11 protein-coding genes (2 of these 11 cut by a window edge) are annotated in these 57671 nt (G+C 73.1%); 10 read left to right on the forward strand and 1 reads right to left on the reverse strand.

What is annotated here, in order from left to right:
* Nucleotides 1-825, reverse strand: partial view of a type VII secretion protein EccCa gene (gene eccCa / locus ABZ805_RS06970; protein ID WP_358435540.1) — the 5' portion only. 3159 nt of this gene lie to the left of the window's left edge; only the first 825 of its 3984 coding nucleotides appear in the window; the start codon lies at nt 823-825; its stop codon lies beyond the left edge, outside the window.
* A 136-nt stretch (nt 826-961) separates the two neighbouring features.
* Here eccCa and eccD point away from each other — a divergent pair, with 136 nt between their 5' ends.
* The 10 genes from eccD to ABZ805_RS07020 form a co-directional block, all read left to right on the forward strand.
* Entirely contained in the window at nt 962-2371 is a 1410-nt protein-coding gene (eccD, locus tag ABZ805_RS06975; protein ID WP_358435542.1) for a type VII secretion integral membrane protein EccD, read from the forward strand.
* Nucleotides 2371-3798: a type VII secretion protein EccB gene (gene eccB, locus ABZ805_RS06980; protein WP_358435544.1), complete on the forward strand. Its 1428-nt coding sequence runs from the start codon at nt 2371-2373 to the stop codon at nt 3796-3798. Before eccD ends, eccB begins: the two co-directional genes overlap by 1 nt.
* Nucleotides 3799-3963: 165 nt before the next feature.
* Nucleotides 3964-4287, forward strand: a complete 324-nt coding sequence (locus tag ABZ805_RS06985; RefSeq protein WP_358435546.1) for a hypothetical protein — start codon at nt 3964-3966, stop codon at nt 4285-4287.
* 52 nt (nt 4288-4339) lie between these two features.
* Nucleotides 4340-4642, forward strand: coding sequence for a WXG100 family type VII secretion target (locus tag ABZ805_RS06990; protein ID WP_358435549.1), 303 nt, complete (start codon nt 4340-4342; stop codon nt 4640-4642).
* A 125-nt stretch (nt 4643-4767) separates the two neighbouring features.
* Nucleotides 4768-5214 carry a hypothetical protein gene (locus ABZ805_RS06995; protein WP_358435552.1) on the forward strand — a complete coding sequence of 149 codons (447 nt, stop codon included), beginning with the start codon at nt 4768-4770 and terminating at the stop codon, nt 5212-5214.
* Nucleotides 5215-5351: 137 nt separating this feature from the next.
* Nucleotides 5352-8525, forward strand: coding sequence for a hypothetical protein (locus ABZ805_RS07000; RefSeq protein WP_358435555.1), 3174 nt, complete (start codon nt 5352-5354; stop codon nt 8523-8525).
* 4 nt (nt 8526-8529) lie between these two features.
* Nucleotides 8530-10359: a hypothetical protein gene (locus tag ABZ805_RS07005; RefSeq protein WP_358435558.1), complete on the forward strand. Its 1830-nt coding sequence runs from the start codon at nt 8530-8532 to the stop codon at nt 10357-10359.
* Nucleotides 10356-10823 carry a YbaB/EbfC family nucleoid-associated protein gene (locus tag ABZ805_RS07010; RefSeq protein WP_358435561.1) on the forward strand — a complete coding sequence of 156 codons (468 nt, stop codon included), beginning with the start codon at nt 10356-10358 and terminating at the stop codon, nt 10821-10823. Before ABZ805_RS07005 ends, ABZ805_RS07010 begins: the two co-directional genes overlap by 4 nt.
* A complete protein-coding gene (locus ABZ805_RS07015) occupies nt 10816-11139 on the forward strand; it encodes a WXG100 family type VII secretion target (protein ID WP_358435564.1) in 324 nt (107 codons plus the stop codon). Before ABZ805_RS07010 ends, ABZ805_RS07015 begins: the two co-directional genes overlap by 8 nt.
* A gap of 115 nt (nt 11140-11254) precedes the next feature.
* Nucleotides 11255-57671 carry the 5' portion of a hypothetical protein gene (locus tag ABZ805_RS07020; protein WP_358435567.1) on the forward strand. It continues 14033 nt past the right edge of the window, so 46417 of the gene's 60450 nt are visible here — the first part of the coding sequence; its start codon is at nt 11255-11257; its stop codon lies beyond the right edge, outside the window.

Here is a 57671-nt window from a genome sequence, read left to right on the forward strand (position 1 = left end):
GGCGGCGTCGCGGGAGTCGCCCTGGTTGTGCGGCAACCACTTCAGCCAGTCCCAGTCCTCGCGGCGCTGCTCGCTCGCGCACAGCGCGATCCGCACTTCGCCGGGGGCGTGCCCGGTGACGAGCTGGGCGAGCATGGCGCGGGACAGGCCGCGCACCGCCTCCTCGTCGCCGCGGAACCGGATTTGGCTGAACCCGCGCAGGTACACCGCGATCGGCGCGTTCGACAACGTCGTGTAGGCGCGCAGGAACCGGCGCAGCGCGTGCGCGGACAGCGGCTCCAGGTCTTCGATCGGCTTGCTGTCCGGCGGGACCAGCTTCGTCGCGGAGCGCTGTTTGCCGAGCCCGATCCGGACTTCGCCGAAGTCGTCGTGGGCGGGACGCCGTTCCCACAGCCGGTAGCCCAGCGCCAGCGACCACAGCGACCGCGGGTCCGGGTGGATCCAGCGGGCCGCCTTCTGCTGGCCGGTGAGCGCCTTGCGCACCTGGCGGCGCAACTGCCCCAGGTACCGGATGTAGTCGCGGCGGAACCCGTGCAGCTTCTGCTTGTGGTTGACCGAACTCCGCAGCAGCTGCACGAGGATCATGCCGACGGCGGAGCACATCATGATCCCGCCGCCGATGTAGGACAGCACCCCCGACCCCGGGCGCACGAACATCATGACCATGGCCAGCGAGCCGAGCCCCATCGGGGCGTACATCATGACGGAGCTGATCCCGCCACCGGTGTTCTCCGGAACCGCGGGCGGTTCCTGGATCTCAATCTCCTCGCTCGGTGAGGTCGGTTTCGGTCGGCGAGAACGCCGAGCGAACAGCACCGTGCTCACGTGCTCTCCCTTTGGTGAGTGGAATCCCCTGGATGTCCGCGGGGACGGACTGATCAGTAACGTCTGGGCCCGCAAGCGTTACGTTGCTGACCGGGTCGCGGTCTCTCAACCTGGCAGGAAAGGACCCCGGGCACCCATGGCGATTTCGGAAGAGCAGGTCCAGCATCGCACAACAGACTCGGGGAGGCTACGTTTCGTCCTCGGCAAGAAGTCGACCGACGTCGCCCTCCCTGCCGAAGTGCCGCTGGCCGACCTGCTTCCCGCCGTCCTGCCCCAGTTCGGCGCCGAATGGGTCGAACAGGGCGCTGATCACGAAGGCTGGGTCGCCCAGCGCGTCGGCGAGGCGCCGCTGGACGAAGACCGGACGATCGCCGAACTAGGTCTGCTCGACGGCGAGACGATCTACCTCCGCCCTAGGGCGGACCAGCTGGAACCGATCGACTACGACGACCTCGTCGACGGCGTCGGCGAGCAGGTGCAGAACCACGCGGGACGCTGGCGTCCCGCCCGGACGCGCTGGCTGCTGCGGGTGCTGGGGCTGGCGACGCTGCTGCTCGGCTTCCCGCTGCTGCTGGCCGGGACCGAGGTCGCGGTGGAGGCGCCCATCGCGGGCGGCATGACCGCGCTGCTGCTGGCCGTCGCGACCCTGGTGGCGCGCGGCGCCGCGAACCCGGTGCTGGCGACGGTCATCACGGGTGTCGCGGTCTGCTACTCGGCGCTCACCGGCGTGCTGCTGCTGCTCGCGCTGGACCCGGTGGCGACGGTGCCGATGATGATCAGCTGCGCGGCGGCGGGTGCGCTGATCGCGCTCGTCGTGGGGCTGCTGGGCGTCGCGGACTCCGCGCTGCTGTTCACCACCGCCATCACCTTCACGCTCCTGGTCGGAATCCCGGCGCTGATCGCTTCGGTGAGCCCGGCCTCCGGGCAGCAGGCCGCGTCGATCGGCCTCGTGGTCACGGTCGTGCTGAGCGTGTTCATCCCGTCCCTGTCGTTCCGGCTCTCCGGGCTCACGCTGCCGCTGCTGCCGACGACGCCGTCCGAGCTCACCGAGGACATCGAGCCGGTCGCGCAGCAGATCGTGGTGGAGCGCGGTGCGGTCACCGTGGGCTACTCGCGGGCGCTGCACGTCGGCGTCGGGGCCGCGCTCAGCTTCATGATGCTGGGTGCGCTGGTCGGCGAGGCCGACGTGTGGACCGTGGTGTTCGGCGCGGTGGTCTCGCTGCTGCTGTTCCTGCGCTCCCGGCACCCGGACGGCGCGATCCAGCGCTGGGCGCTGGTCGTCCCGGCCGCCGTCGGTTTCGCCACCTGCACGCTGCTGGTGGTGACCTGGGCCGGGCCGCTGGTCGCGATCCTCGCGGTGTGGCTGCCCTCGCTGGCCGTGGGCGCGCTGCTGCTGGTGCTCTCCGAGTTCCTGCCGAACCGGAGGCTGCGCCCGTACTGGGGCCGCGCGGTGGACATCTTCGAATCCCTGACGGCGGTGGCGGTGCTGCCGCTGCTGCTCCAACTCCTGCACGTGTACGCGAAGATGCGAGGGCTGGCCGGCTGATGCAGTCACGCAAGGATCAGGTCCAGGCGTACTTCTTCGTGGTCGGCAGGCTCGTCGCCGCGGTCACGCACGGGCGCCCGGACGCGCTGGAATCGCCGAACCGCCGGGTGAAGAACGGCACCATGTTCGGCGTGATCGTCGCGGCGCTGCTGATGGCGGTCTTCGGCATCCTCGGCCTGTTCCTGCCCGGGGGGAACAGCTCCTGGAAGCAGGCCGGTTCGATCGTGATGGACAAGGAGACCGGCGCCCAGTTCGTGTACCTGGACGGGCAGCTGCACCCGGCGCTGAACTACTCCTCGGCGAAGCTGGCCTCCGGCAACACCGGCGGCACGGTGTCCTCGGTGTCGCGGGAGTCGATGGCGGGCACCCCGGTCGGCCAGCCGATCGGCATCCCGAACGCCCCCGATTCGATCCCCACCGCGGAGACGCTGCGGGTCACGCCGTGGACGGTGTGCGTGCAGCCGCTGCCGCCGAACCAGATGGTCGGCAACCCGACGATCACGCTGATGGTCGACGCGCAGGCGGGCACCGCGGCCACGCACGGGCAGGGCCTGCTGGTGCGCACCCCGGACGGCGCGCTGCAGCTGATCTGGGAGGGCAAGCGGTACCGGGTCACCAGCCCGGCGGTGGTGGACGCGCTCGGCTACGGCGACACCGCGCCGCTGGAGGTCCCGGCGACCTGGCTGAACCCGATCCCGGCGGGCCGCGACCTGGCGGTCCAGGACACCCCCGGCGCGGGGCAGACCGGTCCGATGATCGACGGCAAGCCCAGCCGCGTCGGCCAGGTCTACGAGGTGCGCAATCCGGCCATCGACTCCAGCCAGTTCTACCTGGTGCGGCAAGACGGCGTGACGCCGCTGAACCGGATGAGCGCGGCCCTGCTGTTCGCGGCACCGTCCACTCGGGACGCCTACCCGGGCATGCAGGTGGCGCCGATCCAGGCGGGCCCGTCCGCGATCTCCGGGGTGCCGACCTCGCAGGGCCCGGACCTGGTGACCGGATTCCCCGGTGTGGTGCCGGAAACCGTGATCCCGCCCGCGGATTCGCAGCCGTGCGTGCGCTACGCGTCCTCGGCCTCCGGCAACATGAAGGTGACCCTGGAGCTGCAGCCGACCTCCCGGGTGAACGCGGGCGCGGTGGACACCGCGCAGCACATCGCGGGCACCGTGGCGGACCGCATCGTCGTCCCGGCGGGCGGTGGCGTGCTGGCCAGGGACCTGCCCGCGCCGGGTGCGGCGCCGGGCACCGCGTACCTCGTCACCGACGTGGGCACGAAGTACCCGCTGGCGGACGCCAACGTGCTGAAATCCCTGGGCTACTCCGAGGATTCCGTGATGCAGGTGCCCACGGACCTGCTCGCGCTGCTGCCCAACGGACCGGTGCTGAGCACGGCTGCCGCCACGCAGGTCCAGTCCCCGAGTTCCTGATCATGAAACCTTGATGAGGGGAGTCCCTAGCTTGACGCGGTCAAGACCACTCGTGGGTCGCGCGAGCCGGGAAGAGATCTAGATTGGTATCCGGGTTAGACCCGATATCCACAGAGCACGAGAACTGCGGCGGGCCGCCGCGGCGAATGCCAAACGGAGGCACAAGTGGCTATTGACGGCGCACTTTTTGACGAAGCGGAAATCCAGCAGGTCGCCGGTCGGCACGACACCGCCCGCGAAGAGATCGAGCAGCAGCTGACCCAGCTGCGCAGCCAGCTCGACGGCGTCGGGCAGCGCAGCCCGAACGAGATGACCAAGATGCTCGTCGACCAGTACGAGCAGGACCTCACCCGCCTGAAGGACTCCGTGCTGGCCGACCTCCAGGCGATGTCGCAGGACATGCGCTCGACCGCCGGTGAGCAGACCGAGCAGGACCAGAGCAACGTCAAGCCGATCAGCAACACGCCGATCGAGAACTTCATCGGCTGATCGCGCTTCGCGCACCCGAACATCCGCAATCTCGCACTGAGGAGCAGCAGAGATGACCAGCCCCAAGACTTATGACTATGGCGCACTCGAAGAGGCCCAGAACTTCCTGAAGCAGGGCCTGGAGTTCGTCAACGAGCGCGCCAGCGAGCTCATCAAGGACGCCACCAACCTGCAGGAGAAGGGTTGGCAGGGCCAGTCCGCCACCGGCTACAACGCCTCGGCGGAGCGGCTGCGCGGCCGGCTGGACGGTTTCGCCCAGTACATCGAGCAGCAGAAGCAGAACGTCCAGACCGGTACGACGAACATGCAGGACACCGACCGCTCCGGTGGCAAGCGCATGAGCGCCTACAGCTGACCGGTGCCGGGCGCCGTTGCGGTAGCCGGGCCGGTCACGCGATTCGGCCCGGCATCGCTCTTCTCCCCTCGCCGCTCTCCGCGGCCACGTTCGATGCTGACGACACCACGTAAGTAGGGATGGTCATGGCGGACACCACCGCTTTCTCCCCGGATGACATCAAGAACGCTGCCAACGAGATCGGCAAGCTGACCGAGGACATGGCGGCCTTCCAAGAGCTGAAGGCGCACTGGCCCAACGCCGGTCACTTCGAGACCGCGCAGTGGCTGGAGCGGATCGTCGACGACCGCCGCAACGGCCTGGTCGCGCACGCCGAGCGGTTGAAGAACATCTTCGACAACATGAAGACCGATCTCACCGCGATCGCGAACGACTTCGAGAACGCCGACGGCGAGAACGCCGACAAGATCAAGGCCGAGGTCGCCGACATGCGCGGTCACATCGACACGGCGATCTCCTCCCTGGACAAGGGCACCGAGGCCGAGCAGCACAACTTCTCGGAGGACCCGGACATCAAGCCGGAGGACAACGCCTCGGACGGCGACGGCTACAACGACACCCTGCCCGCCTGATCGTGGTGCAGGGCAGCAGACCCAGATCCCGTTAGTCATTCGATCGGCCGGTGGGCCGCTTCATTCTGTGAGGACCATTCCCGATGGCGGACAAAGCCGAAAACGTGGTTGGCGTCTACAGCGCCTCCGCCCCTCCCATGGCAGTCGACAACTACTCCAACTGGGAAGAGATCGACGCCGCCACCTGGGACCTCACGCACAACGGAGGGGCCACCGGCGATCATGCGAGTCTGAGCAGCAACAAGACCGCCGAAGCCTGGTACGAGCTGGAGGCCGCCTTCAAGAAGGCGACCGAGCGGCTCGGTGAGATCAACGAAGGCTTCAACAAGCAGATCAAGGCCCTGCAGGACCACATGCAGGGCGTCGCGGGCGACGAGTTCAACAAGTACGCGACGGATCTGTTCAAGGAGAGCGAAGACCTCTACAACACGCTGACGAACCAGGCCTACGCCACCACCGTCGGCAACATCGGTCACGCCATCCAGGACTACGCGCACCGCTGGTGGGAGGCGCTCGACAACGAGCACGAGCGCCGCAAGACCGCGATCGAGAAGATCGAGGCCGTCTCCACCGAGCTCAGCCAGTCCGAGTTCGACAGCAAGGTCCAGGAAGCGGTCGACGTCAGCGAGGACAACCTCCTCAAGGAGCTCAAGGTTCTGCTGACGAACCTCACGAACCAGTACAGCTCGCGCGGCTCCGACCTGAGCCCGCTGCACATCGCGCTGAGCCCCGCCGCGGAGAACACCGGCGGTGACGAGGGCAAGGGCGATGACGACAAGGACGACAAGGACGACAAGGACTCGAAGGACGACGAGGACTCGAGCGGCTCCGGGGACGACGAGGACTCGAGCGGTTCCGGCGACGACGAGGACTCCAGCGGCTCCGGCGACGACGAGGACGACACCTCCGACGAGGAGAAGGACGCCAAGGACGAGGCCGACGACGCCATCGACGAGCTGACCGGGGAGGGCGAAGGTTCGGGCGAGGGCTCGGGCGAGGGCTCCGGCGAAGGTTCGGGCGAGGGCTCCGGCGAAGGGTCCGGCGAGGGCTCGGGCGAGGGCTCCGGCAAGGGCTCCGAGGACTACGACAAGGGCCTGCAGGACGCGAAGAGCGCCGCGAACGACGCCATCGACGGCCTCACTTCCGACGGCCCGGGTGCCGGCGGCGGTGAAGGCGAAGGCGCCGGTGGTGAAGGTGCCGGTGGTGAAGGCGCCGGGGACACCGGGGGTGCCGGGGACACCGGCGGTGCCGGTGAAGGCCAGGGCGACGACTACCAGCAGGCCACCGAGGACGCGAAGAAGGCCGCGGGCGACGCGATCGACGAACTGGGCGCCGGTGGCGGCGAAGGTGCCGGCGGGGGCGAAGGCGCCGGTGAAGACACCGGTGGCGGCGTCGGCGGCATGCCGGGCGGCATGGGCTCCGGCGGCGGCAGCACCGGTTCCGGCGGTGGCAAGAGCGGCAGCGACAGCCAGCGCGACAAGGGCCTCGAGGACGCGAAGAAGGCCGCGAACGACGCCATCGACTCGCTCGCGGGCGGCGGCGAAGGCGGTCCCGAGACCGAGTCCGGCGGCCCCGGCAGCGAAGGCTCCGGCGGCGGCGCCGGCGAGGGCGTCGACACCGGCGAGGCCAAGAAGGCCGCGGGCGACGCGATCGACGACCTCAAGAGCGAGGGCCAGAGCCCGGAGACCCAGCAGCGCCTGGACGACGCCAAGAAGGCCGCGAACGACGCGATCGACGACCTGAGCAAGGACGGCGGCCAGCCCAGCGCCGAAGAGGCGAAGAAGGCCGCGTCCGACGCCATCGACGAGCTCGGCCAGGACGGCGACAGCCCCGAGCAGAAGCAGGCGATGGAGGACGCCAAGAAGGCGGCCGACGACGCCATCGACTCGCTCTCCGGCAGCGGCGGACCGAACACCGAGTCCGACGGCCCGGGCGGTGCCGACGAGAAGCTCGACGGCGGCGAGGCGAAGAAGGCCGCGGGCGACGCGATCGACGACCTCAAGAGCGAGACCGAGAGCCCCGAGGCCCAGGAACGCCTGGACGACGCCAAGCAGGCGGCGAACGACGCGATCGACGAGCTCACCAAGGACGGCGGCCAGCCGACCGCGGAAGAGGCGAAGCAGGCCGCGGACGAGGCGATCGACGCGCTCGGCCAGGACGGCGACTCCCCCGAGGTGCAGCAGGCGATGGAGGACGCCAAGAAGGCGGCCGACGGAGCCATCGACGACCTCGCGGTGAAGGACACCCCGGTGGACGGGGGCCAGGCCAAGACGGCGGCCTCCGACGCGATCGGCGACCTCGCCAAGGGCACCCAGGACCCGGCCGCCCAGCAGCGCATGGAAGACGCGCAGCAGGCCGCGAGCGACGCGATCGACGAGCTCAGCAAGGACGGCGGTCAGCCGACCGCCGAGGAGGCGAAGCAGGCCGCGGACGAGGCGATCGACGCGCTCGGCCAGGACGGCGACTCCCCGGCGCAGCAGCAGGCCATGGAGGACGCGAAGAAGGCCGCGGACGACGCGATCAACGAGCTGGCCAGCCCGTCCGACGCCGGCGGCCCGATCGACGACGCCCAGGCCCGCCAGGCGACCTCGGACGCCATCGGCGACCTGACCACCAAGAGCGCCGACCCGGCCGCGCAGCAGCGCTTGCAGGAAGCGCAGCAGGCGGCCAACGACGCCATCGGCGGGCTCAGCCAGGACGGCACCCCGCCGAGCGCTGAGGAGGCCAAGCAGGCCGCGTCCGACGCGATCGACAAGCTCGGCCAGGACGGCGACTCCCCGGCGCAGCAGCAGGCCATGGAGGACGCGAAGAAGGCCGCGGACGACGCGATCGACGGTCTCGCCTCCGGCGGTACCGGCGGCGGCGGTGGCGGTGGGTCCGAACTGGACGACTTCCTCGGCGGCGGTGGCGGCGGCGGTGCCGCGAAGGCCGCCGCGGACGACGCGATCTCCAGCCTCGGCTCCGGCGGCGGCGGGGGCGGCGGCTACGGCGGTGGCGGCTACGGTGGCGGCGACAGCCCGAGCGCCCAGTTCGACGTGGCGGCCAAGCAGGGCCTGGCCGCGCCGGGCGGTGCCGCGGCAGCGGCCGCGGGCGGTGCCGCGGGCGGTGCCGCCGGTGGTGCCGCGGGCGGCATGGGCACCGGAGGCATGCCGATGGGCGGTATGCCGATGGGCGGCGGTGGCATGGGCGCGGGCGCCGGTGCCGCCGGGCAGCAGAACCAGGAGCGGGAGCCGCAGATCTGGATGAAGGCGGACGACGGCGTCTGGGACGAGGACAAGGACAACCCGCCATCGGTGCTCGGACGGAGCTGATCTCGTGCCCACCAGCACACCCATCCCGTCGAACCTGGACCAGCTGAACTTCGACCAGCTGGCCCAGATGATCAACGAACGCGATCCGGAGCTGTACTACCAGCGCGCCGACGAGTTCGATCGCGCCACGGCGGGGCTCCGGCAGCTGATCGACGGCCTGCGCGGCACCATGCGCAGGCTGGAGGTCGGCCTGTCGGGGCTGTCGATGGACCAGGCCGCGCAGGCGGCCGAGCACTTGGCGGCGAAGAACGAAGCGGTGCTGCAGGCGATGCAGCAGCCGGGCTACGCGGCGATGCTGCGCCGCGCCGCCGACTCGCTGGCGGCCTCGCAGCAGCGGCTGCGGGACCTCCAGCAGCAGCGGGCGGAGCAGAGCGACGCCCCGGCGGAGGAGGCCGGGAAGGCCGACGAAGACCGCACCGAGCAGGCTCGCCAGATCCTGCGCGACCTGGCGACCTCCTACGGCGACGCGGCGGGCGGGTTCACCCCGCTGCCGGGCACCGGCCCGGGCAGCAAGCCGGTGGACCAGATCACGGCCGAGGGCGCCGAAGGCGGGCAGTCCGGCAGCGGCGGGCAGTACTCCGGCGCCGTCTACTACGGACCGGACGGCACGCCGCACGCGATGGACGCCGGCTACGCGCCGGGTTCGGGTGAAGGCGGCGGCGCCGTCGGCACGATGGCGCGCACCTACGGCAGCCCGGCCGGTATCGGTGGCGGCTCCGGCGACGGATCGACCGCGGGCGGCGGGACCGGCGGCTTCGGCGGCGGCGACGGCGCGGGGGAGCGGTCCGGGAACGCGGCCCCGTGGCTGGCGGCTTCGGCGAAGGGTGCTCCCGCGGTGCTCGGGCAGTCGCCCGCGGGCATCGGCGGTGGCGGCGGTTCCACGACGTCGGGCGGTGGCGGCTGGCGGATGGCCTCGGCCGCCCGCTCCGGCAGCGTCCAGGAGGGTTCGCCGCAGGTCCTGGGCAAGCGGATGGCGGCGAACTCGGCCACCGGCGGGACCGAGCCGACCGCGACGAAGAAGGAGAAGCGGCCGCAGACCTCCAGCCAGGAGGGCACGTCCTCCGGCCAGGAGCAGATCAGCACCATGAGCTCCCCGGTGGAGGAGCACAAGGAGTCCACCGCGGACGCGCCGTTCGTGCAGTCCCACGCGCCGGGCCACCTCACCGCGACGGCGACCGCGAGCGCGGCCGCGGGCGCGACGGCGGCGGGCACGCTGCCGTCGAACTCGCCGGGCTCGCATGCGCCCGGTCACGTGACGGCCGGGGCGCCGGACCCGACGGGCTCGAACCCGCCGGGCGGTGGGAACCCGCCGGGTGGCGGCAACCAGCCCGGTCAGCAGCCCGGCCAGCCGGTGTCGAAGTCGGCGACCGCCGGGCCGCTGGACGCCGGTTCGTCCGGTGCGCACAGCACGACCAGCGGCGGGCCGCGCAGCACGCCGTCCTCCGCGCTGGACCTCGGCCAGGTGCGCGCGCCCGGCGGCACGCCGACGTTGCCGCGCCCGGGCGGGGAGTTCTCCGGCGCGCTGCCCGGTGCGGGCGGCGGCGGGGTGCCCGGTGGTACCGGGCAGCCGACCGGTCCGATGCACGGCCCGATGGGCATGATGGGTGGCGCGGGAGCGGGCCAGGACCGTTCGCAGCAGGAGCGGCAGCCGAACGTCCCCGTTCCGGCGGACCGGGATTCCTGGGACGACGGCAACGGCGTGCTCGGCGCGGTCGGTCGCCGGTCGCGGTCCGAAGAGGACGGTCCGGAGCCGAAGGAGAAGCCGGTGGGCGACGCGAACGCCCAGATCGACGAGATCATCAATGGTCTCCGGGAGGAGCGGAAGATTCGATGACCGAGATGAACCGCGGTGGCGGCGCCTTCCAGGACCTCGAAGCGGCGATGGCCGCGCTGGAGCAGGAACAGCGCAAGCTCGCCGAGATCGGCGAGGTCCGCGAGAACGAGACGACGACGGTCCAGGCCAAGGACCGTTCGCTGGAGATGACCTTCGACGGCAGCGGCGAGCTGTCCGAGCTGAAGTTCAACGGCACGAAGTACCGGAGCATGGCCCCGGCGCAGCTGGCCCACGTGATCGTGGAGACGCTCCAGCAGGGCCGCGCGCAGGCGATGGCGAAGATGACGGACCTCATGGGATCCGATGCACTGCCGGGAATTGATCTAGCGGGCATCGCCGCGGGTAAGGTGGACCCCAGCAGCGTGATCGACGCGCTGCTGGCCCCGATGCTGGACGGCATCGTCGACGACGACGAGCGCCCCGGAAAGAATTCCCGTACGGAGAAGGGTGGCCAGGATGGCTGACGACTTCTACCTCGACCCCGACGGGATGCGGGACGCCAACCAGCGGATCAAGACGGCGCACGACGAGATGTCCGCCGCCTTCGACGAGCTCACTGCCGAGCTGGAGGAGCTCTACGGCTGCTGGGGCAAGGACGACGTCGGCAAGGCGTTCGAGGAGAACTACAAGGAGCCCGAGAAGAACATCAAGGAGGGCTCCAAGGGCATCCTCGATGGCGTCAACGAGCTGACCGGCTCGCTCGACGAAGCGGTGGACGAGTTCGTCGAGGTGGACGAGCAGAACCGCCGGAACGTCGAGAACACCGGTTACGAGTCCTGATCTCGGTGCCGGGAACCGTGCGACCTCTCTGCTGGGAGACGAGGGCCGCGAAGACGTGAGTTGAACACCCGGGCGCGACAGGGCGTCCGGGTTCGAATCTGGAGAGGGGGAGCCGGTGAGCAAGTACGAGACCACCGAGCTGCCCGACAAACTCCAGAAGTTCTTCAAGATCACCCTCGGCATGGAGTGGCCCGAGGGCAGCGAAGGCGGCCTCAACGCGATGCACGCCGCGTTGGAGCGCTACGCCGACCGCACCGACGAGATGGCCGCCAAGATGGAGTCGGCCGGCGGTGACATCGACGACGCCCTGGACGGCGACACCTCCGACGAGACCGTCCGGTACGTGAAGTCCGATCTGCCCGGCTACCTGCGCGAGCAGTCCGCCGTCGCGCGCGACCTGGCCAGCAAGGCCCACGACGCGGCCGCGGACATCCAGAAGAACAAGATCATGTTCATCGCGATGACCGCGATGACGCTGGCGACGGTCATCTCGCTGATCGCCTCGCTGTTCGGCGCGTTCATGGTCCCGGCGGTGCTCGCCGCTGCGCGGGTGGGCATCACCGCGCTGCTGCGGGAACTGATCAAGCAGATCGCGCAGAACATCGTCAAGCAGCTCGGCCGCATCCCGCAGGCCGTCAAGGCGGGCGGCTGGAAGGCCGGGGCGAAGGCGGCCGGTTCGCAGGCCTGGCAGCTGGGCAAGTACCCGGCCGGTGGTGCGGCGTTCGGTGCCGGCGTGATGGGCGGTCTGGACGCGGGCATCCAGGGCATCCAGAAGGCCGCCGGCTACCGCGACAACATCAACACCGAGTCGATCAAGGGCATGGTCATCGGTGGCGCGATCGGTGGTGCGGCCTCCGGTGTCGCCGCCGGGGCGGTGCGCGGCATCGCGAAGAACCTCGACGACGTGATGGTCAACATCAACAAGAACATCACGAACGCGAACAAGCTGCGGGGCCCCAAGGAGCAGATCCCGGAGAAGAAGTTCACCCGGGGGCAGGTGGCGTTCGGGCGCTTCGCGGACGGCGCGCTGCAGATCGTCTCGGTCGCGGCGAGCAACCCGCTGGTCTACATCGCCACCGACGACAAGCACGGCGTGGCCTCGGACGGCATGTTCGGCGCCTTCGCCAAGGGCGGTCTCGGCGGCACGACCGGTGGCGGTGGCAAGGCCGGTGCGGGCACGCCGACGATCAGCGAGGTCAAGGGCCCCGGCGACCTGAAGATCCCCAGCCCGGGCGAGATCGGCGGCGACAAGTCCGGCGGCGACGCCACGGGCGACAAGAAGGGCACCGGCGGGGCGCGGGACGGCGAGTCCTCGACGAACACCTCCAGCGACGGGCCGCCGAGCTACGAGGAGGCGACCCAGGGCCCGCCGTCGTACGCGGAGGCCAACGGCGAGGGGACCGCGGGCGCCGGGCAGGGCGGCCACGATTCGAGCGGGCAGTCGGATTCGAGCGGTCGGTCGGATTCGAGTGGCCGGTCCGACTCCAGCGGTCAGTCGGATTCGAGTGGCCGGTCCGACTCCAGCGGCCGGTCCGATTCCAGCGGGCAGTCCGATTCGGCTGGTCGGACGGATTCCAGCGGTCGCTCCGATTCGAGCGGTCAGTCCGACTCCAGCGGCCGGTCCGACTCCAGCGGGCAGTCCTCCTCGACGAACACCGGGTCCGGGCAGTCGGAATCCACGGGCTCGCGCGACAGCCTGGTGGACTCGAACCGGGACAGCGCGGGGCAGCAGGAGTCCTCCTCGCGGGACGTGAGCCACGGCGGCACGAACATCGGCTCGGTGTTCGGGAACTCCGCGCCGGTGGCCACCGAGTCGACCGGGATCGGCTCGGCCGACGGCGGCACGTCCTCGGAGAGCTCCGGGACCTCGACCTCGCACAGCAGCGGGTCCGGCCAGTCCTCCTCGACCGGCGGCTCCGATTCGACCGGGTCGCAGTCGACCTCGCAGTCCAACGACTCCTCCTCGTCCAACCAGGGCCAGGCCGTCGCGCACGGCGGCTTCGGGCAGTCGCAGAGCACCTCCGGCGGGCAGGTCGGGGGCGCGGCGAACTCGACGGCGGGCACGAGCACCTCGGGTTCCACCACGTCGTCCGCGCCGAGCTCCAGCACGACGTCCTCCAGCACGACGTCCTCCAGCACGAGCGGTCCGAGCACGGCCGCCACCGGCGGCCCGAGCACGACGGCGACCGGACCCGGAACCACGGCCACCGGTCCGGGCACGACCGTCACCGGTCCGGGCACGACCGCCACCGGTCCCGGAACCACCGCTACGGGTCCTGGCACGACCGCGACGGGGCCGGGTACGACCGCGACGGGGCCTGGCACGACCGCGACGGGGCCGGGCACGACCGCCACGGGACCGAACACCACGGCGACCGGGCCGAACACGACCGCGACGGGCCCGAACTCGACCGCCACCGGTCCGAACTCGACGGCCACGGGGCCCGGCACGACGGCCACCGGTCCGAGCACGACCAGCACCGGCGGCCCGAGCACCAGCACGACGGGCGGGCAGACCGGCACCACCGGCGGGCAGACCAGCACCACGGGCGGGCAGACCTCGTCGACCAACCCGTCGACCGCGGCCACCGGCCCCGGGCAGTCGCAGAGCACCCCGGGCGGCGACCGGACCGGGACGCAGGGCGGTCCGAACCAGACCTCGACCACGAACCCGAACGGCTCGACGGTCATCGGCTCGGACGGCACGACCTCGTCGACCGAGGCGGACGGCGGGCCGAGCAGCACCGACGGCCGGTCGAACGAGATCGACGGCTCCGACCGGCAGGACGTCGGCGGGGGCCGGGCCGACTCCGGGTTCCGCGACGACGTCCAGAACTCGCGCGACGAGTCGCAGTCGTTGCGTGACGATGCACAGACTTCGCGGGAGGAATCCCCGTCCTCGCGCGAGGAATCGCAGAGCTCCCGGGACGAGTCGGATTCCCGCGAAGAGCAGGCTTCGCGGGACGAGTCGAACTTCCGCGAGGAGCAGGGCTCCCGGGACGACGAGTCGACCACCGACCCCGCGCAGTCCAGGGACGACTCGGCCGAGCTCACCGAATCCGACCGGCCGGAGTCCGAACGCACCCCGGATTCCCGCGCGGACGAAGCGGAATCCGGCCGGGACCAGCGCGAGGACTCCGCCGCGCCTGCCCCGGTGCAGGGCCAGCACCAGTCGGGCGGCCAGTCCGGCAACCAGGCGACCAACCAGCCGGGGCGCGGGGCGGCCACCACCCCGCAGGCGGGCGGCGAGGCGCGCGCTCCGCAGTCCGGCGCGGTCACCGGAGGCAGGCAGGACACCGCCGCGCCCCCCGCGCGCACCAGCGGCGAACCGGACTCCACCGCGGCGAACCCGACGAGCGAGCAGCGGCCCGACACCACCGCCACCCCGGAAGTGGACCCCGCCACCGAGTCCCGGTCCGAGTCCGCGCCGCGCACCGAATCCGCGGGCCGCCCGGACACCACCGCCGAGCCGGAGACCGGGGCCACCCGCTCCGACGGCTCCACCGAGCAGTCCGGCCGCACCGAGGACGCCGAGCCGACCCGCGCGGAGGACGCCGAGCCGACCCGCGCGGACGCCGAGCAGCCGACCCGCGCGCAGGACGAGCAGCCCGCTCGCGACGCGGACGCGGAGCGCGCCGACCCGGTCGCGTCCACGACGCCGAACCAGACGACGCCGAACCAGACCGGCAACCAGTCGACGCCGAACCAGGGCACCAACCAGAGCACGCAGAACCAGGCGAACCCGAACCAGGCGAACCCCGGCCAGACCACGCCGAACCAGCCGGGCCAGCAGCCCGGCGGGCGCCCGAACGTCACCTCGCAGCAGGACCCGGGCCAGGCGCGCGGCGGCGACCAGACCGCTACCCGCGGCGGCGACTCCCGCGGCCCGGCCACCGAGAGCAGCAGCCCGAACCGCAGCCAGGACACCAACCGCGGCCAGGACTCCACCCGCACCCAGGACGGGGAGCGCGGGCTCAACGTCACCACGCCCGACCAGCGCACCGCCTCGACCACCTCGCGCCCCGGCTCCACCGGCACCTCGCACACCCGCGAGGGCGGCAGGCAGGACCCGCCGCTGCCGCCGGTGTTCGCCGCGCTGCTCACCGATCCCGACCTGGTGCCCGCGCCGATCCCGGATGCGCCGCGCGCGCCGCAGGGCGGCAGGCTGAACGGCCCCGCCCAGCAGGATGGGACGCCGCTGCGCATCCCGGCCCCGGACGAGGTCGTGGTGGGCCTGGGCCCGCAGGGCGGTCGGTCGCTGGTGATGGGCGGCGATCCGCCCGCGCAGCGCACCGCGACCACCGAGGGCGACGCGGCGGCGGGCACCTCGTTCGCCAGGGACGTCCCGCTGTCCGAGGACCTGGAGTCCGCCGCCCGCTCCTACAGCAAGCTCGCCGCGGGCCGCACCCGCGAGCTGCTGGACACCGCGGCCGTCCTGCTCAGCCGGGCCGGTGAGATCCCCGGCAAGGTGCCGACCGTCCTGTGGGAAGCCGTCGCGGCGCGGATCGCGAAGGGCGAGCACGGGCGCGCGGACGAGCTCGTCCAGCGCTACGTGCACGAGAAGGAGTCGCTGGGCGGCGAGCAGGCCGCGCGGACCGGCCGCCCCGACTCGGACACCCCGCCGATGTCCCCTGTGGACGGTCCGCGGCGCGGTGCGTTCGACGAGGTCCCGGGCGGCCCGAAGGACGGCGAGAGCCGCAACCGCGGCACCGACGACGTCGACGGGTCCGGCAAGCGCGGGGACGACGCCGAGGACGGGCGCGGATCCGATCGCGGTGAGGACGGCAAGCGGTCCGACGACGACGGCGCGAAGGACTCGGAGCAGGCGAAGAAGGACGCCGAGGACGAGGCGAAGAAGACCCCGAAGCCGGTCCGGGAGATCCGGGAGGCGCTGCCGGACTACGTGCGCCGCGGCCAGTCCCTCGGCCCGATCGAGCAGATCGGCGCCACCCGTCGCGCGAACCTGCCGCAGGACACCCGGACGCTGGAGTTCAGCGGCCCCGACGTGGTCGCCCACCTCAACAGCCTGCTGCCCGGCGGCAAGGGCAAGTGGGAGGACACCGGCATCGTCCAGCGCCGCGTGGACAACGCGGTGCACAGCCTGGTCGGTTCCGGCGACACGTTCACCGTCCGCAAGGGCGGCAAGTTCTACGAGCTGCTGGTCAAGGCCACCCCGCAGTTCGACGAGATGAAGTCGGTGAAGCCCTCCGACGAGTCCATCAAGGCGAGCACCAAGACCGAGAAGTCCACCTCGCACACCAGCAGCGAATCCCGGGACAAGGCGTTCTCCCCGCAGCTGGCGATCACCTCGGTGCCCGGCGTCTACGTGTACGTGAACCCGACCGTGCCCGGCGGCTTCTCCGAGACGCACCTGTCGGAGCAGAGCCAGAAGTACGGCAGCGGCCACAAGTACGCCATCAAGGAACTGCACGACGTCGAAGTGCCGATGAAGTTCGAGTTCTCGCTGCGCGACAGCAAGAACCAGGTCGTGACCCCGCCCGGCGTCGGACGCGACGTCGTCGGCCCGACCGCGAACCGCACGCTGGAACCGCACAGCGTCTCGGAGACGGCGGACGTGGCGCTGCGGGTGCCGATCGGGCTCTCCAACGGCCGCTCCATCGGCAACGTGCTCGCGGACTCGCACGCGCACCTGGACAGCTTCCACCAGTCGCTGAACCAGCGGCGCCAGGTGAAGCTCGCCGAGCAGGGCGTGCACGAGCTGGGCGAGCTCGGCGAGGCGGGCAGCCGCGCCGTCCGGGACTCGGCGCCGATCGGCGTCACCATCCACACCGGCCCGTTCGCCGGTTCGTTCTTCACCCAGGTGCAGCAGATCCTGGGCAAGAGATTCCGGGACGAGACCGCCGTCGACGCGCACGGCAGACCCGCCCTGCAGGAGTTCCTGCACAAGGACGGCATCACCGAGCGGTTGCCGGAGATGACGGTCTTCGAGGGTGCGCACCCCGAGGCGGGGTGGGTGCAGTCCGGCGAGATCTACAAGGGCCGCAATCTCTCGCTGTTCCGCTCCCACCCCGGCACGAAGATCGAGATGCGGGCGGTGGCGACCTGGATCAAGGTCGGCCACGAGCACGCGGACGTGACGCACTCCGATTCGCAGACCGCCACGTTCGGCAGCAAGGACGTCCGCAAGACGGACCGCTCCGGCGGGCTCAACGCGATCGCGGGCCCCGGTGTCGTCGCGGGCCCGTTCCGGGTCGTGGCGGGACCGAACGCCGGGTTCAACATCGGCCGGGCCAACGAGCAGAGCATCAACCGCTCCACCGAGGTCACCCACACCGTCGACACCACGGGTGAGGCCGCCCGGTACCAGCTCGGCTACAAGATGCAGGTCCGCAAGCTCGGCGGCGAGCCGGTCACGCTGGACGGCATCGTCGCCGCCGACGTGCTCGGCGACCGCGGCAAGGCGGCCGAGGCCGGGCTGTTCGACGGGACCCCGCTGGCCGACGCGCACCGCCCGGAGACCTTCCGCTCCGGTGCCGAGCGCACCCACTTCCTGCCGGAGTCGGTCGAGAACGGCCACGCGTTCATCGGCAGGCTCACCGACCTGCCCGTCGGGCGCGATCTGTACAACGGGCTGGCGGACCTGCTGCGGGACATCCCGCTGCGCGGGCGGGTGCGGCTGGACCAGAACATGTTCATCCGGCAGTTCGACGACCAGGCCTTCGCGAAGGGCCTGTCGGCGAAGATCGCCGACGTGCTCAAGCGCGGGCGCAACCTCGCCGACATCCTCGCCGACGAGGAGGTCGTCAAGCAGCTCGTCCCGCACATGGTCGACGGGGCGCTGCACCTGCCGCTGAAGCGGGAATCGCTGCTGAACGACTACGTCTCCGTCGTGCGGCTGTCGATGGAGACCAGCAACATCCGCGACGGCGAACCGGTCCGGTCCGGGGGCGAGTCCTTCGGGGGCGCCCGGCTGGACGGCGACGCGACGCCGGAGGGCACCGGCGGGCGTTCCGGGGAGGACTCCGGCAGCGGCGCGAAGGACGGCGGTGCGAAGGACGGCAGCGGTTCCCGGGACGGCGCGAAGGACGGCGCCGAGGACGGGAAGTCGAAGAGCGACGGCGCGCTCAACACCAGCCGGAAGGTCACCGACGAGACCACGGTGAAGAGCAGCCGGTTCCGCAAGCGCGGCCTCATCGGCGGCATCCAGGCCCGGCTGTACGCCTCGCTGGGCATCGGGTCCTACGTGCTCAACGGCGGCTACCGCGCCGAGGGCAACCGGACCCGCAGGCGGGGCTTCGAGTTCGGCCGGGAGACCGCCGTCGAGCGCAAGCGCGGTGGCAGCATCGCCCCGGACGGCAAGCTCACCGACGACCGGCTGCGCTCGTTCCGCGCGGACCTCGACTTCAAGGCCGAGGTCCTCTCGTACAAGCGGCCCAGCGAGGGGATGCGCCGCATCCGTCCGCAGCGCCCCGGCAGGCACGTGCCGGTGTTCCAGGAGCTGACCAGCGACTTCCCGGTCGACCTGACCTCCAACGAGCGGTCCAGGCAGAAGCCGAACCCGCACGCCGCCGAGCCGATCACCAAGCGGGTCGACGCCCGCTTCGTGGTGCCGGAGAGCCTCGTCAGCGAGGAGGACCCGCTGGCGGTGACGCACTTCGAGGAGGGCTCACCGAACGCGCAGGTCGAGCAGATCGGTTCTCCGCCCGCGCCGCACCAGATGCCCCCGGGCGGGAGCCGCACGCTCGACGGCGCCCAGCTGGTCGGGTTCACCGGCGGCAAGATCCTGCGCCAGATGGCGACCGACCTGCTCAGCCAGGTCACCCGCAACGACCCGATCGTCCGGTTCCCCGTCCCGGAGATCACCAGCCCGATCGCGCACATGCTCGGGGCGGACCGCATCGAGGGCGATCCGCGGCTGTTCAGCAGGCCGCGCACCACCTCGATCTCCTACACGCGGGCGCGGCGCGACCTGGCCGTCGAGATGGGCACCTCGTTCAAGCCGGTGCTCGACACCGCAAGCCCGATCACCCGCAGCGAGTACGAGCAGGCCACCCGGGAGCTCACCGGCAAGGCCAACGCGGGGCGCACCACCGGTTGGAGCGTGAACCACGGCGGCTACGTCGGCGCGGTGTTCACCGGCCCGTTCGGGCAGGGCGTCAAGACCGGCACGCACGACGTGGACGGGCTCGGCGTCGGCGTCATCAACGTGCAGCCCTACACCCAGTCGATGGGCGCGGAGACCTCGCGTTCGCTGGAGAGCGGGCAGAAGCTCACCGTCGAGACCGCGCCGGAGAAGGTGTACCTGGCGCGGGTCAAGGTGCACGCCGGCATGGTCGCGGAGGCCACCTACAAGGGGAACTTCGACCAGCTGGAGCTGTTCTCCCGGCCCGAACCGCGCCGCCGCGGGCAGTACGTGGAGCTGCCGGAGTCGCAGCTGGTGTGGCTGACCAAGGACCAGCTGGACGAGATCAGCCCCGGCCTCGGCGGGGAGCGCGGCGGCGATCCCGCGTCGTCGACGCCGCCCGGTTCGGATCCGGCCACCGGCGACCCGGCGCGGCGGAACGACCCCGCCGACGACACGACCTCCGACTCGTCCGGCTCCTCGGCGGGCGAGCACAGCACCACGTCCACCAAGTCCCGCCCGGACGCGTCGCTGACGCTGCCGCCGAGCCTGGACCCGAACCGCGCGGTGCGGCCGTCCTTCGGCCTCGGCGGCATCATCGACCCGGTCGACCTGGCGAACCAGCTCGGCGAGATCCGGGAGAACCTGAGCCGGGAGCTCGGCGAGGACGTCGCCGCGGCGCTGCTGCCCGACACCTCCGCGGGCAACCCGCGGAACAACCACGCGTCGCTGCAGGCGCTGCTCACCGACATCAACAACTCGGTGGAGCAGGCGCTCAACGGCGGCGAGCGGACCACGCTGCGCTACGAGCGCCGGTTCAAGGGCAACACCTACCGGTTCAACCTGGAAGCCGACTTCCTGCCCGACCACGGCCCGGGTTCGATCCGGCACGTCGAGAAGCTCAAGGTCACCAACCTCGCCAGCACCGCCCTGGAGAAGGTCCGCACCAGCGGCCGGACGCTGCTGACCACGATGTTCGCCGGTCGGCTCGGCGTGCGCGGCACCGAGATCCCGCCGAGCGACCCGCAGGCCAGGCAGACCGAGCACACCGGGCTGGGCGCGGCGGGCGTCGGCATCACCCCGCAGGCGCGCTGGGGCAACCGCACCCAGCAGCTGACCAACAAGGACGAGGTCGGGCACGAGCGGTCCGCGGAGACCAGCGGCCCCGTCGCCGAGCACGGCGGCCGGCTGCGGCTGAACCTCCAGGTCGCGCACGGCGACGGCCCGGCCACGCACGCGATCTCGGTGGACCGGCCGGTCACGGTGACCAAGCTGGCCGAGGAGGCGCTGCCGCTGCCGGACGGCACCCGCTACGGGCAGCTGAGCCACCGCTCGACGCTGGCCGCCGAGCAGATGACCTCGGACGCGCTGAACGCCTGGCGCGGCGAGGGCAAATTCACGCTGCCCACCGCCGACGCGCACTGGGGCGAGCACTTCTTCGGCGACATCGACGAACTCGTCCAGGCGGGGCGCGGCGCGCTGACCGACTCCGGGGCCGAGATCCCGCGGGACGTCGACAGCGCGCTGGCGATCGCGATCACCGTGGCGCAGCTGCGCTCGCGGCTGCCCGACCAGCTCGACGGCGTCTTCACGGTGCCGATGCCGGACCTGAACCGGACGCTGGAGTTCCACGCCCGCGTGCCGGAGACCCCGAAGTTCGCGAGCACCAGCGGCTCGGTGAAGTTCGAGGGCAAGACCAAGCCGAAGGACGAGCGGACCTCCGAGGTCGAGTCCGGGCACACCACGGAGCTGCGCACCACCGAGCCGTGGGGCTGGGGCGGCAACACGCAGCCCGCGGACAAGAGCCCCTACGCGTTCGGCCAGAACTCCGGCTACGCGGCGCGCGACCTGGTGGCGCTGTCCTCGCGCGACCCCGCCAAGCTGCTGCAGAGCGGGGAACTGCACTCGGAGGACGCGGCGCGGATGCCGATCTCCGACAAGATCATCCACAACGAGGAGACGGTCACCAGGGCGCTGCTGAGCGGCCTGGAGTTCCGCGTCATCGCCCGCGAGACCGGCGGCGCGTTCCAGTTCGGCGAGCCCAAGGTCGGCGGCCGCAGCGTCGGTTTCCGCGACGCCTTCGTCTCCCGGCTGTGGGACGACGACGCGACCGCGCGCACCGGGCACGCGATCTCCCCGGACCTCATCCAGGCCACCAAGGACCTCGCCACCAAGGGCGAGGAGTGGTCCAAGGCGGACAAGGCCCTCAAGGGCGCGCTGGAGGCCGACGGCTTCGCCGGCCCCAGCCGCACCGGCGAGACCGAGGCGGTCGCCAAGGCGCAGGAGGCCGAGTCCCACGCCCGGTCCGAGTACTCGAAGGCCAAGCGCACCTGGGACCAGCTGACCCAGGCCGAGCACGAGCGCGATGCGCGCACCCGCGAGGAAGCCCGGATCAGCGAGCGCCACGCCGCGCAGGACCGCGCCGAGCGGGCCGCCGACCCGGGCTCGCAGTACCGGCTGCCGCCGATCCGCCGCGCCTCGGTCGCCGACGACCTGCTCAGCGGCTGGGAAGACGTCATCAACTACGGGCGGCCCAGCACCTCGCGCACGCACGGGCCCGCGTTGCCGCGCATCCCGGAGGAGATCGAGCTCAGCGACCTGCCGCCGCGCGGCACCCGCGGTGGCGGCGACCTCGCCGGACCGCCCGCAGCGGTCCCGACGCCGCCGGGGGAGAACTCCGGGCGGAGCGGCGACGGTGCGAACCGCGGGGACGACGCGAACCCGGGCGAGGAGTCGAACCGCCGCGGGGAGGAGTCGAACCGCCGGGACGAGGAGTCGAACCGCGGAGACGAGTCGAACCGCCGCGACGACGCCACCACCCGCGGCGGCGAGGACTCGCCGCGGCGCGGCCGGGACCGGAGCGGCACCCAGGACAGCTTCGACTTCGCCCACGACCCGGAAGCCCAGCAGTGGCGCCGGATGCTGGGCTTCTCCGAGCGGGACATCGCGCAGCAGGACGCCGCGCACAACCTCGGCACCCTGGACGAGGTCGGCCCGCTCGGCGAGGTCGAACTGGACTCGCTGCCCAGCCGCTCCACCGACTCGGACGGGGCGCCCCCCACCGACCAGGACGGCTCGTCCCGCCCGGCCCCCGAGCGCCGGGTGCAGATGGGCGGCGAGCCGGTCGCCCCGCACCGCGCGGTGGTCGACGCGCTCAACGACGCCGCCGCCGAGCACTCCCGCAGCGGCCGCGAGCCGGAACCGCGCACCGAACTGCTCGGCCCGGACGTGTTCGGGCGGCGCGCCCCCGAAGCGGCGCCCGAGTTTCTCACCGGGCACGACTACTCGAACCTGCCCGCGGACCGCACCACCAGCCTGTTCCGGGCGCTGGACATGGCGCGCCCGGAGGGCCGCCCGACGCACGCCGAGATGGCGCCGGACGCGCTGGCCCCCGAGCCCGGTTCGGTGATCACCTCGCACCGCTCGCCGACGCAGCGGGCCCGGTGGGCGCCGCGTCCTCCGGTGCCGCTGCCGGAGACGCTGGAGATGCCGCGGCTGGCGCACCACGTCTGGCTGGGCGGCCCGCTGTCCGGCACGGGCAGGCACGGCATCCACCGGGAGGGCATCGGCGAGTCCGCCGACACGCACGCCGGTCAGCTGGACACGGTGCTGTGGACGGACGTGCCGCGCTCGCAGTTCGAGGCGGCCGACGCGCACACCGGCCCGATGGCCGCCGACCACCCGCTCGCGCAGGTCCGCGACATGCTCGACTGGGCGCGGCAGCACGACGTGAAGCTGGTCAACCTGGACGAGGTCTCCAACGCGGAGAGCCCGCTGCCCGGCCACGAGTTCATCGCGAGCGAGCGGGCCAAGATGACCCAGGCCGGCAGCGCGGGCGCCAGCGACCTCGCCCGGCCGGCGATCATCCACGAGTTCGGCGGCGTCTACGTGGACGGCGACAGCGCGCTGCGGAACCCGCAGAGCGTGTTCGACGTGGCGCTCACCAGCCCCGAGGGGTTCGCCTTCCACGTCGACACCGAGCGGGGTTTCTCCAGCAACTCGGTGGTCGCGGCCCCGCGGCAGCACCCGGCGATGCGGGCCTACCTGGACACCATGATCGGGAAGTACGAGAAGCCGTACTCCGAGGTGGTGGACTCCGAGCTGCGCGGCGCCAGGCCGGAGGACTTCAAAGACTCGATGCTCGCGATGCGGCGCAACTCGATCCTGCAGCGCAGCGGGCCGGAGAACCTCGACGAGTTCGCCCGGTCCCTGGGCTACCGGGACTCCATCGACCTGCCCGCGCTCAAGGACGTCGACGTGCGCAGCGCCGGGACCTGGATGTACCCGGCGCCCGAGCCGCACCCGCGGGTGTGGGACGCGGCGGCGACCGAGCGGTTCACCCAGAACGTCGTCCAGACCCTGGTGCGCGGCCTGCACAACCGGCCCGGCGAGCTGCTGCTCACCGAGGTCGGCGACGTGGTCAACACCCACCCGGACCCGGACCTGATCTGGAACTCGGCGATCACCTTCCTGGCCGAGCACCCGACCTTCGGTCCGATGATCGAGGGCGTCACCCTTTCCCGGTACGACTACGGGCGGCCCAACAACCACGAGCTGCCCGACCACGCCCACGAGCTGCTCAACGTCGACCACGACGACCCGTACGTCCACTACGGCGAAGTCGGCATGCCCACCCGCATCGAGAACCCCGGGCACCCGAGCCCGGACCCGGTGGAGATGGGCGGGCACCCGCTGGACGCGGTGCAGCCGCAGGGGACCGGCAAGGACCTCACCTTCGCCGACGTGGAGTTCGTGCCGCTGCCCGCGGGCAAGGACGGCGAGGCGATCGGCGTCGGCTTCCCCCGCTCCGACGTCGAGGCCGAGACGATGCGGCACGCGTTCGAGGCGGGCGCCGGGGACCGGGCCGCGCAGCTGTACGGCGCGCCCGCGGACGGCAAGAACTACTTCGTGGCGCCGCACTTCAAGGACGGCCACTTCACCGTCCGGGACCACGACGGCGCGCTGCACCGCCTCGACCACGAGCAGATGAGCAAGCTGCTGCTCAGCGCCGGTCGGCCCGGTCCGCAGTGGACGCAGGGCACGAACCTGCTGTGGCTGAGCTGCAACCTCGGTTCGCCGGAGCACTCCGGAGTCGGCCAAGGCCTGCACTCGCTGCTGTCCGACCAGGTCGGGGAGCAGTACGCGCCCAGCGGCAAGCCGGAGCTGCTGGAGAGCGGCGGCGTGAACCTGCGCGGCACCGGCGACATCACCCGCTTCGGGCCGAACGAGGCGGACCTGCCGAGCTACGGGGACCTGGACACCACCCCGGGCCACGGCGTCGAGATGGGCGGCACGCCCCCGCCCGCCGACCCGGAGCAGCGCAGGCTGCTCGGCTCCGCGCGGGACTCGGTGGCCGCCGCGCAGCGACACCTGGCGGCGCTGCCGCCGGACGCGCTGCCGGAGGCCCGCGCCCAGGTCGCCGCCTGGCGCCAGGCGTGGGCGGACGGCCAGGTCACCTCGCTGGGCCCGGACGCGCTGCGCTCCTTCGACCAGACCGCGCGGGACCTCGCGAGCGAGATCCGGGAGACCCGCTACGAGCAGCTGCTGGAGCAGCACGACACGGCGTCGGACCGGATCGCCGACGGCGTCGAGGAACCCCCGTTCCACGAGGACGGCGTGCCCGGCGGCATCAGCTCGCGGCCCGGCGTGAAGGTGGGGCTGGAGCTGGAGTTCCAGCTCCCCGAGGCGGACCGCGAGCTGTTCGGCGCCAAGGTCTCCGACCTCGGCATGAAGCTCAACGCGGGCGGCTTCCTGGAGTGGAGCCCGGACACCCCGCTGCTCACCCCCGACCGGGTCCCGTCGGCGGAGCTGCACTCCCGCGGCAAGTGGGCGATGGTCGACGAGGTCGCCCACGAGAACGGCGTCGAGGTCATCTCGCCGATCCTGCGGCTGGACCAGCGGCCGGACATGTGGCTGGACGTCGAGGCGGTGCTCGACTCGGTGCAGGAGCACGGCGGCACCGCCGACAGCACCGGCGGTCACGTCAACATCAGCTTCGACCAGCCGCTCAACGCCCGCGAGTACCACCGGCTGGCGCAGCTGACCAAGTCGTTCGAGTCCGTGATGTACCGGCTCGGCAACTACCCGATGGGCCCGAACCAGCGCGCGCTGCACATGGTCGGCCCGAACCCGATCCCGCCGGACGCGTCCAAGGTCACCAGCCCGTCGGACGTCCGCTCGCTGAGCCGGGACAAGTACGACGCGGTCAGCTTCCGGCACGTGACCGGCGGCCCGGCGGACCGGGTGGAGTTCCGGTTCTGGTCGGGCAGCACGAAGGCGAGCGTGTGGCAGGCGCACGTGGAGCTCAGCGCCGCGATGCTGGCGGCGGCGAAGGACCCGTCGATCCAGACCCGGCTCGACGAGATGATGCGGGAACCGGAGCTGCTCGGCGTCGGCGGCGGTTCCGCGCTGCCGGACCTGATGAACCTGCTGGAAGTGCTGCCGCTGAGCCCGGCCGCGCAGGAGCAGGCGGTGCACCTGTTCGCGCTCACCGACGCGTGGGAGGACACCGGCGGCAACGACATCCACTGGCGCTCGCAGACGGTGGGCCTGCCCGACGGCGGGTTGTTCTTCCCGCACGACGGCAACACCATCGACTCCGCCGTCAAGGTGGCGCGGACCGTGCAGCCGCACCCGGACACCGACCTGGTGATGGGCACCCTGGACCCGGACACCGGCGACCTGAAGCTGTGGAACGGGGAGACCCTCGCCGGCAACGACCTCATCGACACGATGAGCCACCGGCGGATGGGGGACCGGAACGCGGTCGCGATGGCCATCTCCGGGGTCGCCGACGCGCCGTGGTTCCCCGAGCTGGTGCAGCACTTCGGCCAGCTGGGCAAGCCGGTGCTGACCGCGGGCAATCCGCTGCTCGGCCCGGAAGGCCACCTGGTCGCGGCCACCATGCAGGTCGGCGCGGACGGCCGGATGCGCCCGGGCCCGGACCCGGCCGGCTGGGTGGAGCACCGGCCGGAGGGTTCCCGCCCGACCGGGCAGTTCGACCTCGGGCACGCGATCGCCCAGGTCACCCGGCCCGCGCAGCCCGAGCACGCCCCCGCGGGCGTCGTCATGGGCGGGGAAGCCTCGCCGCGCACCAGCATCGACGACCACTTCGCCGTGCCGGACCACGGCGACACCGCAGGCGCGCCGCACGACCCGGCCGCGGTCGACGGCATCGCGTCCGAGCCGGCCGGCGCGCGCACCGGGCACGCCGACGAGACGGCGCCGCTGCCGGGCGAGGATTTCTCCGGGCAGGACCGGGACGGTGCGGACGACGCCCAGCCGCCGAGCGCCGACCCGCGCCAGCGGCGCGGCGTGGACAGCGCGGCGAACGACCCGGCCGCGGTGCGGGAGGTCGTCGCCGCCCTCGACGCCGCGAACGAGGCGCACTCGGGCGGGGAACGCGCAGGCGAGGCGGCCCCGCTGCTCGGCGAAGACCTGTTCGGCCTGCTGAGCCCGGACCCGACCCCGGATTTCCTGGCGGAACTGGACATCCCGGGGCTGGACACCGCGAAGCTGCCCGCGCTGATCGACGCGCTGGACCTCTCGCAGGACGCCCCTACCGGCCGGATCACCCCCGACGGCCTCCAGAGCCGCCCCGACCAGGTGGTGGTCCGTCGGCTGTCGGAGGAAGCCCGGAAGGACTGGGCGCCCGGCCAGGTCGATCCGCTGCCCGAAACCGTCGAGATGCCCAAGCTGCTGCACAGCATCTGGATGGGCAGCCCGGTGCAGGCGTCGACCGGCTCCGCCGAGGTGTTCCGCAACTTCGGCGAGGCCGCCGCCCGGTACGACGGCACCTCGGTGATGTGGACCGACATCCCGCGCGCCGAGTTCGACGCCACCCGCAGCACCGAACCACCCGCCGACGGTTCCCCGGACCCGCACGCAGGCACCCGGGAGATGCTCGACTGGGCGCGGGACAACGGCGTCAAGCTGGTGAACATCAACGAGTTCTTCCACGCGGAGAACCCGATGGTGCTGGATCCGTACTTCCGCAGCGAAGTGCAGCGGCTCACCGGGCCGGGCTACGCCGCGGGCAGCGACATCAGCCGCATCGAGATCCTGCGCGCGCTGGGCGGCATCTACACCGACGGGGACAACCAGGTCCAGGACCTGTCCCGCGCGGGCGAGATCATCGGGACCCAGGAGGCGTGGGCGAAGCTTTCCGACCGCGAGACCAAGTTCGACAACGCGGCGTACGCGATGCCTCGGTCGCACCCGGTGTCCGACGTCATCCTCAACTCGATGGAGGAGGTCCTCGGCGAGCAGCAGGGGAACCTCTACCGCGGGCTCTACGACGTGAACAAGGAGACGTTCGACGAGCCCCTGATGTACGTCCGCCGGAACTCGCTGATGATGCGAACCGGCCCGGACGTGCTCTTCCAGATCGCGCACACGCTGGGCTACGACGGCATCGACGCCTTCCCGAAGATGCCGCTGGTGCACGTGCTGGCGGCGGGGAGCTGGCTGCCGCGGTCCTCGCACGCACCGGCGCTGCTGGACGGCCCGGAGGCCGCGGCGGACCTCGCGAGCCGTGCCGTGCAGACGCTGATCCGGGACATGAACAACCGGGACGGCGATCTCCGGCTGGTCCGGCTGGGTTCCTTGCTGAACAAGCACGCCGATCCGGAGCTCGTCCTCGCCGGTGCTTTGCAGTTCATCTCCGAACGCCCGGACCTGGCGCAGCAGGTCCGCTCGATCACGCCGATCAGCTGGAACCTGGGCACGTTCTCCGAAGTCCCGGTCCCGGAAGGTGTCCAGGACCGGTTCGCCGTCTCCGAGACGGGCTGGCGCCAGCGGATCGCCGAGACCACCGTCCCCGCGTTCGTGCGCGACACCGCGGACGCCGAACTCCTCGAACGCGCGGATTCGGCGTGGCCGGTCCTCACCCAGGATCAGCTGGACCAGCGCGCGGCCGACCTCTACGGCATGCACGATCCGACCCCGCAGGACGTCGCGGCCATCGAGGTCGTGGACCGGCTCGCCGTGGCGGAACCCTTCCAGCCCCGCCCGGACGCGGACGCACTGCTGGCGCTGGCCGACGAGGCCGAGGTCCCAGCCGGGGAACGGGGCGAGCGGGTGGCCGCGCTGGTCGAGCTGGCCAGGAACAACCCGGGCGAGGTGCTCACCCGCCAGGACTTCCTGGAGGCCGCCCGCCGCGAGAAATCCCAGTACATCGCACCCGACTGGAGCTCCCTCAACCTCGACGCGGGCGCGGACACCGCGCGCCGCAGCGAGGACGGCGACAGCGCGTCGGACTCCGAGGACGAGGGTCTGTTCCAGCGGCGCCCGGATCGGGGGCAGGAGGACACCGCTCCCGAGTCCCGTCGGGATGACTCGGACTCCGAGGACGAGGGTCTGTTCCAGCGGCGCCCGGATCGCAGCGTCGTCATGGGCGGCGACGACGTCGTCGCACCGAGCCGCGAGCACGCGGAGCTGACCTCCGCGCTGAACGACACCGTCGACCAGGTCCGCAGGCACCTCGACGCGCTGCCCCCGGACTCGGTGCCGCGGCTGCGCGAGCGCGCCGAGCTGTGGATCGACTCCGCGCGCCAGGGCACCTTCGCCGCTGCCGACGTGGAGCAGCTGCGGCCGCGGCTGGACGAGGCGTCCCGGCTGCTGCGCAACGTGCGCACCCAGCGCGTCGCCCACCTCACCCGGCAGTTCGAGCAGGCCCGCGCCGACCTCCGCGACGGCGAGCCGCCGATCGAGTTCCACGTGTTCGGCGTCGAAGGCGGCCAGTCCGCCCGGCCCGACGCGCAGGTCGGCTTCGAGGTCGAAGTGGAGTTCAAGGGCGGCGACTTCGACGGCAAGGTCGGCGAGCTCGGCATGTCGCTGCTGGAGCAGGACGTGCTGCACGACCACCGGGTCGGCGGCAAGACCGACACCTTCGAAGCCCACGCCATGGACAAGTGGGCGATGGTCGACGAGCCCGACGTGGACCACGGCATCGAGCTCGTGTCGCCGATCCTCCGCACCGGTGCGGACGGCGCCGACCCGTGGATGGACCTCCAGGACATGCTGGAGACCGTTCAGGAGCACGGCGGCGAAGCGGGCGCGAAGACCGGCGGGCACATCAACGTCAGCTTCCGCGACCAGGTCCTCACGCCGTCCGAGTACGTGCGGCTGGCGCAGCTCACCAAGGCCTTCGAGGCCACCCTGTACCGGCTCGGCAACCACCCCGGCGACGTCGGGCACCGCAACACCTTCCAGGTCGGCCCGAACCCGCTGCCGATCGACCCGCGCGCCGACCTCACCTACGCCGACGTCCGCCGCCTCAACCAGGAGCGCGAGGAAGGGGTCAGCTACCGCAACGTCGACGGCGGCCCCGGCGACCGCGTCGAGTTCCGGTTCTGGTCCGGCAGCACCGATCCGGCGGTCTGGCAGGCGCGCACCGAGCTGAGCCTGGCGATGCTGGCCGCCGCGAAGGACCCGTCGATCCACGCCCGGCTGGACGAGCTGATGGCGGAGCCGCAGCTGCTCGGCCGCGGCTCGACGGACCTGCCGGACCTGGTGGACCTGCTGGAACTGCTGCCGATGAGCGAGACCGCGCAGCAGCAGGCGGTGCAGCTGTTCGCCGCCACCGAGACGTGGCGGGACACCGGCGCCAACGACGAGCGGGTGCGCGCGCAGACCATCGGCACCCCGAACGGCGGACTGCGGTTCCCCATCCCGGGCACCTCGATCGCCGATGCGGTCGCCGCCGCGCGGCTGACCACCGTCCCCGAGGGGGCGGACCTGGTCGTCGCCGAGCAGGCGCCGGGCGGTGCCGGGCTGACGCTGTGGGACGGCGGGACGCTGCCGCCGAAGGAGTTCGGCGACCTCGTCGAGAGCAGGCTCCGGCGGCTCGGCGGTGGCGGCCCCGCGGTGTTCGCGCTCGGCGCGGGCGGCGGCAAGGGCGGCTGGCTGCCGCAGCTGGTGAACCGGCTCGACGTCCCGGTGCTCACCACCGACTCGACCGTGGTGCAGGGGCCGGACGGCGGGCTGCGGGTCATCGACCAGTTCGTCGACCAGGACGGTGCGGTGCGGTACCGCCCGGCCACCGACGGCTGGGTGCTGCACGAGAAGGGCGGGATCACCCGGCCCACCGGGCACGCCGACCTCGACGCGGCCGTCGCCTCGGTCGCGGCGGACGGCTCCCGGCGCCCGGACTCGGCGGACGGGTCGACCGCGCCCGCGCGGGAGGACGGCACCACCGCCCCCGACGGGGAACGCCGCCTCGTCATGGGCGACGAGGACGTGGCGATGCCGGACTTCGGCGCGCCGCACGTCGACGAGCGCACCCAGCTGGTCGACCGGTTGCAGGGCGCCGTGCCGCAGCTGCAGCGGCACCTCGCCGTGCTCCCGCCGGAGGCGCTGCCGAACGGGGTGCTCCCGCAGCTGCGCCAGCGGGCCGCCGCCTGGGCCCAGGGCTTGGACGCCAGCACGTTCTCCCAGGTCGACCTGGACCGGCTGCGCGAGCGGGTCGGCCAGGCCGAGCAGCTGCTGCAGAACATCCGCGGCGTGCGGGCCCGCGGCCTCACCCAGCAGTTCCAGCAGGCGCAGGCGACCGCGCAGTCCGGGGCCTCGCCGGTCGAGTTCCACCCGCAGGGCATCGCGGGCGGTGCCTCCGCGCGACCCGACCTGCGGGTCGGGCTGGAAGTCGAGTTCCAGTTCCACGGCGAGAACTTCGACGCCCGCGTCGGTGCCCTCGGCGATGCCCTGCACCGGCAGGGGATGCTCGCCACGCCGTCCATGGTGGACAAGGGCGAGACCGGGATCTCGAACGACGCGGGCAAGTGGGCGCTGGCCGAAGAACCGTCGGACGAGCAGGCCGTCGAGCTGGTGTCGCCGATCCTGCGCCCCGGCGAGCAGGGCAGCACCGCCTGGCCGGAGCTCGGCGCGCTGCTCGACACCGTCAACCGGGCGCAGGGCGATGCCGGCCGCACCGGCGGGCACGTGAACCTGAGCTTCGACCGGCCGATGACGCCCGCCGAGTACCACCGGCTCGCGCAGCTGATGAAGGCGCACGAGGCGGTGCTGTACCGGCTCGGCAACTACCCGGGTGGCGGCGCGCACCGCGAGACCCACGAGGTCGGTCCGAACCCGCTGCCCGCGCGCCCGAGCGCGGACCTCACCGTCGCCGACGTCCAGGAGCTCAACTGGGGTCGCGAAGACGCGATCAACTTCCTGCACGTGGAGGGCACGCCCCAGGACCGCGTGGAATTCCGCCTCTGGTCCGGCAGCACCGACCCGGCGTACTGGCAGGTCCGCACCGAGCTGAGCGCCGCGATGCTGGCCGCCGCCCAGGACTCGTCGCTGCAGCCGCGGCTGGACCGGCTGATGGCCGACCCGCAGCTGCTGGGCCGCGGGTCCGCGGAGCTGCCGGACCTGCTGAACCTGCTGGAAATGCTGCCGATGAGCGAGGAATCGCAGCGGCAGGCGGTGCAGCTGTTCGCCGCGACCGAGCCGTGGCGCAACACCGGCACCAACGACCCGGTCCTGCGCTCCGAGTCGATCAGCCTCGGCGGCGGCGGGATGTACTTCCCCGGCCCGAACACCCCGACGCCGGACGCCGTCTCCGGCGCCCGCGCCGTCGGGTTGCCGGACGGGGCGGGACTGGTCGTGGCCGACCTGACGCCGGACGGCTCGCACGTCGCGCTGTGGGGCGGCGGTACCGCCACCCCCGAAGCCTTCGTCGAGGGCATCGCCACCCGCCGCGGCATCGGCATGGAGCAGCCCGTCGTGCTCGCCGCGTCCGGTGCCGGGCGCTCCCCGGTGCTGGCCGCACTGGTCGAGGAGTCCTCGCAGCCGGTGCTGGCCACCGAGAGCGGTGTGGTCCGCACGCCGGACGGCGGCCTGCACGCGGGCCGGATGGTGCCCGGCCCGGACGGCGCGCTGACCTTCCAGCCCGACCCCGCCGGGTGGACGGTGCACCACCGCGGCAGGGAGTCCTGGTCCACCGGCCAGTCCGAGCTGACCTCCGCGGTCGACGTGCTCTACACCGACGGCCGCTACGACCCGAACGCGGACTCCGACGCCGAGTCCGGCATGGAGATGGGCGGCGACCGCGCCGGGGACCCGGACCCCGGTCGCGGCAAGGACCTCACCTTCGCCGACGTGGAGTTCGTGCCGCTGCCCGCGGGCAAGGACGGCGAGGCGATCGGCGTCGGCTTCCCGCGCAGCGACGCGGAAGCCGAGATCATGCGGCACGCCTTCGAGGCCGGGGCGGGCGAGAACGCGGCCCGGCTCTACGGCGCGCCCGCCGACGCCGACAACTACGTGGTGGCGCCGCACTTCAGCGACGGCCGCTTCACCGTCCGGGACAAGAGCGGCGAGCTGCACCGCCTGGACCAGGACCAGATGAGCAGGCTGCTGCTCAGCGCGGGCCGGCCCGGTCCGGAGTGGACGCAGGGCACGAACCTGCTGTGGCTGAGCTGCCGCCTCGGCGAGGCCGACGGCTCGGTCGGCGCCGGGCTGCACTCGCTGCTGTCCGACCACGTCGGCGAGCAGTACGTCCCGCACGGCAGGCCCGAGATCTTCGAGAGCGGCGCCACCCACCTGCTCGGCTCGTCCGACGTCTCCCGCCTCGGCGATCCGGACGGTTCCCGCGGCCCCGGTGACCCCGAGTCCGCCGAGCTGCCGGTGCCGGAGGACGGGCGCAGCGTCCGGATGCTCGACGAGGCGCCCGGCAGGCTGGACTCGCTGGTGGGGCTGGTCACCGAGGCCCAGCGGAACCTGAACGCGCTGCCGCCGGAGGCGATGGCGGACGCCCGTCGGCAGGTCGCCGGGTGGACGAACTCGCTGGAATCGCTCAACGCCCTGTCCGACTCGGCGCTGCGCAGCTTCGAGAGCTCCGCGCGCGAGCTGGCCGCGCAGGTCCGCGAAGCGCGCGTCCGCGACATCGGCGAGCTCTTCCGCGGCGCTGAGCAGGCGCGCGCCGACGGCGCCCGCGAACCGAGCTTCCACCGCGACGGCGTGCCCGGCGGGGCGAGCTCCCGGCCCGGGGTCAAGGTCGGCCTCGAAGTCGAGTTCAAGTTCCTCGGCACCGACAACGCGGGCGCCACCGCGAAGGTCACCGAACTGGGCACCCGGCTGGAGGACGCCGGGCATTCCGAATGGCACCCGGTCGCCGACTCGCCCGCCCCGGAGCGGCCGGCGTCGCCGATGGACCTGGACTCCGACTCCGACTCGGATTCCTACTCGGACGGCGGCTCCTCGCGGTCCAGCGACTCCTCCGAACTCGAGTCGAACGTGCTGGCCGTGCTGCCGCACCCGAACCAGCCGCTCGTCGGCGAGCTGCACTCCCGGGGCAAGTGGGCGATGGTCAACGAGACCGCCCACGACTACGGCGCCGAGCTGGTCTCGCCGATCCTGCGGCAGGACCGGCAGCCGGAGATGTGGGCCGACCTCGACTCGATCCTGCGCGACGTCGAAGCGGTCGACGGCAACGCCGACAGCACCGGCGGCCACGTCAACATGAGCTTCGACGAGCCGCTGACTCCCCGCGAGCACGTGCGGCTCGCGCAGCTGGCCAAGAGCTTCGAAGCCGTGCTGTACCGCCTCGGCAACTATCCCGGCGGCGGGCAGCGCGCGATGCACATGGTCGGCCCGAACCCGATCCCCGCGGACCCGGCGAAGGTCACCACCCCCGAGCACGTCCAGGCGCTGAGCCGGGACCGCTACGACGCGATCAACTTCCAGCACGTCGAGGGCGGCCCCGGTGACCGGGTGGAGTTCCGGTTCTGGTCGGGCAGCACGAAGGCGAGCGTGTGGCAGGCGCACGTGGAGCTCAGCGCCGCGATGCTGGCGGCCGCGAAGGACCCGTCGATCCAGCCGCGGCTCGACGCGCTGCAGAACACGCCCAAGCTCGTCGGCCGGAACACCGGTGCCGCGCTGCCGGACCTGGTGGAGTTCCTGGAACTGCTGCCGATGAGCCCGGAGTCGCAGCGGCAGGCCGTCGAGCTGTTCGCGCTCAACGACGCCTGGCGCCACACCGGCGAGAACGACGCCCACCAGCGGATCGTCACCGTCAGCGGCCCGGACGGCGGGCTGATGTTCCCGACGCCGCGGCACTCCGTCGAGGCCGCGGTCCGGGCGGCCCGGGACCAGCAGCCCTACCCCGACGTCGACCTCGTGCTGGGGGAACTCGACCCGCACGGCAGGGGACTGGTGCTGTGGAACGGCCGGTTCCTCTCCGGGCCGGAGCTGATCGAGACGATGGCCTCGCGCCGGTTCGGTGCGCGGGACGGCATCGTGCTGGCCATCTCGGGCGTCGACCGGGCGCCGTGGTTCCGGGACCTCTTCGAACCGGCGAACTTCCAGGACGAGGCGGTGCTGACCGCCTCCAACGTGCTGCGGCTGCCCGACGGCAGGCTCGTCGCGGGCGTGGTCACGCAGAGCCCGGACGGCCGGTTGCGGATGGCGCCGGACCCGCGGGGCTGGCTGATGCACGGCGACTACGTCGGTGACTCGAGGACCCCGCCGGACCAGACTGGCCGGGCGGACCTGGGCGAAGCCATCCAAGTGATGCAGCGCAAGCTGGGCCTGGACCAGCCGCAGGACGGCCCGGGCCACGCCGCCGAACCGCAGCCCGGCGGCGACCGCGGCCTCGTCATGGGCGACGACCCGGCACCGGTGCTGCCGCCCGAGATCGCCCCGCTGGTGGACCGGGCGCGGCGCACCCTCGGCTCGCTGCAGCGCAACCTCGACGCCGCCCCGGTCGGCGAGCCGCGGTTCGACCAGGCCAGGGAACGGCTCCAGACCTGGCAGCAGGCGCTGCGCAGCGACGACCTGCCGCGCGCCACCCCGGACGAACTGCGGGCCTTCGACGTGGACGCCCGCGTCCTGCTCGGCGAGGTCCGCGCCGACCGCACCGCCCGGCTGGAGCGGCTGCACCAGGAGGCGCAGGCCCGCGCCGACGAGGGCGGCGCCCCGATCGTCTTCCACGAAGGCGGCGTGCCCGGCGGCGTGACCAGCCGGCCCGGCGTCAAGCTCGGCTTCGAGGTCGAGTTCAGCCTCCCCGAAGCCGGGTTCGAGAACTCCGTCCGCGAGCTGTTCACCGACCTCAAGGACGGCGGCCACACCCAGCAGGACGGTGCTGGGTTCCCGCTGCCCCAGCAGGGCGGCGACATCGTCAAGCGGGCCAACGACGCCCACGGCTGGGCGATGGCCGACGAGGCGTCCTTCCCCGCCGGCGTCGAGCTGATCTCGCCGATCCTGCGGCCCGGCGACGACGCGGCCGTCTGGCCCGGGCTCGCCGACGTGCTCGGGATGGCCCGGGATCACGGCGGCAGCGCTCGTGGCACCGGCGGGCACGTCAACCTGAGCTTCGCCGAGCAGCTCACCCCGCAGCAGTACGTGCGGCTGGCGCAGCTGACCAAGGGCTTCGAGTCGGTGCTGTTCCGCCTCGGCAACCACACCGACGGCAGCGGCGACCGCAGCCTCGACTACGTGGGCCCGAACCCGCTGCCGGTCGACCCGGCCACGGTGTCCGGGGTCGGCGACCTGCACGCGCTCAACCAGGGCGCGCAGCGGCAGGCGAAGTACGACGCCGTCAACTTCCGCAACATCGAGGGCTCGGCGAGCGACCGCGTGGAGATGCGGTTCTGGGCGGGCAGCCTCGACGAAGCCGAGTGGCAGGTGCGCGCCGAGCTCACCGCCGCGATGGTCGCCGCCGCGCAGGACCCGACGATCCACGCCCGCCTCGACGAGCTGATGTCCAGGCCCGCGCTGCTCAACCACGGCAAGGCCGACCTGGCGCAGCTGCAGGAACTGCTGGAGCTGCTGCCGCTGAGCCCCGAATCCGAGGCGCAGGCCGTCCAGCTGTTCGCGCGCACCGAGCCCTGGACCCTGGACGGGTCGAACGACAGCTACGACCGCGCGCAGAGCATCACGCTGCCCGGCGGCGGGCTGTACTTCCCGAACCCGCGCAACTCGATCACCTCCGCGATCGAGGTGGCGCGGCGGCTGCCGAACCTGCCGGACACCGACCTGGTGCTCGCCACCCTCGCCCCGGACGACCCGGACATGGTGCAGCTGTGGGACGGCGAACCGGTGGACGGCACCGGGTTCGTCTCCTCGCTGAAGGAACGCGGCATCGGCGGCGAGAACGCGATCGTGCTGGGCATCTCCGGGGTGCTGCAGCCGGACCCGGACGTGACGCACGAGGGCCCGGACCCGTTCGCGGAGGACCTGGAATCCGACTGGGTCGGCGACCTGACCGTGGACAACACCGTCTACGCCGCGGCGAAGGTGGCGCTGACCCCGGACGGCAGGCTGCTGGCGGTCCGCGAGGTCGTCCGCGCCCAGGACGGCACCATCCGCTTCGAACCGGACCCGCGCGGCTGGGTGCTGCTGGAGGACGGCCAGTCCCGCGCCACCGGCGAAGCCGACCTGGCGGAGGCGCTGCGCACCGATCAGGACGCCGGGGGCGTGACCGACTCCGAGTTCGCCTCGAACCGCGACGAGGACTCCGACGTCGACATGTCCGACGCCGAGTCCGAGGGCTCGCGCAGCGACGACGACGCCGACGCCGAGGGCGTGACCGACTCCGAGTTCGCCTCGGACCGGGACGCGGACTCCGACGTCGACATGTCCGACGACCTCTACCGCTCCGACGAGGACGCCGAAGGCGAGATCGACCCGGACTACCAGCAGCAGCCGACCCGCCCGCAGGCGGCGCCGGAGCGCTCCCCGGCCGCGGACGGCCTGTTCAGCGGGCTCGCCCCGGCGGACCTGTTCACCGATGACGCGCTGAACGCGCTCGGCGACGACTTCTGGAACCAGTTCACCGAAGCGGATTCGCACTTCGACTTCGACTGGGCCGGCAGCACCGAGCTCGACGAGCTGCGACTGCCGGGCGACGTCGACCAGCAGCTCGCCAACGCCTTCTCCGACGCGGCCCTGCCCGTGCCCCGCTGGGCCGCGGAACCGGACGGCACCGGCGCGATCTCCGACGAGGCGTTCCGCCCGCTGCACGCGGAGCTCGCACCGACGCTCGCCCGCGAGCTGCTGGAGGTGGCCGACGGGACGCGCGAGCCCTTCGAAATCCACATCGCCAGCCTCACCTCCGAACCGGAGGTCCTGGACGGCAACGTCGAGCGGGCCAAGGAAGCCCAGACCCTCGGCAGCGCCGCGCGGACCAGGGACATCCAGACCAGGCTCACCGCCGCGCTGGAAGCCGAGCTGGCCGCGGCCCAGCGGGACGTCCCGGTCGCCGAGCGGCGCACGTTGCGCGACCTCGGCGTGCCGCGCGTGGTGCGGAACGAGATCGCGCTGTTCGACTCGGTCGCGGTGGAGACGGCTCCGATCCCGGACCGCGGCGCGCAGTGGGGCGAGGGCGCGAGCGAGCCCGCCGCCGCGGACCGCTCCTGGCAGCACTCCACGGCGACCCGAGCCGGCTGGTTCGACCCGCTGTGGGGCGACTTCGAACCGTCCGCGTGGGAGAACCTGCGCAGGCCGATCCCGGACGGCGTCGTCGAGTACGAAGCACCCGCCCCCACCATGGCGACGCGCGGCGCGCCCAACTTCTTCGCCGGGCCCGTCCGGTTCGAGTACCAGCGCATCGAGATCGAGCCCGGTCGGTTCGTGCAGGAGTGGACCGCTCGCCCCTACCTCGACACGACCGCGTTCCTCGCGCCGCAGCGCGGGCGCGTCGACCACGACCTGCGCCAGGTCCAGGCGGCGCAGGACGAGCTGGCGAGCGCCGAGATCTTCGCGAAGCTCTTCGAGGGCACCTCGCTCGTCACCGAAGCCGAGGCCGCGCAGGAACAGGTGCGTGCGCGGGCCGCGGAACTCGACGGGCTGCGGGCGAAGGCGGACGAGTCCAACGCGGAACTCGCCCGCCAGGAGCAGCGGGTCGAAGACCTGAAGGAACGGGTCCGCGAATCGGTGGCCTCGCACCCGTTCCAGGGCTCCCGGATGGCGATCTCGGGAGACCAGTTCCACGCGCGGATGGAATTCGCCTCGGACCCGGCGTCGGCGCTCCAGATCGTGCGGATCGGCGAGAACATCCGGGCGAACCAGACCCACTGGGACGTCAACATGACCGGCCGGGTCGGTCAGCACGAGCAGTTCCACACCTTCGGCCTGGCCGACGAGTACTCCTCGCCGCGCAGCTACGAACTGGGCTCCCGGGAGTTCGAGGGGAAGCGGATCCCGGAGTACAAGGTCCGGGCCTACGTGGATTCGGTGCGGTTCACCGAGCAGCGCGAGCGGATCGCCGAGGAAGCGGAGCGGAAGGCGGAGTCGGCGGAGCGCGTCGCCGCCATCGACGAGGAGCGCCGGACCTCCCTCAACAGCCAGGTCGACGAGGGCGGCGATCCGATGTTCGACGCCGCGGCCCTCGACCGGCAGGTGGACGCGTCGCGGCAGGAGGCCGAGCGCCTCCGCACCGAAGCCGACGCGGCCCGGCGGCGGGTCGACTCCGCCGACCAGGAGATCCGCGAACTGCGCGAACGCGCCGAGCAGGGCGTCCGCGAGCTGTTCGACCCGAGCCGGATGAAGCCCGACCGCCGCTACGCGGTCGAGGTCGAATTCGTCGAGCACGGCGGCTACAACCAGCTGCTCACCCTCACCGACGCGGACGACGTCACCGCCGTGGACGCCGCGCGCTGGCGCCCCTCGGACAGCGCCGAGCAGGCGGCGGGTCGCGTCGCGGCGCACCTCGGGCTGACGCCGGAGTTCGTCTCCGCGCTGCGCTCCGGCGACACCGGTGACCTGCGGCAGCAGCCGGTCGACAACCGCTTGGTGTTCAACCGCGCGGACCAGCCGCTGCCGCGGGACATCAGCACCGGCGAACCGCACGTGCGCCGCAACCGCTACATCGACGACGACGGGCTGATGGGCCAGAACCTCGGCTCGGTGCTGCCGCGGCACCTGTGGCGGATGGAGCAGCTGGCCCACGAAGCCGGTGCGCGCCCCGACGTGATGGTCCCGGGCCCGGAGCGGATCGCCCGTCGCCTCGACTTCCTGCTGAGCAGGCCCCAGGTGGACGCGGGCGAGGTGCTCGCCCAGCTGCGCATCCTGATCGGCAACGAGGCGGGTATCGAAGCGGTGCGGGAGCGCTTCGGCTCGGACGGGACTCCGTCGCTCGACCAGCGGCTCCAGGAGCGCCTCGACGGCGTGGACGCGACGCGCGCCGAGCGCTACCTGAGCGGCCGCTCGCGGGAACTCGTCGATTTCGAGGACTTCCTCGACACCGCGCCCGACCCGTTCGCCGAACCCGGCACCGACCTCGACCTCGACCTCGGTTCGCTCGGCGGCGACCTGTTCCAGGACGGGACGTTCGACTTCTCGAACCCCTGGCTCGGCACGAACGCCCTCGGGGCGAACGAGATCGGGGACGGCGCGGCCCACGGCCAGGGCGAGCTGGACCTGACCGGCGCCGAGAACCCGGTCGACCTCAACGCCATCGACTTCGACGCCATCGACTTCAACGCCATCGACTTCAACTTCGACGGCGTCGACCTGAGCGGCTTCGACTTCACCTCGGTCGGTGATCTCGGCGATCTCGGCAACCCGGACGGCACCGGGAACGCGCCGCAGGGCGACCAGATGCCGGGACTCGACTTCACCGCCGCTTCGCACGGCACCTTCGCCGCAGGCGACCCGTTCGCCGCGCTCGGCGACCTGCCGCCCGCCGACCCCGAGCTGCTGCGGATGCTCGACGACGGGTTCGGGCAGGGCGATGTGGAGATGTCCGCGCCCGAAGCCGCCACCCGCCCCGACGGCGACGCCGAACAGCAGGCGCAGCAGGCACCGCAGCAGACGCCCCCGCCCCCGGCGGCGCGCATCGACCCGCACCTGCTGGAATCCGGCACCGAGCGCTCCGGCATCTCGCCGGACCTGCGCGCCCGGCTCGACGCCGCGCCGGTGCAGCAGCGCGGCCGCATCCGCGAGCAGCCCGACACCGACGTCGTGGAGCGCTCCGCGTTCGAGGTGCGCCGGGCCGTGTCCTCGGACGGCGTGCTGGTCAGCGAGGCCACCGTGCGCATCCGGCAGCAGACCTCGCTGCCGCGCACCGCCGCCGACGCGGACTGGGCGCGGATGGTGCACGACGTGGACCGGCGGTTCAACCGGCCGAACGTGGTGCTGCCCAACGGCGACGTGCTCCGGGTGCGGGTGCTGCGCGCGGGAGCCGGCGAGGAGCCGCACCACTCGGTGGTGCTGGACGCCACCGGCCGCGGCGACCAGACCTCGTGGAAGTTCGGCGACCCGAACCGGCTGCGCGCGATCGGCTCGATGCTGGGCCTGCCGGTCGAACCGGACGCCGCGGGCAGCCTGATGGGCGTCCCGGACGCCGAGGGCAACGCGGGCCTGCGGACCCGGCACGCCGAAGTGCTGGGCCAGCACATCGGCGAGGTCCCGGCGCACTCGCCGGAATTCCAGGAACCGCGCCTCGCCGAGAGCCAGGGCCCGGCCGCGCGGCTGCGCGCCGCCGCCGACCTGATGCGCAGGCACCTGAGCAGCAGCGCGCACCGCTTCACCCCCGACCAGCTCCAGCGGTTCGCGCAGGTCGTGCGCGCCGCCGAAGCGCCCTCGCTCAGCGGCGTCCCGCTGCACGGGCTGCGCGCCGCCGCCGAGCAGGCCGAGCAGCACGCGCAGCAGATCCGCCAGGTCGCCGCCGACGAGCTGCGCGGCGGCTACGAGCGGGCGCGCCTCGACGCCGACAACGGCCTCAACCCGATCACCTTCCACGTGAACGGCGTCCCGGGCGGGGCCAGTTCCCGGCCCGACGTCCGCCTCGGCTTCGAGGTGGAGGTGCAGTACCAGCGCACCGTGCAGGGCCTGCGGGCGATGGACGACGACGCCACCACCTACCTGCGGCAGGTCGGCGACCCGGACCCGGTGTTCGACGCGCAGCTGACCGGCCTCACCCAGGAACTGCGCGACACCGGGTTCCTGCCGGACGACACCGTCCCCGGGGAGTTGCTGGCCGCGCGCGACCCGCGGGTCGCCGAAGCGCGCGAGGCGGGCAAGTGGTCGCTGGTCGAAGAAGGCGCGCACATCCAGGGCTTCGAACTGGTGTCGCCGATCCTGCGGCCCGGCGTGGACTCCGGGACCTGGCACGACGTCGCCGAGCTGACCGGCCTGGTGCGCGCCCACGAGGGTTCCGCGGCGAACACCGGCGGGCACGTCAACATCAGCTTCACCGAGCAGCTGACCCCGACCGAGCACGTCCGGCTGGCCCGCATCCAGAAGGGCTTCGAGTCGGTCCTCTACCACCTCGGCAACCACCCGGGCGGGCTGAAGCAGCGCCTGCTGACGATGGTCGGCCCCGGCCCGCTCCCCGCGGACCCGTCCCGGGTCACCAACGCGGCCGACGTCACCGGGCTGAACCGGACGCGGGAGGAAGGGCTCAACTTCCAGCACATCACCGGCAGCGACTCGGACCGGCACGAGTTCCGGTTCTGGGCCGGCACCCTCGACGCGGGCGAGACGCAGGCGCACGCCGAGATCAGCGCCGCGATGCTGCTGGCCGCGAAGGACCCGCGCATCGACCGCGTGCTGGACGCGCTGATGACCGAGCCGAAGCTGCTCGGCCACGCGCCCGCCGGACTGCCCGAGCTCGCCGACCTGCTGGCGCTGCTGCCGATGAGCCCGGAGGCCCGGGAGCAGGCGGTGCAGCTGTTCGCGGTCACCCGCGAGTGGGAGAACACCGGTACCAACGACGTCGACCACCGCACGCAGACGGTCGGGCTCCCGCACGGCGGCCTGCTGTACCCGGCGCCGGGCACCTCGGTGCGCAGCGCGGTCGCGCGGGCCCGCAACCTCTCGTCGATGTACGAATCGGTGGACGTGCTGTCCGCGCCGGTGCGCCCGGACCAGCGGATCACGCTGTGGAACGGCAGCGTGCTGGAGCCGGAGGCGTTCATCGACTCGGCGAGCGAGCGCAACTTCGGGCAGGCCGTGCCCGGCGTGCTCGCCGTCTCCGGCGGCAGCAGGCTCGGCTGGCTGCCGGACCTGGTGGCGGCCACCGGCGAAGGCGTCATCACCACCGCGGGCCACGTCTTCCAGACCGCGGACGGCAGGCTCGTCACCGGGCGGCCGGTCACCGGCGCGGACGGGACCGTGCGGATCCAGCGCGACCCGCAGGGCTGGACGAAGCACACCGAGGACGGCGCGGAGCCCAGCGGCCTCGCCGACCTGGGCGAGGCGCTCGCCGAGTTCGGCCACGACGGCGACCGGCCGTCGCGTCCCGAGCCGGGGCGGATCACCGAACCGCTGGCGGAGACCACCCGGCGCACCCGCACGCGCCCGGCCGCGAGCCCCGACGACATGGACGTCGACTCCCCGGTCTACGAGTCGGCGCCCACCCCGGGCTGGACCGGCGACGCCCCGACCCCCGGCTACGCGCCCACGCCGGGCTGGACCGGGGGCGCCGAGACGCCGAACGCCGCCTCCCTACCGGACACCGCGTCGATCCCGGACACCGAGCCGTGGGGCGGCTCGCCGGCTCCGACTCCCGGCTACGCGCCCACTCCCGGCGGCTACGAGTCGCCGAGCCCGGCCGGGGCGATGGACCTCGACCCGGACCAGCCGGCGAGCTCCGTCGAGTCCGAGTCGCCGGAGGAGATGGTCGAGTGGGTCGGCCACTTCGACGACGCCGACCCGGCCCGGCTGCCGCAGGACGCCGCGCTGGAACTGCGGGACGTGTCCGCGCGCTCGCTGGCCACCGAACTGCTGGAGGTCGCGCGCGGCGAGCGCGAGCCCTTCGAGATCCGGGTGCACGGCTGGCACACCGAGGCGCACGGCCCCGAGGTGAGCGCGCAGCGCACCCAGCAGGTCGTCGACGGCCTGCACCGGTCGCTGGAATCGCACCTGGAGGACCTGCAACCGCAACGGCCCGTCGCGGAGCTGACCACCGCGCTGGAGGCGGTCCGCGTCGCCCGCGAATCGGCGCTGCCGCTGCAGGAGCTCGCCGACGCCGTCGGCCCGGTCCGCGACGAGCTGCCGCAGGGCGAGACCCGCGCCGCGCTGGACGCCCTCGGCCACGCGGTTCGCGACAGCACGCAGCAGGCCCCCGGAGCGCAGGACCGCCTCCGCGCCGCGCTGCGGCAGGCCGAGACCGCGCTGGCCGCCGAGGTCCGCGGCGCCCAGCGGCACACCCTCAGCAGCCTCGGCGTGCGCATCGGCTCCGTGAGCGCGGTGCGCGACGAGAACACGGTGCTCATCACCAGCATCGAGACCGAGCAGTACGGCAAGTACTGGGAGGACGGTGTCGAACCGCCCGCCACCTCGTCCGAGTGGCGGCACACCGAGGTGCAGCACGCCTCCTGGTTCGACCCGCTGTGGAACAAGCTGGAACCGGCCGAGTGGCGGGACCTGCTCCGGCCGATCCCGGACGCGACGGTCGACTCCGAGTCGCTGGACCTGCAGCTGAGCAGCACGGTCACCAAGCCCGACCCGAGCACCGCCAGCACGGCGCTGCCGAGCGACGCCCGCCCGACGCTGGCGCTGGACGCCGAGTTCCTGACCGGCGACATCACCTACGACGTGCAGCGCATCGAGGTCAGTCCCGGCCGGACCCTGCAGCACCGCACCTTCAAGGCGCACCTGAACGCGGAGAGCCTGCTCGCCGAGCCCCGGCAGGAAGCCGGACGGCGCTCGACGCTCGCCGACCGCGCCGAGCGGCGCGCGGCCGACCTGGACAACGCCGCCACCCTGCTGGAGCTCAGCGGCAGGCCGGACGACCCGCAGGTCCGCTCGGCGCGGGCGCAGGCCGACACCGCCCAGAAGCGGGCGGAGCGGCAGCGCGCCAAGGCCGACGACGCCGCCCGGGAGCTCGCCACCCAGCAGCAGCGCGTCGAGGACCTCAAGGAGCGCGCGCTGCGCTCCGTCGACGAGATCCACAACACCGGCTTCCGGCTCCCCGGCGGCGACCAGTTCCACGGCAGGCTCGAGTTCGTCGACGACCCGGCGCAGGCCCACCGCACCGTGGTGCTGTCCGACAAGACCGCCATGGACCAGCTCAACTGGGACGTCAAGGACGACGGCAGCGGCGTCGCGCACGAGGTCGGGCACTTCTGGGGACTTCCCGACGAGTACCGGGCGCGGCCGAAGTTCGACATGAGCGGCACCCGCGACTTCCGCGGCAAGGAGCTGCCGGTCTACACCGTCAAGGTCCACCTGGACACCGACCCGCTGCTGCAGCAGCACCAGGACCGCGCGGACAGCTTCCGCCGGGAGGCCGACGAGGCCAGGGACATCGCCGAGCTCGACCGGACCGACGCCGACGAGCTCGAAGCGCACCTGATGGACGACGACTCCGACACCCCGCCGCCGGAGGTGGTGGAGGCCCGCGAGCAGGCCGAGAAGTCCCGCGACACCGCCGAGGTGCGCCGCCGGGAGGCCGAGGAGGCGCAGGAGAAGCTGGACGAGGTCCGCGCCGAGCTCGACGAGTTCCGGGAGAAGGCGGTCCAGGGCGTCGAGAACGTGTTCCACCCGAGCCGGATGAACCGCGAGGCCCGGTACTTCGTGGACCTGCAGTTCGTCGACGACCGGCGGTCGGCGCACCTGAGCTCGGAACTGCACCCGAAGCGCGATGCCGAGCCGAGCACCGAGCTGTGGGAGGTCACCGACGAGCCGTCGCGGGTCAACACGCGGATCGGCGCGCACCTGGGCCTCCCGCTGAACTACATGCACGCGCTGAAGAAGGGCAAGACCGGCGACCTGCGCGCGCTGCCGAAGGACGATCGGCGGATCTTCAGCCTCGACGACCAGAAGCTGCCGATCGACCCGATGACCGGCGAACCGCACCGGCCGTTCAACTCGTACGTCAACGACGACGGGCTGATGACCGGCAGGCAGCGGCTGTTCCTGCCGCGCAACGCCTGGCGCGTCGAGCAGGTCGGCTTCGACCTGGGCGTGCGGCCCGACGTGCTGCAACCCGGCCCGGTGCGGCTGGCGCAGCAGGCCGAGCGGCTGCTGTCGCAGACCGAGGCCGAGCACCAGAAGCCGCGGCCGCTGCCGAAGGGCCTCGACGAGACCCCCGCGCCGCGCTACGGGCCGACCCGGCAGATGTCGCTGCTGACGGCGTTCGCCGAGCTCTCCCGCAACCAGGACGGGCTGGACGCGGTCCGCGCCGAGTTCCAGCGCGCCACCGGCCAGGACCTGGACCAGGTGATCCGCCGCGAACTCGGCCAGGACGCGCTGGACCAGGTGCAGGCCCTCGTCGACGGCCCCGACGACACCGCGATGTCCGACGCCGGTTCGCTCACCGAGCCCAACACCGAGCCCGAATCCGGGGACGAATCGGGGAACGGCAGCCGCCCGTCCGGCGCCAACGGCGACCTCACCATCCCCATCCCGGACCGGCCGCTCCCCGTCGACGAGCCGGGCTACCCGCTGCCCGACGCGACCGCCGCGCCGGAGACCGAGCCGCTGCTGGAGCGGACCCACCAGGTTCAGGAACTGCTGCCGCGCAACGCGGTCCGCGCCGAGCAGCTCGACGGCACCGCGATCCGCGCCGACGTGCGCTCGGCCATGCTGCAGGCCGCGGTGCCGCCGGAACGTGCCGACCAGGTGCTGCACGGCCTGTCCGACACCGAGCTGAAGAACGGCTTCACCGCGCTGCACGGCGAAGGCCTCGTGGTCTCCTCCGGCATCGGCGAGGACGCCGTCGAAGTCCTCGTCCGCGCCGGGCTCGACGACGACAGCACCGGAGGACGCCCCGCCCCACCGACCACCGCGCCCGCGAAGAAGGGCAAGGAGAACAAGGTCGACAACGCCTCCGGCGGCTTCGGCAAGGTCAAGAACACCTCGGACTCGCCCGCGGTCCGCGACGACGGCTACGCCTACCGGGGCAGCATCCCGCTGCCGTGGCTGTCCGGGACGTCGATGCAGACCGCGCTGAGCCTGCGCGGCCTCACCCCGCAGCACGGCTGGAGCAGCACCGACGGCTCCGAGGTCCAGCACGGCTCCACCGCGGAACCCGGCGGCAAGCGGACCCGCAGCCTGCACGACATGACGCACACCGCCACCGTGCTGACCAACGGGCACGGCGCGGTGCGGATCAGCGGCACCTCGCCCGGTGCGGTCACCGTCAGCACCCCGGACGCGCTGCACGGCCTGCGGCCCGCCGAGGACGCCGACGGCACGGCCGACTTCGGCGCCCCGCGACCCGGCGACTCCACCCGCCTGCGCGGCGACCGCGCGCTGTTCGACCGCGCCCGCGAGCTCGTGCACCGGCACCCGGAGTGGGCGGGCAAGGCGGACGAGATCGGCTCGGGGCTGCGCGGCACCCTGCGCGGGCTGGTCGCCACCGCTTCGCTGAGCCGCCGCGACGTCGACCTGCTCTCCGGCGGCACCCTCGTCGAGCAGCTGCGCACCGTCGACTCCGCCGGGCAGGACCGCACCGCCACCGTCGAGCTGAAGGCCCGCCGCGGTGCGAGCCGCGAGCACCTCGCCGACGACGGCTTCGACGGCAAGGTCGCGACCAAGGCCGGGCGCAAGGACGGCCACTCCACCGAGCGCACCGTCCAGCAGCCGGTGGACCTCGGCGGCCGCGTCCGGCTCACCCAGAACATCTGGGGCGACGACGCGGGCGACCGGATCGACCTGCGCGGCGCGGTGCAGGGCAAGCTCACCTCGCACGAGGGGCACGGCACCACCCGCGGCGACGACCTGCGCACCGAACTGGCCTGGGAGCGCAAGGGGCCGATGCACGTCGGCACCGCCGACCTCACCTACGACCTGCGGATCCGCTTCGACGACGGCACCGTCGAGGACACCTCGGTGCACGTGCCCGCCGGTGCCACCGCCTGGCGCGGGGAGAGCCCGGACGGCACCGCGCCCGAGTTCACCGGCGGCGACCCGTTCCCGCCGCAGCGCGTCCTCGGCGCCGCCGAGACCCGCTACCCGAACGTCGACGGCGTCGCCGCCGCGCTCCGCGAGATGCTGCCGGAAGGCGTGCTGCCGCCCGAGGACGCGGAGGGCCGGACGGCCGAAGCGCACGCCACCGAGAACGCCGCCGTCCTCGCCGACGCCGTCTCCGAGAGCGGCTTCAGCAGCCGGTCCGCCGCGCTCAACGGCCCCGGCACCTCCTTCCTGCTCACCCGCGCCCGGTACGCCGCCACCGGCACCCCGGACGACCTGGTGGGCGTGCTGGTGGAGACCGTGCCGCGCGCCGGATCCGGCTACGGCACCTTCGCGTCGACGCCGCCGTCCTCGCCGACGACGCCGATCACGCCGGCCACCGCGACGACGGTGCCGGACGCCGCGCTCGGCGGTGACCTCACCGGCAGCACCGGCGTGCAGCACGAGACCAGCGCCAAGACCGGCCGGACCCTCGGCGTCGGCGGCGGCGTGCGCGGGCGGGTCCCGGCGCTCGGCCGGTTCGGCGGGCTCGACCTGAACCTGCAGCGCAACGACAAGTCGGACACCGAGCAGGTCACCCTCACCACCGCGAGCGGGCTGGGCCGCGGACGGGGCTGGAAGTCCGGCGACGTCGTCGCGCACCCGGAGCTCGTCGACTACCGGGTGACCGTGTTCGGCGCCGAAGGCGTGCTCGCCGAGCGGATGGTCGAAGGCGGGCAGGCCACGACCTACGCGGGCGGGCTGCTCGACCCCGCCGCGCGCACCGGCGATGTCGGCCTCGCCGCCCACTACCAGCGGGTCGAGCACGACGCGCCGCGCAGGCCGGAGGGCTGGGAGCCCGCCGAGCTGCCCGAGCACTTCGTGGTGCACGGACTCGACCTGCCCGAGGTCAACGGGCACCGGATCACCGAGGACGTGTTCGGCGGCTTCGGCGACAACAAGGTCATCGCCGCGCACCAGGTGCACTCCTTCGTCTCGCCGGAGGAGGTCGCGGTCAACTTCGACGCCGTGGCCACCGGCGCGTACGAGGGTTCGGTGCACCGCTACGAGAAGGGCGTGCTGCGCCCCTCCGAGCAGCGCATCGGCGACGTCAAGCTGCACGCCGCGCTCAGCAACGCGCGGCTCAACGGCCCGCCGCAGCAGGTCGAGCTCACCTTCACCCGCAAGGTCACCGGCAGCACCGGGCACGGCGCCGAGACCTTCACCGGCGGCGGCTGGACCGGCCGCGCGCGCCTCGGCAACCCCGGCTCCGGCGACTCCTCGACCGCGACGCCGGTCGTCAGCCTCGGCCAGGCCGACTCCGGCTCGCACGGGCGGTCCGAGGCCCGGGAGTTCGAGCGCACCACCACGACCACCTACAAGGGCCCGGCCTACCTGGTCAGCTACGACACCAGCACGCTGCTCAGCGGTGGCGAGCCGGACCGGCCGGACGCGGCCGTGCACCTGGAGGCGCACAAGACGGGCTCGGTGCAGCTGTGGGTGCCCGCCTCCGAGATCGGCAGGCTCGGCCTCGGCCCGATGCCGGAACCGGCCGACGGCGCCGGGTACACCGCTCCCGGCATCGACGCCGACGGCCACACCACCGCCACCGTCCGCCCCGAGGTCACCGCGCACCTGCTGAGCGGCATCAAGGACGTGCTCGCCGCGGTGCCGCAGCAGGACGTGCCGCGCAGCGCGATGCGGCAGTTCGGCGACTACCTCACCTCGCTGGCCCTCGGCGACGCCGAGCGCCGCGCCGGGCAGGACGTGTACCGGCAGAGCGCCCGCGACGTCACCCCCGGCGGCCTGCAGGCGCTGCTGGCCGACCTGCGCGGCCCCGGCAAGCACTGGACCGCCTCGGTCCCCGGTCCGCTCGGCACCGTCGACGTCTCGCTGACGCTGAAGGGCGAGCAGGGCCCCGGGAGGTTCGACGGCGTCGAATCCGGGTGGAGCGAGAAGCACGAGACGAAGACGACCTCCTCGGTCACCGAGACCGGCAAGACCGGGCACCAGCGCAAGGCGCAGCCGATGGTGCTGCTGCGCGGCGGCGGCGAGGAACTGCACCGCCGCGGCGCGCTGCTCGGCCAGGTCGGGCTGACCTCGAAGGACAGCGACAAGCACGTCGAGACGCACAGCACCGACAACACTCGGACCTACTCCACCAAGAGCGACTTCGCGACCTTCGGCCACGACCTGGACCTGCGGCTGGAGGTGCGCAAGACCGCGCACGCCAACCGGACCCCGAACACCCTCACCGGCGGGTTCGCGGACCGGAGCAGCCCGGCGAGCACCGGCGAGACGCTGGCGCTGCCGACGCTGCGCGACGCGGTCCGCACCCGCGTCCCGGTGGGCGAGCTCGGCCTCGGCGAGCACCAGCCGCAGCGGATCGACGAGCTCCCCGAGGTCAGCCACGTCGTCGCCAACTCCGACGACGTGCACCGCGTCGTGCAGGACCTGCTGGACGGCACCCCGGGTGCCGACCCCGACGCGGCACCGCCGGTGCCGGAGCGCGCCACCTGGACCCGGCACGGGCTGCTCACCGGCACCACGACCAGCGCGCTGTCGTCGCACCTGCCCGCGGCGATGCGCGCCGACGGCTACCGCATCGGCGGTCTCGACCACGACGGCCACGCCGCCGACAGCACCCCGCACCCGCTGGAATCGGTGCTGATCACCGCGGAGCTGGACGACGCGCACGTGGTGCCGACCGGGGACGACGCCGGGCTCACCACGAAGGACTCCGAGACCACCGCGATCAAGGAGCAGCACAAGGAGGGGCCGGGCCTCGGCTTCACCGGTCGCGTCGCGCTGGACGCGCTGGCCGACCCGCGGCAGGCCGTGGACGCGACCGGCGCGAACTACCGCCAGTCGCCGCAGGCCTCGCTGCCCGGCCCGAGCTACTCGTGGCAGCGCACCTCGGCCGCCGAGGGCAAGTTCAAGGACGCCCAGTCCGAGCAGCGCTCCGCGGGCGAGACCTACCTGGTCAACGCGATGGCGAACTGGACCATCACGCCGGAGCACCGGGCGGGCGCCCCCGAGTCCTGGAGCGAGCCGCGGCAGGCCCGCGACCGCGTCTACGTGCACACCGACCGGGCCGGTCTGATCATGATGGGCCTGACCCCGCCGGAGCCGCTCTCGGTCCCGGAGATCCGGGAACCCGCCGACCAGGCCGAGACCACCGCGGACGGCGCGAACGGGCAGCGCAGCTCGAACCCGAGCCCCAGCCCGGAGCCGGCGCCGCCGACCCCGGACGCGATCCCCACGCCGGACCCGATGCCGTCCCCGATGTCGGAGCGGGACGCCGCCCCGGCCGAGCCCGCGGAACCGCGGACCGCGCTGGACGACTTCCTCTTCCCGGTGGAGCCCGAACCGGTCCCGGCGGAGCCCGAACCGGCTGCTGCGGGCACCCGCCCGGAGTCCGATGTGGACGGAACGGCTCCGGTCGAGGACGGCGCGGCGGCGCGTGACGAGTCCGATGTGGACTCCGAGTCGCGGGCCGACTCCGACTCGGATTCGGACTCCGTCGCCGACTCCGACGCGAGCACCGGTTACCGGTCCGACGCCGACGACGACGCCCGGACCGACATCACCGAACCCGACGAGGGCCCCGACCCGCAGGGCAAGGCGCGGGAGCAGGACCTCGACCAGCAGGGCGAGGTGCGCGAGCAGGCGGAGCAGGACCCCGACCCGCAGGGGGAGGTGCGCGAGCAGGCGCAGCGGGCGCACGACGCGCTGGGCAAGATGACCGAGCAGGCCTTCGAGTCCCTGTTCATCGAGGCCCGCCGCATCGTGCAGCCGCTGCACCAGGTCCCGGTCGCGCTGGACTCCCCGAAGGCCCCCGTGGCGCGGATGCGCGAGCTGATGGACGAGGTCACCACCATCGTCGCCCGCGACCTGCACGAGAAGGGGCCGGAGGCGGCGACCGCGCGGGCCCGCGAGCTCGCCGACCAGCTCGGCACCCACCGCACCGAAGGCCTCATCGGCGGCGGCCGGTTCGGCGCGGGCCCGACCGAGGCACTGCCCTCCGCGCTGCCGGAGCACTCCGAGGCCGGACCGTCCGGCACCGCCCGCGACCGCTCCGTCGACACCCGGACCAGCGCGCTGCCGGACCCGGAACCGGAGCGCCCCGCATCGCGGGCCGAGGAGAGCTCGACCCGCGGTGCGGAGGAGCGCGGGCGCACCGGACAGGAGTCCCGCCGCACCGAGGACGCCGCGGACCGCACCGGAGAGGGCTCGGACCGCGCCGGGCAGGACGAGAGCACCGTCCGCGACGAGAGCACCCGCGACGAGAACTCCGGGCAGCGCGATGCCGAGCAGGAGCGCACCGGCCGCGACGAGGACGCCGTCCGCGACGAGGGCGCGCGCACCGACGACGCGACCACCCGCGGTGAGGACGCCACCCGCGGCGAGGACACCGCCCGCGGCGAGGACACCGCCCGCACCGAGGACGACCCGGCGTCCCGCACCGAGGACGACCCGGCGTCCCGCACCGACGAGGACCCGGCCACCCGCACCGAGGACGACACCACCCGCCCCGACGAGTCCGCCCCGCCGCGCCGCCGCCGCTGGCTGGGCCTGCCGAGCTACCTGTCCCGCGGCCGCGGCCTCGGCGCGGGCGTGCAGCTCAGCCGCACCGAAGGCGCCGACCAGGTCGTCGCCGCGGTGACCGGTTCGCTCGACGGCAAGGCGAAGCAGCGCGAGATCGACGCGCTGAACCACGCGGTGCGCAACGAGTTCGGTTCCTTCCTCGGCGACGGCCGGGTCGTGACCATCGGCGACGAGCGGTTCCGCATCAGCTCCGACCTGGACTGGTCGGGCCGCACCCCGTCGGAGGCTCCGGCGAGCTCGAACGCGGCGTCCACCGGCGGTTCCACCGGTTCGAAGGCGGCCACCAGCACCGGCCGCACCCCGATGTCGCGCTGGTTCTTCTTCGTGCCGACGGTCCCGGGCATGTTCGTCATCGGTGCGGTGAGCGTGCCGACCGACGTCGGCTTCTCCCGGTCGAACTCGCGGGAGAACTCGCAGAGCACCCGGCTGACGGTGGCGCTGCCGGAGACGGTCGCCGACGGCGCGTCCGGCTACCGCGGCATGACGGCGCAGCGGGTGCCCGCCTCGTTCACGATCACCCGCCTCGACGCGGCGGGCGACCCGATCGGCCCGACCACGTTCGTCGGCAGGCGCCCGGGCATGGACCCGGTGGCCGTGGAGCTGAGCGTCCCGGTCGGCCTCGGCGGCGAGGGCCGCGAGGTGGCGGTGCCCGCGGCGCTGCCACCGTCGGTGGTGGAGAACGCCGACGTCCGCGGCAGCGCCCGCGGCCGCTACCAGGGCAAGTCGCTGCCGCGGCGGTTCGGCCGCCAGGACGGGATCGTCGAGCAGGTCGCCGCGCACCTCGGCAAGCTGAGCAAGGACGGGCAGAACACGCTGCGCTCCTTCCTCAGCTCGGCGAACGTGAAGCAGCGACTGCCGGAGATGGCCGTGACCCCGGAGCAGGCGGCGAAGGGCCACGGCTGGATCCAGTCCGACGCGCTGCTGCCCGGCGGCAACCCGCTGAAGCGGCTGCTGCCCGGTCACACCCGCGCGGTGCAGATGCGGGTGGTCGCCCGCAAGGTCGCCTACGAGCAGACCATCGAGGGCGCGCACTACGCGGAGGTCCGCACCGAGGGCTCCAGCACCAGCAGCACCAACACCACCGCCCGCGACGGCGGCGGCTCGCTCACCGCGGGCCCGGGCTACGACGTGGGCGTGGTGTCGGTCGCGGCGGGCGTCAACGTGGCGCTCGGCGGCGGGCACGGCCGCGGCCAGGAGTACGGCCGCAGCACCGGATCCGAGCAGGGCACCTCGCACACCGGCGACGTGGTGCGCTACCGCACCGTCTACGACCTGCAGGTCCGCAAGCCCGGCGACTCGCCGATCACGTTCGCCGAGGCGGTGGACGCCCACCAGCTGGCGCGACCGGAGGACGCGGGCGCGGCGGGCATCACCGCGGACGGCACCACCACCGCACCGGTCGGCAGGCAGGAGGTCGCCGACGCGGCCGCCTCCGCCGCGCTGGACCACAACGCGGCGAGCGAACTGCTCAGCAAGGTCATGCGCGATTCGGCGGCGGAACTGCCCGGCCACCACCGGTGGAAGTGGCGGGACACGTCCTTCGTCACCGAGTTCGACGACCCGAAGCTGGCGCACGGCATCAGCGGCAAGGGCGAGCGGCAGCTGGCCCGCGGCGAGCAGATCCACGAGGCCGTCTCGCCGGAGCAGCTGGTGCGCCGGGCACCGGACATGGTCGCCGACCGGCCGCTGCACCTGGACCTGCAGCCGGAACCGGGCCGCGGCAACGACTACCGCGCCTCGTTCCAGGTGAAGGCGGAGCTGCAGGGCGAACTGCGCCCGCTCGGGCCCGCCGAGGGCACGCCGAGCTCGGCGGCGCTCACCGAGTCCGAGTCCGGTTCGCACGCCAAGTCGCGCAGCTGGTCCCTCGGCGGCGGCATCGTCGCCCGGCTGTACACGGCGCTGCACGGCACGGGGATGATCACCACCCAGCACAAGGGCGGCTACTCCCGCACCACGGGCACCGAGGTGGGGCAGCGCGCCGGCGGGTCCACCGGCGGCGTCCGCGGCGGCACCCTCGACGGGTCCGGCAACGTGCGGCCGGAGCCGATGCAGCGCTACGCGGCGACGGTGAAGCTGACCACCACCGGGCAGCACTGGTCGCGGGCGAACGAGCTGGTCCGCGGCGTGACCTTCGGTTCCCGCGGCCTGGACACCCCCGAGCTGCACGACCTGCGGATCGTCGACGAGTCGGCGGCCGCCGAGGGCCGCGAGCCCGGCACCGTCACGGTCGACGTGGTGGTGGAGCTGCCCGCCTCGCACGGCCCGCTGCGGGTGGAGGTCGCCCCGGAGAACCGGACCGAGCTGCCCGACGTCTCGCTCAACCGCAGCGCGGAGCTGCGCCGCGGCGCCTCCCGCAAGCTGGACGGGTTGCAGGTCGTGGCCTTCCACGGGCTGGAGCACGTGCGCGACTCGGTGCGGTCGATGCTGGCGAAGGCGTCGAACGACCCGATCTGGCACTTCGCCGACGGCGACAACTCGGGCCTGATCGACCAGGCGATCTCGGTGGAGGCGCTGCGCGGCGACCCGCGCGCGTTCAGCAGGCGCACCAAGCTCAACGGGTTCCGCTGGCACCGCAGGCGCGCCGACGTCGAGGCCGCCGCGGCCGTGTCCTACATGCTGCGCGACCCCGAGGTCGTGGAAACCCAGTGGCAGCAGCCGAAGCAGTCCACGACGGGGGCGACCTCCTCCGGTCAGGACGTCACCGGCACCTGGTCCGGCGCCAACGCGGTCGAACCCGCGATGATCATGTTCAGCGAGACCTCGAACCACACGCCGGGCACGGCCGCGCACGGCGTCGGCCTGTTCATGCACGAGCTGAGCCTGTGGATGGGCAGCTTCAGCAAGAAGGCCGGCCACCGCACCGAGGTCTCCGCGGAGCGCGCGCTGGCGCAGGAACCGCGCCGGATGCACCTGATCAACGCGAAGGTGGAGACCACCGTCGCCGCCGAGGCCATCCGCCGCGGCAACCTGGACCGCTGGCGCCTCCGGAAGCCGAAGCCGACGGGCACGGCCGCCGAGCGCTTCGAACTGCCCGGCGCGGTGCGGGTGCTGGTCACCGACGAGCAGCTGCACGAGATCCGGATCAAGCAGGCCGAGGAGGACGCGCGCCGCGCCGCCGAGCAGGCCGAGCAGGACCCGCCGGAGCTCCCGCCGCCGGACCGCTCCTCCGAGCCGGGCCGCACCAGCGCGGTGCCGGACGGCGTCCGGCTCGGCGCGCCGCGCTGGGCGGGCGGCGTCACCGAGGCGATCGACCTCAGCGACCGCATCCAGCCGCTGTACGAGCAGCTGGTGCGCACCGTCGGCCAGGAGAACGCGGACCGGCTGCTGCCGTCGTCCTCGGTGGAGACGCCGCACGACAACCACCGCGAGGTGGAGCGGTCGCTGTCGCAGCTGCAGGCCTCGCTGGAGGACCTGGCCAACGGCGGCGCGACCTCGTTGATCCGCCAGGAGTTCCGGGTCAGCGGCGAGACCTTCGAGCTGCGGGTGGACGCCTCGCTGGTCGGCGAACCGGAGCTGACCGGCATCAAGCACGGCGAGCTGTCCAAGGCCACCTCGTCCTCGTTCACCACCAGCGTCGCCCGCAAGTTCAGCCGGGTCCTCGTCGAGGCCATGACGATGATGGCGCCGGCGGGCATGTTCCAGAACGAGTCGGCGCTGCACTCGGCCGAGGCGGACCCGAACGCCAAGCACGGCGCGCCGTACGGCAACTTCGGCTTCGGCGGCATCCACGTCCTGGAGTGGCTCAAGCAGACCCGCGAGTCCAAGCAGGACGAGGCCACCCAGCACCAGCACACCGAGTCGGTGCGCGGCGCGCTCGCCGAGCACCGGGCCGAGGTGCTGTTCGACGTCCGCATCGAGCGGCACGGCGAGCGCGTCGCGGCCGCCCCGGACACCCGCACCGTCACCACGCACAGCGCCGTCGAGGACGCCCGGGTCGCCCCCGAGGGCGGCTCCCGGAAGCCGGTGGTCACCGCGCGCACCGCCGCCGACGCCACCCCGGAGGCGCTGTCCGAGTGGCGCGGCTCCGGGCACCCGGAGGCGCTGCCCACCGATCCCGCGCAGTACCGCGTGATCGACTTCGACGGCGACACCGCGGGCCTGGTCGGCGCCGCCGAGCAGGCGCTGGAAGGCGCCCGCGTCGACGTGGACCCGCACCTCCGGACGCTGCTGCGCGCCGAGCTCACCCCGAGCAGGCTCGCCGCGCTGCTGGACGCGCACCGGGACTCCGCGGAGGGCGTGCCGCTGGACCTGCCCCCGGACCTGGGCGTGAAGCTGACCGTCCACCCGAAGGTGCCGGGCGACGGCGAGCTGGTCGGCGCCAGCGGACGCATCCAGCTGGGCGGCAGCACGACCTCCACCGGTTCCACGCACACCGAAGTGGCCACCGGCAACGGGAACATGATCGCGGCGGTGCCGATCGTGGCGGCCGGCGTGCCGCAGGCCCCGCACTCGGCGACCTACGCCGACGGCCGCACCCCGTTCGGCGCCACCGGCGACTGGGCGCTGGCGATGGAGCCGCTGGGCGCCGCCGGTGCGGAGCACGAGCAGCAGGGCGCCGGGTCGACCGGTGGCGGCGAGCTGCCCGCGCCCGGGCCGCGCCCCGAGCAGAGCTCGATCACCAGCGCGTGGGCGCACGGCGCCGAGTTCCGCATCGTCGCCGAACCGACCGGCACGCTCACCACCAAGCGCACCGCCGTCGTCGACGCCGAGTTCGCCCCGGGGAACGGCTACGTGCTGCGCCGCGCGGACCGCGGCGACCTGCTGCCCGAGTCGCTGGTGCGCGCCACCGAGGACTTCGCCGCCCGCGACCGCGAGTGGTCCGAGGCCCGCGCCGCCCGCCGCGCCGCCGACCCGTTCGGGCCGGACGTGGACGGGGAACTGGTCGCCCGCCCCGACGAGGAGTTCGCGTTCCGCGCCGCCACCGAGGCCGAGCAGGCCGCGGAAACCGCCTGGTGGCAGGCGAAGCAGCACTACGACGCCGAGCTGGCCGCCGCTCGCCGCGACCCCGGCCTCAGCGGCACCACCCCGGACCAGCGGCTGGAACTGCCCCGCGACGGCGGGCAGTTGCCGCCCGCGGAGCGCGCGAAGCTGTACTCGCTGGCCAGGGAGGTCGTGCGGGCGCACGACGAGGGCACCCCGGTGGTCGCCCGCTACCGGGTGACCGGCGAGGTCGGCATCCGCTCCGCGCAGGACTTCTCCGCGATGATGTCCGAAGTGGACCGTTCGCTGCGGCTGGCGCAGTACGGCCTGCCGGACGCGGAGCGGCTGCGCCGGACCGCGCTCGGCATGGGCGGCACCCCGCACTTCGTGGACGGCGAGGGCCCGACCCGGGTCGAGGTCTGGCTCGAACCGGCCCCGGTGGCCCGCCGCGCGGACGGCGACGCCGAGCCGGTCGGCGTGCCGCGCGTGGAGGTCGAGGACACCGACGGCTCGCAGAACGGCGAGACCTCGCAGCGCGGTGGGACTTCGCGGGACGGCGAGGACGGCCGCGACGACGCGACCCCCCGGAACAGCGGGGAGAGCCGGGACGGCGGGGAGAACCGGGACGGCGAGAGCTCCCGGGACGAGCAGGCCTCCCGCGACGGCTCGCGCACCGAGGACGAACCGCGGGGCCGCGAACGCGAGCGGCTCGCACCGCCGGAGCGCTCCCGCTCGATGGTCCCGCGGAGCATCAGCCAGGACTGGTCCCGCCCGTCGCACCCGACGCCCGACCTGACCGACGACGCGATCGAGCACACCTACGGCATCACCACCGAGAACCAGCGCCTGTTCCAGGAGTTCGTCGAGGAGCACCAGCTGGTCGTCGACGTGCGCCCGACGAACCCGGACTCGGTGCGGCTGCTCAAGGAGGGCGCGTACCCGAAGCCGCTGGAGATCAAGGCGAAGACGATCAACCGGCTGGACGTGCGGCTCGGCGCGCCGGAGCACGGCCTGGGCGCGGTCGGCTTCTTCGAGCCGACGCTGCCGGAGGACGTCACCGAGGCGGAGGCCCCCGGCCTGCGGGAGCGCGCGAAGCAGCGCCTCACCGAGTACCGCGAGCTGTTCGGCACCATGAAGGACCTCG

The sequence above is a fragment of the Saccharopolyspora sp. NPDC047091 genome, assembly GCF_040643635.1.
Taxonomy (GTDB): domain Bacteria; phylum Actinomycetota; class Actinomycetes; order Mycobacteriales; family Pseudonocardiaceae; genus Saccharopolyspora_C.

Bases quoted from the DNA above. Each gene is read 5' to 3' on its own strand.
- eccD (WP_358435542.1), top strand. From the start codon at position 962: ATGGCGATTTCGGAAGAGCAGGTCCAGCATCGCACAACAGACTCGGGG.
- eccB (WP_358435544.1), top strand. From the start codon at position 2,371: ATGCAGTCACGCAAGGATCAGGTCCAGGCGTACTTCTTCGTGGTCGGC.
- ABZ805_RS06990 (WP_358435549.1), top strand. From the start codon at position 4,340: ATGACCAGCCCCAAGACTTATGACTATGGCGCACTCGAAGAGGCCCAG.
- ABZ805_RS06995 (WP_358435552.1), top strand. From the start codon at position 4,768: ATGGCGGACACCACCGCTTTCTCCCCGGATGACATCAAGAACGCTGCC.
- ABZ805_RS07000 (WP_358435555.1), top strand. From the start codon at position 5,352: ATGGCAGTCGACAACTACTCCAACTGGGAAGAGATCGACGCCGCCACC.
- ABZ805_RS07010 (WP_358435561.1), top strand. From the start codon at position 10,356: ATGACCGAGATGAACCGCGGTGGCGGCGCCTTCCAGGACCTCGAAGCG.
- ABZ805_RS07015 (WP_358435564.1), top strand. From the start codon at position 10,816: ATGGCTGACGACTTCTACCTCGACCCCGACGGGATGCGGGACGCCAAC.